This window comes from Streptomyces sp. MCA2 (genome assembly GCF_023544705.1).
Classification (GTDB): domain Bacteria; phylum Actinomycetota; class Actinomycetes; order Streptomycetales; family Streptomycetaceae; genus Streptomyces; species Streptomyces decoyicus.
Genome location: NZ_JAMJFM010000047.1, coordinates 1 through 57,193, shown reverse-complemented (window position 1 = coordinate 57,193; position 57,193 = coordinate 1). Strand labels below are relative to the sequence as shown.

Sequence of the window (57,193 nt, the reverse complement as noted above, 5' to 3'; positions counted from 1 at the left end):
ACGGGCTCGGGGAAGTCGAACCGCGCGTCGAAGGACCGCTGCGCGGCATCCGTGAAGCGGACCCGCAGCCCGAAGCGGTCCAGACCCACCGGCACGGCCCGGTCGCGCAGTCCGCAGAGCTCCTGGCGGTCGCCCAGCAGGGCGCACAGCCCGCGCACCTGCTCGTTGTGTGCCGCGTGCAGATGCTGGAGCAGCTCCGCCTCATGGGCGGCCAGCGGATCGGGGGCCGCGGTGGCGAACTCGTCGGGCTCGACGGGTTCGGCGCCCCACAGGTCGTCCACCGCGCCCTCGCCGACCTCCAGGCGCAGCATCATCCAGGAGGTCCGCCCGTAGAGGCCCGGTGCCGGGTCCGGCTGGAGCGCCTCACCGATACCGAGCAGCTCGCCCACCGGGTGCCGCTCCGCGAGCAGCATCGCCGCCTCGGCGCGCTGCTCATTGCGTACGGGGGTCAGCCAGCCGGCCACCCAGGCCCGTCCGCGGATGCGATGAGGCACCGAAACCGGTGCGACGTCCGTGATCTCCATCACTGCTGTCAGGTCGTCGTCCTGGGCGTGTGCGGCCGCCCGAGCCGCCGCAGAATCGCCTGGAACCAGCAACAGCACGTCTCCGTCGGGTGTCACCGTGCGGCAGACGGGAGCCGACAGACCCGTCTCGTCGGGGTCCTCGACACCAGGGATGCTCAAAGACGCCATACCATTGGACTCGACGAGGGTTCGTACGCGCTCTGCGGCTGTGGGCTGCTGGGCGTCTTCCACGGGACGCGGCTGACCCGCCTCGGTGCGGTGTGCACTGGGCAGGGGGATCCCAGGTCGAAACATACGTCCTCCTCGCGCTAAGGTAAGCCTCACCTAACTTACACGGAGGTCCGTTCCACGTGAACCAGTCGCGTCCCAAGGTCAAGAAGTCCCGCGCGCTCGGCATCGCGCTGACGCCGAAGGCCGTCAAGTACTTCGAGGCCCGTCCCTACCCGCCCGGCGAGCACGGCCGTGGCCGCAAGCAGAGCAGTGACTACAAGGTCCGTCTGCTCGAGAAGCAGCGCCTGCGTGCGCAGTACGACATCAGCGAGCGCCAGATGGCGCGTGCCTACGACCGCGCTCGGAAGGTCGAAGGCAAGACCGGCGAAGCGCTGATCATCGAGCTTGAGCGCCGTCTGGACGCGCTCGTCCTGCGGTCGGGCATCGCCCGCACCATCTACCAGGCTCGTCAGATGGTCGTCCACGGCCACATCTCGGTGAACGACCGCAAGGTCGACAAGCCGTCCTTCCGCGTCCGCCCCGGCGACGTCGTGATGGTCCGCGAGCGCAGCCGCGAGAAGCACCCCTTCCAGGTCGCCCGCGAGGGTGGCTACGACACCGACGGTGAGACCCCGCGCTACCTCGAGGTCAACCTGCCGGCTCTGGCGTTCCGTCTCGACCGGGACCCGAACCGCAAGGAGATCCCGGTGATCTGCGACGAGCAGCTCGTCGTCGAGTACTACGCCCGCTAAGCACCACCGCAGGCGCAGCACCACCTCAGCCCGCCGTCTCCCCGCCGCTCGCGGAGGGGGAGGCGGCGGGCTCGTGCGTGCCCGGCGCCGTGATCCGCACCGTACGGAGCTGCGCGGGCAGCAGGCCGGCGGGCCGCAGGACCCGGGCCACCGCCGTGTCCAGGTCGAGCCGCTCGCCCACCCGCCGGCAGTGCTCGTAGCGCTCGGCTCCCAGCCGCTCGCGGGCCTGTTCCTCGCAGAGCGCATGCGGCTGGTTGAAGTGCCGCGAGCCGAACAGCGGTAGCCCCACCGACGGCCAGATCCGTCCCGCGGCGCCCTGGAGCACCGCCGCCTCCTCCGCATCGCCCTCGTCGAGCGTCACCAGGGCCAGCAGCTCGATCGCCAGCACCGCGCCCAGCAGATCGTGGAAGGTGTGATCGATGGCCAGGCACTCCTCCAGCAGCGCACGGGCCCGCCCGCCGTCCCCACGGGACCAGGCCGCGAAGGCCAGCACGTACTGGGCGTACGCCAGCGTCCAGCGCTCGCCGTGCTCCTCGCACACCTCCAGCACGTCCTCGCACATCCGCACCGCGTCCGCCAGCTCGCCCTGGAAGGCCACCGCCATCGCCAGCTCGACCTGTCCCAGCAGCACATTGCTGTTGAGCTCGCCGATCTCCCGGTAGCGGTCCAGCGCCGCGCGCAGCAGCTTCTCGGCGCGCGGCATGTCGTCGCAGACCAGTGCCAGACAGCCGGTGCGGTGCAGCGCATACGCGGCCGCGGTGGCGTTGCCGGTCCGCTCGGCCTCGTCACGGCACTCCTGGAGGGCCCCCAGCGCGCCGACGGTGTCCCCCTGGAGCACCGCGACGTAGCCGGCCACCCACAGCGCCTTCATCCGCGCCTCGTCGTGGGTGCTCTCCAGCTCCAGCGCCCGGTCCAGCCAGTGCCGGCCCTCCGAGAGCCGGCCGCAGCCGACCCAGTAGAACCACAGCGTGCCCGCCAGGTACTGGCCCAGGTGGGTATCGGCGGGGGTCTCCAGGCTCTGTTCCAGCGCCACCCGCAGATTGGGCAGCTCGGCCTCGATCCGGGCGGCGATCTCGGCCTGGCGGGAGCTGAACCAGTCCAGTTCGCACCAGGTGGCCAGCCCCAGATACCAGTCGCGGTGCCGGCGCCGCAGCCGCTCGCCGTCCGGCGTCGCCGCCAGCCAGCCCGCCCCGTAGGCCCGTACGGTGTCCAGCATCCGGTAGCGGACCCCGGCCGCGGTCTCCTCGCGGACGAGCACCGACTGGGTGACCAACTCGGCCAGGACGTCGAGGAGTTCCTCGGCCGGCAGCTCCGGCCCCGAGCAGACGTATTCGGCCGCCTCCAGATCGAAGTGCCCGGCGAAGACCGTCAGCCGCGCCCACAGCAGCCGTTCCTCGGACGTGCACAGCTCGTGGCTCCAGCCGATCGCGGTACGCAGCGTCTGGTGGCGGGGCGGGGGCCCGCCCTGCCGGCGCGGGGCCGGGACCTTGGACGGGGGTCCCCCTTGATCGAGTGCGGTCGAGAGGTCGGGGGAGCGTCGTGGGCGGGTGCCGGTCAGCAGCCGGAAGCGGTCGTCGAGCCGGTGCAGCACCTGGTCCACGGACAGTGCCCGCAGCCGTCCGGCGGCCAGTTCCAGCGCGAGCGGAATGCCGTCGAGCCGGTCGCAGAGCTCGGTGACCGCCGTCTCGTTGGACGGCCCGACGGTGAACCCGGGGACGACGGCGGCGGCGCGGTCGGCGAACAGGGTGGTCGCATCGGCGGTGTTCATCGGCGCCAGCGGCACGGTCCGCTCGCCGTCGAGCCCGAGCGGCCGGCGGCCCGCGGCCAGCACCTGGAGCCCGGGGGCGCGGCGCAGCAGCTGCCCGGTCAGTTCGGTGCAGGCGTCGACCAGGTGCTCGTAGTCGTCCAGGACGAGCAGCAGGTCCCGGTCGGCGAGGAGGTCGCACAGTACGGAGCGCACCGGGCGGCCGCTGTGGCCGGTGGCTCCCAGCGCCTCGGCGACGGTGTGGTCCAGGAGGTGGGGTTCGTGCAGGGAGGCCAGTTCGACCAGCCACACCCCATCGCAGAAGCGATCCTGCAAGATCCCTGCCGCCTGGCGGGCAAGCCGCGACTTGCCGACGCCGCCGAGGCCGGTGAGCGTCACCAGCCGGGCGGATTCCAGCTGCCGTGCCAGCGCGGCCAGTTCGTCGTGGCGGCCGATGAAGCCGTTGAGCTCCGCGGGAAGATTCCCCGGCCGGTCCGGCTCCCGCAGAGGCGCGGGGGAGGGACGGGGAGCAGGGCCGGGGCGCGTGAGGCGTCGCATGGCACACGGAGCGTACTCGGCAGGATGCGGACCGTACAATCACGCCTCGGGAATCCGGGGCCGGCGCTCCGCGTTCCAGGGGGAACGGGGTACGGACGGACAGTCACGGCGCGATAAGGTCAAGGTTGCCGTTCGAGCGGGACAGCCGAGCGGGAACGAGCCCAGACCAAATCAGTCGGAGTGTGGTGCCAACGTGTCCGGTGGAGAGGTGGCCGGGATCCTCGTGGCCGTCTTCTGGGCGATCCTCGTGTCGTTCCTCGCCCTCGTGCTGGTGAGGCTCGCGCAGACGCTCAAGGCGACCACCAAGATGGTGGCCGAAGTGTCCGAGCAGGCCGTTCCGCTCCTGGCCGACGCCTCCGCGACCGTCCGCTCCGCGCACACCCAGCTGGCCCGCGTCGATGCCATCGCCTCCGACGTCCAAGAGGTCACCGCCAACGCTTCCGCGCTCTCCTCGACCGTCTCCTCCGCCTTCGGCGGCCCGCTGGTCAAGATGGCGGCGTTCGGCTACGGCGTGCGCCGCGCGATCGGCAAGAAGGGCGAGGAAGCCCCTGCCGCCCGGCGCGCGGAGCGCACCGTCGTCCTCGGCCGTACCCTGCCCGGCGCCCGCCGCGGCGGGCGCCGCAACCGTCGCTCCAAGGACTGATCACAGCGATGTTCCGCCGCGCATTCTGGTTCACCACCGGCGCCGCCGCCGGCGTCTGGGCCACCAACAAGGTCCACCGCAAGCTGCGCAAGTTGCAGCCCGACAGCCTCGCCGCACAGGCCGCGGACAAGGCCGTCGAGACCGGACACCGGCTGCGCCAATTTGCATTGGACGTACGGACCGGAATGGCGGACCGTGAAGAGCAGCTGCACGAGGCCCTGGGCCTCGGCGGGACGGGCGAGGTGCGTGAGCTGCCCGCGCCTCGCCGCGCGGTGCTCGAATCGCAGTACCGCACCACGAGAACAACCGGATCTACCGGTCTGACCGGACCGACTGGAAAAGAGGACCACTGATGGAGTCGGCTGAAATCCGCCGCCGCTGGCTGCGCTTCTTCGAGGAGCGCGGGCACACCGTCGTGCCGTCGGCGTCGCTCATCGCGGACGACCCGACGCTGCTGCTCGTCAACGCGGGCATGGTCCCCTTCAAGCCGTACTTCCTCGGCGAGGTCAAGCCGCCCGCCCCGCGCGCCACCAGCGTCCAGAAGTGCGTCCGTACGCCGGACATCGAAGAGGTCGGCAAGACCACCCGGCACGGCACGTTCTTCCAGATGTGCGGCAACTTCTCCTTCGGCGACTACTTCAAGGAAGGCGCCATCAAGTACGCCTGGGAGCTGCTGACCGGCTCACAGGCCGACGGTGGCTACGCCCTCGACCCGGAGAAGCTCTGGATCACCGTCTACCTCGAGGACGACGAGGCCGAGCGCATCTGGCACGAGGTCATCGGGGTGCCCAAGGAGCGCATCCAGCGCCTGGGCAAGAAGGAGAACTACTGGTCCATGGGCGTCCCGGGCCCCTGCGGCCCGTGCTCCGAGATCAACTACGACCGCGGCCCGGAATTCGGCGTCGAGGGCGGCCCGGCCGTCAACGACGAGCGGTACGTGGAGATCTGGAACCTGGTCTTCATGCAGTACGAGCGGGGCCAGGGCACCGGCAAGGAGGATTTCGAGATCCTCGGCGAGCTGCCCAGCAAGAACATCGACACCGGCCTCGGCCTCGAGCGCCTGGCGATGATCCTCCAGGACGTCCCGAACATGTACGAGACGGACACCCTGCGGGTCGTCATCGACAAGGCCACCGAGCTGACCGGGGTCCGCTACGGCACCGCGCACGACAGCGATGTCTCGCTGCGCGTGGTCGCCGACCACATCCGTACGTCCACGATGCTCATCGGCGACGGCGTCACCCCCGGCAACGAGGGCCGCGGCTACGTCCTGCGCCGCATCATGCGCCGTGCCATCCGCAACATGCGGCTGCTCGGTGCCTCCGGCCTGGTCGTCGGCGAGCTGCTGGACGTGGTCATCAAGACCATGGGCCAGCAGTACCCGGAGCTGCTCGAGGACCGCCGCCGCATCGAGACGGTCGCCCTCGCCGAGGAGGCCGCCTTCGTCAAGACGCTGAAGGCCGGCACGAACATCCTCGACACCGCCGTCACCGAGACCAAGGCCTCCGGCGGCAAGGTCCTGGCCGGCGACAAGGCCTTCCTGCTCCACGACACCTGGGGCTTCCCGATCGACCTCACCCTCGAAATGGCCGCCGAACAGGGCCTGTCGGTGGACGAGGACGGCTTCCGCCGCCTGATGAAGGAGCAGCGGGAGCGCGCCAAGGCCGACGCCCAGTCCAAGAAGAGCGGCCACGCCGACCTGTCCGCCTACCGTGAGGTCGCCGACAAGTCCGGCGCCACGGAGTTCACCGGCTACAGCGCCACCGAGGGCGAGTCCGCCATCGTCGGCCTGCTGGTCAACGGCGTCCCGGCCCCCGCCGCCCATGAGGGCGACGAGGTCGAGGTCGTCCTGGACCGCACCCCGTTCTATGCCGAGGGCGGCGGCCAGCTCGCCGACACCGGCCGGATCAAGCTGGACTCCGGTGCCGTCGTCGAGGTCCGCGACGTCCAGCAGCCGGTGCCCGGTGTCACGGTTCACAAGGGCGCCGTCCAGGTCGGCGAGGTGGTGCTCGGCTCCGCCGCGTACGCCACCATCGACATCACCCGCCGGCGTGCCATCGCCCGCGCCCACAGCGCCACCCACCTCACCCACCAGGCGCTGCGCGACGCCCTCGGCCCGACGGCCGCGCAGGCCGGCTCGGAGAACTCCCCGGGCCGCTTCCGCTTCGACTTCGGTTCGCCGGCCGCCGTGCCCGGCGGAGTCCTCACGGACGTCGAGCAGAAGATCAACGAGGTGCTCTCCCGCGAGCTCGACGTGCACGCCGAGGTCATGAGCATGGAGGACGCCAAGAAGCAGGGCGCCATCGCCGAATTCGGCGAGAAGTACGGCGACCGCGTCCGCGTGGTCACCATCGGTGACTTCTCCAAGGAGCTGTGCGGCGGCACGCACGTCCACAACACCGCTCAGCTGGGTCTGGTGAAGCTGCTCGGTGAGTCCTCCATCGGCTCCGGCGTACGCCGCGTCGAGGCGCTGGTCGGTGTGGACGCCTACAAGTTCCTGGCCCGTGAGCACACCGTCGTCTCCCAGCTCACCGAGCTGGTCAAGGGACGCCCGGAGGAGCTGCCCGAGAAGATCTCCGGCGTCCTGGCCAAGCTGAAGGACGCCGAGAAGGAGATCGAGAAGTTCCGCGCCGAGAAGGTGCTCCAGGCCGCCGCCGGGCTGGCCGCGGGCGCCAAGGACGTCCGCGGTGTGGCGCTCGCCGCCGGTCAGGTCCCGGACGGCACCTCCGCCGACGATCTGCGCAAGCTGGTGCTCGATGTGCGCGGCCGGATCCCCGGCGACCGGGCCGCCGTGGTGGCGCTCTTCACGGTGGCGGGCGGCCGCCCGGTGACGGTCATCGCCACCAACGAGGCCGCCCGCGAGCGCGGCATCAAGGCCGGTGACCTGGTCCGTACGGCCGCCAAGACGCTCGGCGGCGGTGGCGGCGGCAAGCCGGACGTCGCCCAGGGCGGCGGCCAGAACGCCGCCGCGGTGCCCGAGGCCATCGAGGCCGTCGAGCGCCTCGTCGCCGAGGCGGCCTGACGCGCGTGAGTGAGATGCGACGCGGCCGACGCCTCGCGGTGGATGTCGGGGACGCCCGTATCGGGGTCGCCTCGTGCGACCCCGACGGGGTCCTCGCCACTCCCGTCGAGACCGTGCCGGGACGGGACGTTCCGTCAGCACATCGTCGTCTCAAGGCGATCGTCGACGAGTACGAACCCCTCGAAGTCGTGGTCGGCCTGCCCCGCTCCCTCAATGGGGGAGAGGGGCCGGCCGCGGCCAAGGTCCGGGCCTTCGCCCAGGAGATGGCCCGGAACATCGCACCCGTAGGGGTCCGGCTGGTCGACGAGCGGATGTCGACGGTCACCGCGACCCAGGGCCTGCGGGCCTCGGGCGTGCGGAGCAAGAAGGGCCGCTCGGTCGTCGACCAGGCGGCGGCGGTGGTCATCCTCCAGAGCGCACTGGAGACCGAACGCGTCTCCGGGGAACCTCCAGGCGAGTGCGTCGAAGTGGTCATCTGATCGCGGTACGGTAACGTTCCGCGCGATGTGCGGCGTTCGAACAGCCGCGCGTGCAAGTAGAGGCGGGTCGGGTACAGCAAGCGCGCTGCCAGGCCGGAGCGCACCGCCTCTCGGCTCTAGGGGATCGATGACCGAGTATGGCCGGGGCTACGGCTCCGAACCGTGGCACCCCGAGGACCCGCTCTACGGAGACCAGGGTTCCTCCGGAGGCCAGGCGCAGCAGCCTCAGTGGGACGGACAGCCGGCCCCCCGGTATCCCCAGCAGCAGGCCGACCCGTATGCCCAGCAGCACTACGACGGCGGCTGGGACACGCAGGGCGGGCAGCTGCCGTACGAGCCGTACGACCCCTACGGGCAGCAGCAGCCGCCGGTCGACCCGTACAGCGGTACGAGCCCCGACTACTACGCCACCCCCGACGCCTATCCGCCGCCGCAGCCTCAGCACCTCCGGCAGCAGCAGCAACAGCAGCAGTACCAGCAGCAGCCGCCGCACCCGCAGCAGCAGAACCCGCAGTATCCGCAGCAGACGGAGCCGCACTACGGCGAGGGCGACGGCGCCGGCGACGACTGGCGGGCCGAACCGGAACCGCGCGAGCCGGAGCCGGAGCATGCGTTCTTCGCGGGCGGCGACGACGACCACGACGACAACGACCCGCGCGAACAGCGCCGGGCCGGCCGCGAGCGCCGTGGCAAGAAGAACAAAAAACGGCGCAGCGGCACCGCCTGCCTGGTCGTCGCGCTGGTCTTCGCCGGGGCCGTGGGCACCGTCGGCTATTTCGGCTACGACTTCTTCATGGCGCACTTCGGCTCGGCCCCCGACTACGAGGGCGAGGGGTCCGGCGATGTCCAGGTCGACATCCCGGACGGTTCGACGCTCTCGGACATGGGCCAGATCCTCCAGCGCGAGGGCGTCATCAAGAGCGTCGGCGCCTTCACCGAGGCGGCCGGCGACAAGAGCCTCCAGGCCGGTACGTACTCGCTGCGCAAGCAGATGTCGGCGGCCTCGGCCATCGAGTTGATGCTGGACCCCAAGAGCCGTAACGGGCTGACGATCCGTGAGGGTCTGCGCTCCGCCGACGTCTACAAGCTCATCGACACCAAGCTGCACCTCAAGAAGGGCGCGACCGAGGGTGTCGCCGAGCGCGAGGCCAAGAACCTCGGGCTGCCGTCGTGGGCGAACAACTCCTCGAAGCTGAAGGACCCGCTGGAGGGATTCCTCTACCCCTCCACGTACAGCGTGGGCGGCAAGACGAAGCCGGCCGCGGTCCTGAAGCAGATGGTGGCGCGGGCGAACCAGGTCTATACGAAATACGACCTGGAAGGGAATGCGCGCAAGCTCAAGCTCGATTCGCCGATGCAGCTGCTCACCGTCGCCAGCCTCACGCAGGCCGAAGGCAAGTACAAGCATGACTTCGTCAAGGTCGCGCGCGTCGTCTACAACCGCCTCAAGCCGGACAACACCGAGACGTACGGCCTGCTGGACTTCGACTCGACGGTGAACTACGCCAAGTCGCAGAGCACCCTGGACACCGGATCCGTCGACAATCTGCGGAATTTCAACGATCCGTACAACACCTACAAGTTCAAGGGACTGCCGCCGGGCCCGATCGGCAATCCGGGTGAGGTGGCGCTCAAATCGGCCATCGCCCCGGAAAAGGGCAACTGGTACTACTTCGTCTCGATCAACCCGGAAAAGACGCTGTTCGCCGTGACGAACGAAGAGCACGAGCGGAACCGGCGCATCTACGAAAAGGAACAAGAGAAAAACAAGCAATGAGCGCCACACGTCGAGCCGCGGTCCTCGGCTCCCCGATTGCCCATTCCCTCTCGCCGGTGCTGCACCGCGCCGCCTACCGGGAACTGGGGCTGAGCGAGTGGACGTACGACCGCCACGAGGTCGACGAAGCGGCACTGCCCGCCTTCATGGAGCGCCTCGACGCCACCTGGGCGGGCCTGTCGCTCACCATGCCGCTCAAGCGCGCGGTGATCCCGCTGCTCGACGAGATCAGCGCCACCGCGGCCTCGGTCGAGGCGGTGAACACCGTCGTCCTCACCGCCGACGGGCGCCGCCACGGCGACAACACCGATATCCCGGGCATGCTCGCCGCGCTGCGCGAACGCGGCGTGCGGCAGGTCGAGCGGGCGTCGGTCCTGGGCGCCGGCGCCACCGCCTCCTCGGCGCTCGCCGCGCTCTCCCGGATCTGCACCGGCGAGGTCACCGCGTACGTCCGCAGCCGGGCGCGGGCCGACGAGATGCGCGGCTGGGGCGAGCGGCTGGGCGTCACGGTCCGCACCGCCGCCTGGGAGGACGCCGCCGCGGCGTTCGAGGCGCCGCTGACCATCGCCACGACCCCGGCGGGCACCACCGACGCGCTCGCCGCGGCCGTCCCCGAGCGGCCCGGCACGCTCTTCGACGTCCTCTACGAGCCCTGGCCGACGACGCTGGCCACCGCCTGGGCCGCCCGTGGCGGCGCCGTGGTCGGCGGCCTGGACCTGCTGGTCCACCAGGCCGTACTCCAGGTGGAGCAGATGACGGGGCGGTCCCCGGCGCCGCTGGCCGCGATGCGCACGGCCGGCGAGGCGGCGCTCGCCGCCCGCTGACCCGTCCGGTCCGTCCCGCCCCGTCCCTTCCGTCCTCACGCGCCCGGTCCGCCCGCTGGACTGGGCGCCGCCCGTCGGGCGCGACGTGGGAGGATCGGGGGAAGACCGTATGCGGATGAGCAGTACATGAGGAGCACCGTTGAGCAGGTTGCGCTGGCTGACGGCGGGGGAGTCGCACGGCCCCGCACTCGTGGCGACGCTGGAGGGCCTTCCGGCCGGAGTCCCGATCACCACGGAGATGGTGGCGGACGCCCTGGCCCGGCGCCGGCTCGGCTACGGCCGCGGTGCCCGGATGAAGTTCGAGCAGGACCAGGTCACGTTCCTGGGCGGGGTGCGGCACGGCCTGTCGCTGGGCTCGCCGGTGGCCGTGATGGTCGGCAACACCGAGTGGCCCAAGTGGGAGCAGGTGATGGCGGCCGACCCGGTGGACGCGGAGGAGCTGGCCGCGCTGGCCCGTAACGCGCCGCTGACCCGTCCCCGCCCCGGCCACGCCGACCTCGCCGGGATGCAGAAGTACGGCTTCGACGAGGCCCGCCCGATCCTGGAGCGCGCCTCCGCCCGCGAGACCGCCGCCCGGGTCGCCCTGGGAGCCGTCGCCCGTTCCTTCCTCAAGGAGACGGCCGGCATCGAGATCGTCTCGCACGTCGTCGAGCTGGCCGCGGCCAAGGCCCCGTACGGGGTCTACCCGAAGCCCTCCGACGTGGAGAAGCTGGACGCCGACCCGGTGCGCTGCCTGGACGCGGACGCGAGCAAGGCGATGGTGGCCGAGATCGACCAGGCCCACAAGGACGGCGACACCCTCGGCGGCGTGGTCGAGGTGCTGGCGTACGGCGTGCCCGTGGGCCTCGGCTCGCACGTCCACTGGGACCGGCGTCTGGACGCCCGGCTGGCGTCCGCCCTCATGGGCATCCAGGCGATCAAGGGCGTCGAGGTCGGTGACGGCTTCGACCTGGCGCGGGTGCCGGGCTCGAAGGCCCATGACGAGATCCTCTCGACCGACGACGGGATCAAGCGCAGCTCGGGCCGCTCCGGCGGCACCGAGGGCGGGCTGACGACCGGCGAGCTGCTGCGGGTGCGCGCCGCGATGAAGCCGATCGCGACGGTGCCGAAGGCGCTGGCGACCATCGATGTGACCACCGGTGAGGCGGCCAAGGCGCACCACCAGCGCTCGGACGTCTGCGCGGTGCCCGCCGCGGGCATCGTCGCCGAGGCGATGGTGGCCCTCGTGCTGGCGGACGCGGTGCTGGAGAAGTTCGGCGGCGACAGCGTGCCCGAGACCCGCCGCAATGTGCGCAGCTTCCTCGACAACCTGGCGATCAAATGACGTCCCCGCTCGTCGTGCTGGTCGGCCCGCCCGGGGCCGGCAAGTCGACGGTGGGCGCGCTGCTGGCCGACCGGCTGGGCGTCGGCTACCGGGACACCGACGCCGACATCGTCGCCACGGCCGGCCGGCCGATCGCCGAGATCTTCATCGACGAGGGCGAGCCGCACTTCCGCGCACTGGAGCGGACCGCGGTGCGTGACGCGCTGGAGAGCCACCCGGGCGTGCTCTCGCTCGGCGGTGGCGCGATCCTGGACGACGGCACCCGCAAGCTGCTGGCCGGCCTGCCGGTGGTCTTCCTGGACGTCCAACTCGCCGATGCCGTCAAGCGGGTGGGCCTCGACGCGCCCCGCCCGCTGCTGGCCGTCAACCCGCGGAAGCAGTGGCGTGAGCTGATGGAACGCCGCCGCCCGCTGTACACCGAGGTGGCGCGCGCCGTGATCAGCACGGCGGAGCGCACCCCCGCGCAGGTCGCCGAGGCGATCCTGGACGCTTTGGAGCTACGGCAGGCCGCGGGGCAGACCCCGCCGGCCGCCCACAGGGAGGAACAGGCATGACGGAGCAGGCCACCCGTATCCAGGTCGGCGGCACGGCGGGCACCGACCCGTACGAGGTGCTCGTCGGGCGGCAGCTGCTCGGCGAACTCCCGGGTCTGATCGGCGACGGCGCGAAGCGGGTCGCGGTGCTGCACCCGGAGGCGCTGGCCGCCACCGGCGAGGCGCTGCGCGAGGACCTGGCCTCCCAGGGCTACGAGGCGATCGCCGTCCAGCTGCCGAACGCCGAGGAGTCCAAGACCGCCGAGGTCGCGGCGTACTGCTGGAAGGCGCTCGGCCAGTCCGGCTTCACCCGCAGCGATGTGCTCGTCGGTGTCGGCGGCGGCGCCACCACCGACCTGGCCGGCTTCGTCGCCGCGACCTGGCTGCGCGGAGTGCGCTGGATCGCGGTGCCGACGACGGTCCTGGGCATGGTGGACGCGGCGGTCGGCGGCAAGACCGGCATCAACACCGCCGAGGGCAAGAACCTCGTCGGCGCCTTCCACCCGCCGGCCGGAGTCCTCTGCGACCTGGCCGCGCTCGACTCGCTGCCGGTGCACGACTACGTCTCCGGTCTGGCCGAGGTCATCAAGGCCGGCTTCATCGCCGACCCGGCGATCCTCGAACTGATCGAGTCGGACCCGGAGGCCGCCAAGCGCCCGGACGGTGCGCACACCGCCGAGCTGATCGAGCGGGCGATCCGGGTCAAGGCCGAGGTGGTCTCCGCGGACCTCAAGGAGTCCGGTCTGCGCGAGATCCTCAACTACGGCCACACCCTGGCGCACGCCATCGAGAAGAACGAGCGCTACAACTGGCGGCACGGCGCGGCCGTCTCCGTCGGCATGGTCTTCGCCGCCGAACTCGGCCGGATCGCCGGCCGCCTGGACGACGCCACCGCCGACCGGCACCGCTCCGTCCTGGAGTCCGTCGGGCTGCCGCTGACCTACCGCGGTGACCAGTGGCCCAAGCTGCTGGAGACCATGAAGGTCGACAAGAAGTCCCGCGGTGACCGGCTGCGCTTCATCGTCCTGGACGGCCTCGCCAAGCCGACCGTCCTGGAGGGCCCGGACCCGGCCATGCTGCTCGCCGCGCACGCGGAGATCGCGGCGTGACCCGCCGGGTGCTGGTCCTCAACGGCCCCAACCTCGGCCGGCTGGGCTCCCGTGAACCCGATGTCTACGGCGCCACGTCCTACACCGGGCTGGTCGAGGAGTGCACCCGGCTGGGCAAGGAGCTGGGGTTCGAGGCCGAGGTCCGGGAGACCAACGACGAGGGGGAGATGATCCGCTGGCTGCACGAGGCCGCCGACGGACGCATTCCGGTCGTCATCAACCCCGGTGCCTTCACGCACTATTCGTACGGCATGCGGGACGCGGCCGCCCAGCGCACCGCCCCGCTGATCGAGGTGCACATCTCGAACCCGTACGCGCGCGAGGAGTTCCGCCACAATTCGGTCCTCGCGGCCGTCGCCAGCGGTACGATCGCCGGCTTCGGCATCGGCTCGTACCGTCTCGCGCTCCGTGCGCTGGCCGAGGAACTGGACGGCTGACCCTCCCCACGGAACGTCACTCCACCCCCGGCCGTTCCTGTGCCGAGCGCCGGGGGAGGAGGCCCTCCGGCCGCGGCCGGGAGGGTACCGTTCGCAGCAGCACCGCCCACGCCGACGGCCGTGGGGCACAACGGCCCCTCCGGGCCGGTGGGTTACCGCAGGACGCACCGGGCAGCCGAGCCCCGGCGTCCGGTCGGCAGCCCCGCCCGACGTCGGCCGACGGAGCACCGCACCACATCGACCGCACGAGACGGAGAGCCACCGGATGCAGTACGCAGTGGGGGCTCCGCTGCCACCGCCCCGCGGGCAGGCATCACCCGGTGCCGCCATGAACTGGACGCCCGACCCGGGACAGCACACCCCGCCCGCTTCGCCGCCGGCCCCGCCTCCGCCCGCGCCGCAGCCCGCCCCCGGTCAGGGCTGGCACGGGCCCGCGCCCCAGCAGGCCCCGCACAGCACGGACATCACCGGCCATGTGCAGCTTCCCCCGGCCGCCCCGGTGCCGCTGCCCAGCCCGCCCACCGACACCGCAGCGCCGGACGCCACGCTGGCGGCCGTCGCGGTGCTGCTCATCGGTCCGGCCGGGGCCGGCAAGACCAGCGTGGCGCGCCACTGGGCCGACAGCCGGCGGGTGCCGACCGCGCACATCAGCCTCGACGACGTCCGCGAATGGGTCCGGTCCGGGTTCGCGGATCCGCAGGCCGGCTGGAACGACCACTCCGAGGCCCAGTACCGCCTCGCCCGCCGCACCTGCGGCTTCGCGGCCCGCAACTTCCTCGCCAACGGCATCTCCTGCATCCTCGACGACGCCGTCTTCCCCGACCGCCCGGTCGTCGGCCTCGGCGGCTGGAAGCGCCATGTGGGCCCCGGCCTGCTGCCGATCGTGCTGCTGCCCGGCCTGGAGATCGTCCTGGAGCGCAATGCCCGGCGCAGCGGCAACCGCCGGCTGTCCGACGAAGAAGTGGCCAGGATCCACGGGCGGATGGCCGGCTGGTACGGCTCGGGCCTGCCGATCATCGACAACTCCCAGCACGACGTCGCCACGACCGTGCGGGTGCTGGACGACGTCGTCGCCCGCAGCATCGCCAGCCCGCCGAGCTGGTAGCGGGCGGCACCGGCCCGGTCCCCCGGGCGGCCCCGCTCGACCGGCCGCCTCGGGGGAGCGGCCGTACCCTCGTGATATGTCCGAGTTGTACGCGGCCCGACGCACGCGGCTGCGCGATCGCGTAGCCGGGGCCGGAAGTGCCGCCGCACTGATCTCGCGCCCCGCGAACGTCCGCTACCTCACGGGCTGCGCACCGCCCGGCGCCGCGCTGCTGCTCGGTCCGGCCGACGATGTGCTGCTGTGCGGCAGACCGCTGAGCGGTGATCCCGCCGAGGGCCGGCCGGCCGACGACGTGCGGGTGTCGGTGCTGCCCAGCCGCGGTGGCGACCCGGTCGTGGCCGGCGCCGACCTGGCCGCGACGGCCGGTGCGGACACCCTGGCCGTCGAGGAGCACCACCTCACCGTCACCCGGCACCGTGCGCTCTCCCAGGTCGCGCCCCGGCTGCGGCTGACCGACCTGGCCTGCGCGGTCGAGGGGCAGCGGCTGGTGAAGGACGACGAGGAGATCGCCTGTCTGCGGATCGCCGCCGAGATCGCCGACCAGGCCCTGGGGGAGCTCCTCGAATCGATCCTGGTCGGCCGCACCGAGCGGCATCTCGCGCTGGAACTGGAGCGCAGGCTGGTCGACCACGGCGCGGACGGCCCGGCCTTCCCCACGTCCGTCGGGACCGGCCCGAACGCCGGCCGCTCCGGACATCTGCCCACCGACCGGCGGGTCGAGGAGGGCGACTTCCTCAGTGTCTGCCTGGGCGCCAATTACCGTGGCTACCGTTGTGAGATCGGCCGGACCTTCGTCATCGGCACCACGCCCTCGGACTGGCAGATCGAGCTGTACGACCTTGTTTTCGCAGCCCAGCGGGCCGGTCGCGAGGCGCTGGCGCCGGGTGTGGAGTGCCGTGACGTGGACCGGGTGACCCGCCATGTGCTGGACGCGGCGGGGTACGGTGAGCGGCTCGGGGCGTGGACCGGGCACGGTGTGGGACTCGAAATCGACGAGGACCCTCAATTGTCGCCTGCGGCCATGGGTAAACTGGACGCTTGCGTGCCGGTCACCGTCGAGCCGGGGGTTCACATCCCGGGCCGTGGGGGTGTCCGGATCGACGACACCCTCGTCGTCCGCCCCGAGGCGGACGGCGGACCCGAGCTACTCACGATCACGACCAAGGAGCTGCTCGCGCTGTGAGCCCCACGGCTTGCGGCGTACGGCTTCGAGGTACCCACCACCTGCAGTCCAGGAGATTCCGCAACCGTGGCTTCCACGAACGACCTCAAGAACGGCCTGGTGCTCAAGCTCGAAGGGGGCCAGCTCTGGTCCGTCGTCGAGTTCCAGCACGTCAAGCCCGGTAAGGGCCCGGCCTTCGTCCGCACCAAGCTGAAGAATGTGCTCTCCGGCAAGGTGGTGGACAAGACCTTCAACGCCGGTGTGAAGGTCGAGACGGCCACTGTCGACAAGCGTGGGATGCAGTTCTCGTACATGGACGGCGAGTACTTCGTCTTCATGGACATGGACACCTACGACCAGCTGATGGTCGACCGCAAGGCCGTCGGTGACGCCGCGAACTTCCTCCTCGAGGGCTTCGAGGCCGTCGTGGCGCAGCACGAGGGCGAGGTGCTCTACGTCGAGCTGCCGGCCGCCGTCGAGCTCGTCATCCAGCACACCGAGCCCGGCGTCCAGGGCGACCGCTCCACCGGTGGCTCCAAGCCCGCCACCCTGGAGACCGGCTACGAGATCCAGGTGCCGCTCTTCATCACCGAGGGCGAGAAGATCAAGGTCGACACTCGCACGGGCGACTACCTCGGCCGGGTGAACAGCTAACCGTGGCTGCCCGTACCAAGGCCCGTAAGCGCGCCTTCCAGATTCTCTTCGAGGCCGACCAGCGCGGTGCCGATGTGCAGTCCGTGCTCGCGGACTGGATGCGGCACGCCCGGACCGACCCACGGCAGCCGCCGGTGAACGAATACACCCTCCAGTTGGTCGAGGGGTACGCGGATCATGTGGCCCGCATCGACGAGCTGATCTCCACCTACGCGGTCGACTGGGACCTCGACCGGATGCCGGCGGCCGACCGCAGCATTCTGCGGCTCGGCGCCTATGAGCTGCTCTGGGTGGACGACACGCCGGACGCCGTGGCGCTCGACGAAGCAGTGCAGCTCGCCAGGGAGTTCTCCACGGACGATTCCCCGGCCTTCGTCAACGGCCTCCTCGGCCGGTTCAAGGAGCTGAAGCCGAGCCTGCGGCGCGAGGCGCAGTAGGCGGTCGGCAGAGCGTGTGAACGGGCCCGGAGCGATGGGTGATGCTCCGGGCCCTTCGCATGCCCGCAGAACGGCGTACGGGGGCTCTCCTGGCACATTGCGCGCCGCCGGTGTGCGCCGTCAGTGCGCCGGTACGCAGAAACCGCCGCCCGGAAGGCCGGAGCGGCGGTACGTTTCTGCTGGTGGTGCGGGGGGCTCAGAGCTCGTCGTGCTGCACGGCGCGGCGTGCTTCGGCGTCGAGCACGCCCCAGCTGATCAGCTGCTCGGTCAGCACCGAGGGCGACTGGTCGTAGATGACCGCGAGGGTGCGCAGGTCGTCCTGGCGGATCGAGAGGACCTTGCCGTTGTAGTCACCGCGCTGGCTCTGGATGGTGGCGGCGTAGCGCTGGAGCGGGCCGGCCTTCTCCTGCGGGACATGGGCGAGGCGCTCCAGGTCGAGCACCAGCTTCGGCGGCGGCTCGGCCGCTCCGCCCGGTGTCGTGCCCGGCAGCAGTTCCTGCACCGGGACGCCGTAGAAGTCCGCCAGCTCGGCAAGGCGCTGTACGGTCACGGCACGGTCGCCGCGCTCGTACGAACCCACCACCACGGCCTTCCAGCGGCCCTGGGACTTCTCCTCGACGCCGTGGAGAGAAAGTCCCTGCTGGGTGCGGATGGCACGGAGCTTGGCCCCGAGCTGTTTGGCGTATTCGCTGGACATAAAACTCCCCAGACGGCTGTATCGACATGCGGCTCCGCCGCGGGCTGGTAACTCACTGTGAGGTTACGCAGCGTAATCTGACTTCGTCAAGCGGAACGGGGCAGACCCTCACCCGTCAGGGGTGCGGACGGCTCCTGAGGGCGCTCCTGGTAGCCTGGGCTGCGTAATTTCGACGTCCTTTAAGGTCCGTCCCGTGAGGCGGAGAAGGAGGTCCGTTTCATATGGACGCAAGCAGTTCCGACACGACAGCTCAGCTCCCCGCACGGCCGGTGCTCGAAGGCCCGGACATCGCGCGGATGCTCACCCGTATCGCCCATGAAATCGTCGAGCGCGCCAAGGGCGCGGACGATGTGGTGCTCCTGGGGATCCCCACCCGCGGCGTCTTCCTCGCCCGGCGGCTCGCTGCCAAGCTCGAAGAGATCACCGGCCGTACGGTCCCGGTCGGCTCGCTCGACATCACGATGTACCGCGACGACCTGCGCCTGGGCCCGGCCCGCACGCTCGCCCGCACGGACATCCCCGCCGACGGCGTCGAGGGCCGCGTGGTCCTGCTCGTCGACGACGTCCTCTTCTCCGGCCGCACCATCCGCGCCGCGCTGGACGCCCTGGGCGACATCGGACGGCCGCGCGCCGTGCAGCTGGCGGTCCTCGTCGACCGCGGCCACCGCGAACTGCCGATCCGCGCCGACTACGTAGGCAAGAACCTCCCCACGTCGCTGCGGGAGACGGTCAAGGTCCAGCTCACCGAGGAGGACGGCCGGGACGCCGTGCTGCTCGGCCTGAAGCACACCGCCCCGGCCGGCGAGCGTTAGCGCACCGCTGACGGACCCGGTGACCCCGGGCCCGCAGGCATGCCTGCTCGACGGACATTCCCGTACACCTCCTTCACTCACGGAGAAAACCGGATGAAGCGTCACCTCATCTCGGCCGCCGACCTCACGCGCGACGACGCCGTTCTGATCCTCGACACCGCCGAGGAGATGGCCCGGGTCGCCGACCGGCCGATCAAGAAGCTCCCCACCCTGCGCGGACGCACCGTCGTCAACCTCTTCTTCGAGGACTCGACCCGCACCCGTATCTCGTTCGAAGCCGCGGCGAAGCGCCTCTCCGCCGACGTCATCAACTTCTCCGCCAAGGGCTCGTCGGTCTCCAAGGGCGAGTCGCTCAAGGACACCGCCCTCACCCTGGAGGCGATGGGCGCGGACGCCGTCGTCATCCGGCACCACGACTCCGGCGCCCCGCACCGCCTGGCGACCTCCGGCTGGATCGGCGGCTCCGTGGTCAACGCCGGTGACGGCACCCACGAACACCCCACCCAGGCACTGCTCGACGCCTTCACGATGCGCCGCCGCCTGGTCGGCGCCGACGCGGGCGTGGGCCAGGACCTCTCCGGCCGCCGCATCACCATCGTCGGCGACATCCTGCACAGCCGGGTCGCCCGCTCCAACGTCCATCTGCTGACCACGCTCGGCGCCGAGGTCACCCTGGTCGCACCGCCGACACTGGTGCCGATCGGCGTGGAGCAGTGGCCCTGCGAGGTCTCGTACGACCTGGACGCCGTGGTCGCCAAGTCCGACGCGGTGATGATGCTGCGCGTCCAGCGCGAGCGGATGAACGCGGCGTTCTTCCCGACGGAGCGGGAGTACGCGCGGCGCTACGGTCTCGACGGCGACCGGATGGCCCGTATGCCCGAGCACGCGATCGTGATGCACCCCGGGCCGATGAACCGCGGCATGGAGATCACCGCCCAGGTCGCCGACTCGCCCCGTTGCACCGCCGTCGAACAGGTCACCAACGGCGTCAGCATCCGGATGGCCGTTCTCTATCTGCTTCTGGGCGGCAACGAGCCCGCCCTCACCGCCGGCAACGGCACCAGCATGCGCACCGAGGAGAGCAAGTAACCATGAGCAAGATCCTTATTCGCGGGGCGAAGATCCTCGGTGGCGAGCCGCAGGACGTGCTGATCGACGGTGAGACCGTCGCGGAGGTCGGCACCGGGCTGAGCGCCGAGGGCGCACAGGTCATCGAGGCGGACGGCAAGATCCTGCTGCCGGGCCTGGTCGATCTCCACACCCACCTGCGCGAGCCGGGCCGCGAGGACTCCGAGACCGTGCTGACCGGCACGAAGGCCGCTGCCGTCGGCGGCTTCACCGCCGTCCACGCCATGGCCAACACCTTCCCCGTCGCGGACACCGCGGGCGTCGTCGAGCAGGTCTGGCGGCTGGGCAAGGAGTCCGGCTACTGCGACGTCCAGCCCGTCGGTGCGGTCACCGTCGGCCTGGAGGGCAAGAAGCTCGCCGAGCTGGGCGCGATGCACGACTCCGCGGCCGGCGTCCGGGTCTTCTCCGACGACGGCAAGTGCGTGGACGACGCCGTGATCATGCGGCGCGCCCTGGAGTACGTGAAGGCCTTCGACGGGGTCGTGGCCCAGCACGCCCAGGAGCCCCGGCTCACCGAGGGCGCCCAGATGAACGAGGGCATCGTTTCGGCCGAGCTGGGCCTCGGTGGCTGGCCCGCGGTCGCCGAGGAGTCGATCATCGCCCGCGATGTGCTGCTGGCCGCGCACGTCGGCTCCCGCGTCCACATCTGCCACCTGTCGACGGCCGGCTCGGTCGAGATCGTCCGCTGGGCCAAGTCCAAGGGCTGGAACGTCACCGCCGAGGTCACCCCGCACCACCTGCTGCTCACCGACGAGCTCGTCCGCAGCTACAACCCCGTCTACAAGGTGAACCCGCCGCTGCGCACCGAGGCCGACGTCCTGGCGCTGCGCGAGGCGCTCGCCGACGGCACCATCGACTGCGTCGCCACCGACCACGCCCCGCACCCGCACGAGGACAAGGACTGCGAGTGGGGCGCGGCGGCCATGGGCATGGTCGGCCTGGAGACCGCGCTCTCCGTCGTCCAGCACACGATGGTCGACAGCGGACTGCTGGACTGGGCCGGCGTCGCCGACCGGATGTCCTTCCGCCCGGCGCACATCGGCCGCCTGGAGGGCCACGGCCGCCCCGTCTCGGCTGGTGAGCCCGCCAACCTCACACTGCTCGATTCCGCTTACCGTGGAGAGGTGGACCCCGCGGGCTTCGCCTCCCGCAGCCGCAACACCCCCTACGAGGGCCGTGAGCTGCCGGGGCGCGTCACCCACACCTTCCTGCGGGGCCGGGCAACGGTCGTCGACGGGAAGCTGGCGTGACTCCTCCACTGATCCACTTGGCCGAAGCGCAGAAGTCCGCGCCGGTCACCGACTGGGCCGCGCGGATCGGCTGGGTCGTCGGCCTGCTGGTCTTCATCGTCTTCGTCTACTGGCTGATGCGTCAGGGCTGGAAGTGGCGCGGCACGCTCCAGGGCGATCTGCCCGAGCTGCCCGCCACCCCGGAGAACCCCGGCTCCCCGCTGCTGACGCTGGCCGGCCGCTACCACGGGTCGACCACCGCCGGGCAGTGGCTCGACCGGATCGTGGCGCGCGGTCTGGGTACCCGCAGCCGCGCCGAGCTGACCCTCACCGGCCAGGGGCTGGACGTCGTACGGCCGGGCGCCGCGGACTTCTTCGTGCCGGCCGCCGCACTGCGCGGCGCCCGTCTGGACAAGGGCATCGCCGGCAAGGTCCTGACCGAGGGCGGCCTGCTGATCGTCACCTGGGAGCACGGCGGCCGGCAGATCGACTCCGGCTTCCGCTCCGACCGTGCGGACGAGCACCCGGCCTGGGTCGAGGCCCTCAACGAACTCAGCACCACCGAGCACCACACCAGCACCACCGAGCACACCGAAACGGAAGGCGCACGATGACGACCTCCACCAGGGGTACCGCCCACGGCACAAGGGGGCTCCCCGCCGTTCTCGTCCTGGAGGACGGCCGCAGCTTCCGCGGCCGCGCCTACGGGGCGGTGGGGGAGACCTTCGGCGAAGCGGTGTTCTCCACCGGCATGACCGGCTACCAGGAGACGCTGACCGACCCCTCGTACCACCGCCAGGTGGTCGTCATGACCGCCCCGCACATCGGCAACACCGGTGTGAACGACGAGGACCCCGAGTCGCAGCGGATCTGGGTCTCCGGTTATGTCGTCCGCGACCCCGCCCGTATCCCGTCCAACTGGCGCTCGGTGCGCTCGCTGGACGACGAGCTGGTCGCCCAGGGCGTCGTCGGCATCAGCGGGGTCGACACCCGGGCCCTGACCCGCCACCTGCGCGAGCGCGGTGCCATGCGGGTCGGCATCTTCTCCGGCGAGGCGCTGCCCGACGAGGGCACGATGCTGGCCAAGGTGCGCCAGGCCCCCGAGATGGAGGGCGCCGACCTCTCCACGCAGGTCGCCACCAAGGAGTCCTACGTCGTCCCGGCGATCGGCCCCGACGGCGCAGCCGTCCCGGTCGGTGCGGCGAAGTTCACCGTCGCCGCGATCGACCTGGGCATCAAGGGCATGACCCCGCACCGGATGGCCGAGCGCGGCATCGAGGTGCACGTCCTGCCCGCCACCGCCACCGTCGAGGACGTCTACGCGGTCAACCCGGACGGCGTGTTCTTCTCCAACGGCCCCGGCGACCCGGCCACCGCCGGCCACCCGGTCTCCGTCATGCAGGGCGTCCTGGAGCGCAGGACGCCGCTGTTCGGCATCTGCTTCGGCAACCAGATCCTGGGCCGCGCGCTGGGCTTCGGCACCTACAAGCTCAAGTACGGGCACCGCGGCATCAACCAGCCGGTGCAGGACCGTACGACCGGCAAGGTCGAGGTCACCGCGCACAACCACGGGTTCGCCGTCGACGCCCCGCTCGACAAGATCTCCGACACCCCCTTCGGCCGCGCCGAGGTCTCCCACGTCTGCCTGAACGACAACGTGGTGGAGGGTCTGCACCTCCTCGACCAGCCGGCCTTCAGCGTCCAGTACCACCCCGAAGCCGCCGCGGGTCCGCACGACGCCGCGTACCTCTTCGACCGCTTCGTTTCCCTGATGGAGGGCCAGCGTGCCTAAGCGCACCGATATCCAGTCCGTCCTGGTCATCGGCTCCGGCCCGATCGTCATCGGCCAGGCCGCCGAGTTCGACTACTCCGGCACCCAGGCCTGCCGGGTCCTCAAGTCCGAGGGCCTGCGCGTCATCCTGGTGAACTCCAACCCGGCGACGATCATGACCGACCCGGAGATCGCCGACGCCACCTACGTCGAGCCGATCACCCCGGACTTCGTCGAGAAGATCATCGCCAAGGAGCGCCCGGACGCGCTCCTGCCCACCCTGGGCGGCCAGACGGCCCTGAACACCGCGATCTCCCTGCACGAGTCCGGCACCCTCGACAAGTACGGCGTCGAGCTGATCGGCGCGAACGTCGAGGCGATCAACAAGGGCGAGGACCGCGACCTGTTCAAGGAGGTCGTGGAGGAAGTCCGCAAGAAGATCGGCCACGGCGAGTCCGCGCGCTCCTACATCTGCCACTCCATGGACGACGTCATGAAGGGCGTCGACGAGCTCGGCGGCTACCCCGTCGTCGTCCGTCCCTCCTTCACCATGGGCGGCGCCGGCTCCGGCTTCGCGCACAACGAGGAGGAGCTGCGCCGGATCGCCGGCCAGGGCCTGACGCTCTCGCCGACCACCGAGGTGCTCCTGGAGGAGTCCATCCTCGGCTGGAAGGAGTACGAGCTGGAGCTGATGCGCGACAAGAACGACAACGTCGTGGTCGTCTGCTCCATCGAGAACTTCGACCCGATGGGCGTGCACACCGGTGACTCGATCACCGTCGCCCCGGCGATGACGCTCACCGACCGTGAGTACCAGACCCTGCGGGACATCGGCATCGCGGTGATCCGCGAGGTCGGCGTCGACACCGGCGGCTGCAACATCCAGTTCGCGGTCAACCCCGAGGACGGCCGGGTCATCGTCATCGAGATGAACCCCCGCGTCTCGCGCTCGTCGGCGCTGGCGTCCAAGGCCACCGGCTTCCCGATCGCGAAGATCGCCGCCCGGCTCGCCGTCGGCTACACCCTCGACGAGATCCCCAACGACATCACCGAGAAGACCCCGGCCTCCTTCGAGCCGACCCTCGACTATGTCGTCGTCAAGGTGCCGCGCTTCGCCTTCGAGAAGTTCCCGGCCGCCGACGCCACCCTCACCACGACCATGAAGTCGGTCGGCGAGGCCATGGCCATCGGCCGCAACTTCCCCGAGGCGCTCAACAAGGCCCTGCGCTCCCTGGAGAAGAAGGGCAGCCAGTTCGACTTCGTCGGCGAGCCGGGCGAGAAGGCCGCGCTGCTGGAGAAGGCCCAGGTCCCCACCGACGGCCGGATCAACACCGTCATGGCGGCGATCCGGGCCGGTGCCACGCCCCAGGAGGTCTTCGACGCCACGAAGATCGACCCCTGGTTCGTCGACCAGCTCTTCCTCGTCAAGGAGATCGCGGACGAGATCGCGGCCGCCGAAAAGCTCCACCCGGAGATCCTTGCGGACGCAAAGCGCTACGGCTTCTCCGACGCCCAGATCGCCGCGATCCGGGGGCTGCGCGAGGACGTCGTCCGCGAGGTCCGGCACGCCCTCGGTGTCCGCCCGGTCTACAAGACGGTCGACACCTGCGCCGCCGAATTCGCCGCGAACACCCCGTACTTCTACTCCTCCTACGACGAGGAGAGCGAGGTCGCGCCCCGCGAGAAGCCGGCCGTGATCATCCTCGGCTCCGGGCCCAACCGCATCGGCCAGGGCATCGAGTTCGACTACTCCTGCGTCCACGCCTCGTTCGCGCTCAGCGACGCCGGCTACGAGACCGTGATGGTCAACTGCAACCCGGAGACCGTCTCCACGGACTACGACACCTCCGACCGGCTCTACTTCGAGCCGCTCACCCTGGAGGACGTCCTGGAGGTCGTGCACGCCGAGACCCAGGCGGGACCGGTCGCCGGCGTCATCGTCCAGCTCGGCGGGCAGACCCCGCTCGGCCTGGCGCAGGCGCTCAAGGACAACGGCGTGCCGATCGTCGGCACCTCGCCCGAGGCGATCGACCTCGCCGAGGAGCGCGGCGCCTTCGGCCGGGTGCTCACCGAGGCCGGGCTGCCCGCCCCCAAGTACGGCACCGCCTTCTCCTTCGACGAGGCCAAGCGGATCGCCACCGAGATCGGCTACCCGGTCATGGTCCGCCCGTCCTACGTGCTCGGCGGCCGCGGTATGGAGATCGTCTACGACGAGCCGTCGCTGGGCGAGTACCTCACCCGCCACGCCGGCCTGATCGACCGCCACCCGGTCCTCATCGACCGGTTCCTCGACGACGCCATCGAGATCGACGTCGACGCGCTCTACGACGGCACCGAGCTCTACCTCGGCGGCGTCATGGAGCACATCGAGGAGGCCGGCATCCACTCCGGCGACTCCGCCTGCGCGCTGCCCCCGATCACCCTCGGCGGCTTCGACATCAAGCGCCTGCGGGCCTCGACGGAGGCGATCGCCAAGGGCGTGGGCGTCCGCGGCCTGATCAACATCCAGTTCGCGATGGCCGGCGACATCCTCTACGTCCTGGAGGCCAACCCGCGCGCCTCCCGTACGGTGCCCTTCACCTCGAAGGCCACCGCGGTGCCGCTGGCCAAGGCCGCCGCCCGGATCTCGCTGGGCGCCACCATCGCCGAGCTGCGCGCCGAGGGCATGCTGCCCAGGACCGGCGACGGCGGCACCCTGCCGCTGGACGCCCCGATCTCCGTCAAGGAAGCCGTGATGCCCTGGTCGCGGTTCCGCGACATCCACGGCCGCGGTGTGGACACCATCCTCGGCCCGGAGATGCGCTCCACCGGCGAGGTCATGGGCATCGACTCGGTCTTCGGCACCGCCTACGCCAAGTCGCAGACCGGCGCCTACGGGGCACTGCCCACCAAGGGCCGCGCCTTCGTCTCCGTCGCCAACCGCGACAAGCGCTCGATGATCTTCCCGGCCCGTGAGCTGGTCGCGCACGGCTTCGAGCTGCTCGCCACCTCCGGCACCGCCGAGGTGCTGCGCCGCAACGGCATCAACGCCACCGTGGTGCGCAAGCAGTCCGAGGGCGAGGGCCCGGACGGTGAGAAGACCATCGTCCAGCTGATCCACGACGGCCAGGTCGACCTGATCGTCAACACCCCCTACGGCACCGGCGGCCGGCTGGACGGCTACGACATCCGCACCGCCGCGGTGGCCCGCGCCGTCCCCTGCCTGACCACGGTCCAGGCGCTGGCGGCCGCGGTCCAGGGCATCGAGGCCATGTCCCGCGGTGATGTGGGCGTGCGTTCCCTCCAGGAACACGCCGAACATCTCACCGCGGCCCGCGCGGAGTAGCGGCCAGGAGGGGGACACCGACGCGGTGTCCCCCTCTTCGTGCCCCCTCGCTCCTCACCCCGGAAGGCCCACCCGACGATGTACCGCCTCTTCTTCCACCTGATCTTCAAGCGCATGGACCCCGAGCAGGCCCACCACCTGGCCTTCCGCTGGATCCAGCTGGCCGTGCGCCTCCCCGTGCTGCGCACCTTCCTGGCGGCCGCCCTCGCGCCCCGCTACAAGGAGCTGCGCACCGAGGCCCTGGGCCGCCGGATGCACGGCCCCTTCGGCCTGGCCGCCGGCTTCGACAAGAACGCCGTCGCCATCGACGGGATGACCATGCTCGGCTTTGACCACGTCGAGATCGGCACGGTCACCGCCCAGCCGCAGCCCGGCAACCCCAAGAAGCGCCTGTTCCGGCTCGTACCGGACCGCGCGCTGATCAACCGGATGGGCTTCAACAACGACGGCTCCGCGTCCGTGGCGGCCCGTCTGGCCGCCCGCAACCCCGTCTTCCCGGCCACCGTCGGCGTCAACATCGGCAAGACCAAGGTCGTACCGGAGGCCGAGGCCACCGCCGACTACGTCACCTCCACCGAGCGCCTCGCCCGGCACGCCGACTACCTGGTGGTCAACGTCTCCTCCCCGAACACCCCGGGGCTGCGCAACCTCCAGGCCGTCGACCACCTCCGCCCGCTGCTGACGGCCGTACGCGAGGCCGCCGACCGCACGGTCACCGAGCGCCGGGTCCCGCTGCTGGTCAAGATCGCTCCCGACCTCGCCGACGCGGACGTGGACGCGGTCGCCGACCTGGCCGTCGAGCTGGGCCTGGACGGGATCATCGCCACCAACACCACCATCGCCCGCGAGGGCCTCGGCCTGACCTCCGACCCCCGGCTGGTCGCCGAGACCGGCGGACTCTCCGGCGCGCCCGTCAAGGAGCGCTCCCTGGAGGTCCTGCGCCGCCTCTACGCCCGGGTCGGCGACAAGATCACCCTCATCGGGGTGGGCGGCATCGAGAACGCCGAGGACGCCTGGCAGCGCATCCTCGCCGGCGCCACCCTCGTCCAGGGCTACACCGCCTTCATCTACCAGGGCCCGTTCTGGTGCCGCGCGATCCACAAGGGCCTCGCCGCCCGGCTGCGCAACAGCCCGTACGCCACCCTCGCCGACGCCGTCGGCGCCGAGCACAAGAAGGTGACCGCATGACCGAGCCCTTCGGCATCCGCCTGCGCCGCGCCATGGACGAGCGCGGGCCGCTCTGCGTCGGCATCGACCCGCACGCCTCGCTGCTGGCCGACTGGGGCCTGAACGACGATGTCGCGGGCCTGGCGCGGTTCACCCGGACCGTCGTGGAGTCCCTCGGCGAGACGGTGGCCGTCTTCAAGCCACAGTCCGCGTTCTTCGAGCGCTTCGGCTCACGCGGCCTCGCCGTACTGGAGACCGCCGTCGAGGAGGCGCGCGAGCGCGGCGCCCTGGTCCTGATGGACGCCAAGCGCGGCGACATCGGCTCGACCATGGCCGCCTACGCCGAGACCTACCTGCGCAAGGACTCGCCGCTGTTCTCCGACGCGCTCACCGTGTCTCCGTACCTCGGCTACGGCTCGCTGAAGCCGGCCGTCGACCTGGCACGCGAGAGCGGCGCCGGGCTCTTCGTCCTCGCCCTCACCTCCAACCCGGAGGGCGCCGAGGTCCAGCGGGCGGTGCGCGAGGACGGCCGCACGCTCGCCGCGACCATGCTCGGCCACCTCGCGGCCGAGAACGCCGGTGCCGAGCCGCTGGGCTCCTTCGGCGCGGTCGTCGGCGCCACGCTCGGCGATCTCTCCTCGTTCGACCTGGCGATCAACGGCCCGCTGCTCGCACCCGGCATCGGTGCCCAGGGCGCCACCCCCGCCGACCTCCCGAAGGTCTTCGGTGAAGCCGTGCGCAACGTCGTCCCGAGCGTCAGCCGGGGGGTGCTGCGGCACGGCCCGGACGCCGCAGCTCTGCGCGACGCGGCGGCCCGATTCGCCGAGGAAGTGCGCACCGCGCTCGATTGAGAGCCTTCCGACGGGGACTTTGGTCCCGAATTGTCCTGGTCAGCAGAGTCTGACCAGGACTTTTCGCTTGTTCTCGCTGACTCCGGCGCCCTCTGGCGCTAGTCTCCGACGAGAGCACTGCACGTAAGCGCGTTGCTCGTTGCTCCGCTGTTGCGGGGCGACTAGGTTCCACACCGGTCCGTATCCGACAGTTCGACATCCGAGGTGACGTAGGCGTGGCTCTTCCGCCCCTTACCCCTGAACAGCGCGCAGCCGCGCTCGAGAAGGCCGCCGCGGCTCGCCGGGAGCGCGCCGAGGTCAAGAATCGGCTCAAGCACTCCGGTGCTTCCCTCCATGAGGTCATCAAGCAGGGCCAGGAGAACGACGTCATCGGCAAGATGAAGGTCTCCGCGCTCCTTGAGTCCCTGCCGGGCGTCGGCAAGGTCCGCGCCAAGCAGATCATGGAGCGACTCGGGATCTCCGAGAGCCGCCGAGTCCGGGGTCTTGGCTCCAACCAGATCGCGTCGCTGGAGCGCGAGTTCGGCAGCACTGCTTCCTGAATTTTCCGGCATCACCGGGAAGCTGGAATAATCGCTGCATGAGTTCTGCAGTCTCCGGGGGGACGACCCCCGCGCCCCCGGCCAGACAACCGCGACTGACCGTGCTCTCCGGCCCCTCCGGGGTCGGCAAGAGCACGGTCGTCGCGCATATGCGCAAGGTCCACCCCGAGGTCTGGCTCTCGGTTTCGGCCACCACCCGCAAGCCGCGGCCCGGGGAGCGGTACGGCGTCCACTACTTCTTCGTCGACGACGGAGAATTCGACAAGCTCATCGCCAACGGCGAGCTGCTCGAGTGGGCGGAGTTCGCGGGCAACCGCTACGGCACCCCCCGCAAGGCGGTGCTGGACCGCCTGGAGGCCGGGGAGCCGGTCCTGCTGGAGATCGACCTCCAGGGCGCCCGCCAGGTCCGCGAGTCCATGCCGGAGGCGAATCTGGTCTTCCTGGCCCCGCCGAGCTGGGACGAGCTGGTCCGCCGGCTCACCGGCCGGGGCACGGAGGCGCCGGAGGTCATCGAGCGTCGGCTGGCCGCCGCCAGGGTCGAGCTGGCAGCGGAGAAAGAGTTCGATGTGACGCTTGTCAACACCTCCGTCGAGGACGTCAGCCGTGAGCTGCTAGCCTTGATGCTGAATCGATCCGGAGACCAGAACTCCAGCGGCTGACCGCGAAGCTCCCCGGATCGTCCGAGACTTTTCGCTACACCCCCGCTTCATCCCCCTTCGGAAGGTAGAGAGTGTCCTCTTCCATCACTGCACCCGAGGGCATCATCAACCCGCCCATTGATGAGCTTCTCGAGGCCACGGATTCGAAGTACAGCCTGGTGATCTACGCCGCCAAGCGCGCGCGTCAGATCAACGCGTACTACTCGCAGCTCGGCGAGGGCCTGCTCGAGTACGTCGGCCCGCTCGTGGACACCCACGTCCACGAGAAGCCCCTGTCGATCGCGCTCCGCGAGATCAACGCGGGTCTGCTGACCTCCGAGGCCATCGAGGGCCCGGCTCAGTAAGCAGCGGAACGCATTCACCAAGGGCCCGGCGGCGCGACCGCCGGGCCCTTGGTGTGTCATAGGGGCATACGGACGGACCTAGGTCAGGGGAGCGGCGAAGCGATGGACGAGCGTGAGCGGGAGCGGCCCAGGGTCGTCCTGGGGGTCAGCGGCGGAATCGCCGCGTACAAGGCGTGTGAGCTGCTGCGGCGGCTGACCGAGTCCGGGCACGACGTACGGGTCGTGCCGACCGCCTCGGCGCTGCACTTCGTCGGCGAGGCCACCTGGTCGGCGCTGTCCGGCAACCCGGCCACCACCGAGGTCTGGGAGTCCGTCCACGAGGTCCCGCACGTCCGTATCGGCCAGGCCGCCGATCTCGTCGTGGTCGCCCCCGCCACCGCCGACCTGCTCGCCAAGGCCGCCCACGGCCTCGCCGACGACCTGCTGACCAACACCCTGCTCACCGCGCGCTGCCCGGTGGTGTTCGCCCCGGCGATGCACACCGAGATGTGGGAGAACCCCGCCACCCAGGAGAACGTCGCCACGCTGCGCCGCCGTGGCGCGCTCGTCATCGACCCGGCCGTCGGCCGGCTGACCGGCGTCGACACCGGCAAGGGCCGCTTCCCCGACCCGGCCGCGATCTTCGAATTCTGCCGCCGGGTGCTGGCCCGCGGCCCACGGGCGGCGGAGCAGGATCTGGCCGGCCGCCATGTCGTGGTCAGCGCGGGCGGCACCCGCGAGCCGCTGGACCCCGTCCGCTACCTGGGCAACCGTTCCTCCGGCAAGCAGGGCTATGCGCTCGCCGGTACGGCGGCGGCCCGCGGTGCCCGGGTCACCCTCGTCGCCGGCAACACCGAGCTGCCGGATCCGGCCGGTGTGGACGTGATCCACATCGGCACGGCCCGTCAGCTCCACGAGGCCGTGCTGAAGGCCGCCGCGGACGCCGATGCCGTGGTCATGGCGGCCGCGGTCGCCGATTTCCGGCCCGCCGTCTACACCACCGGCAAGATCAAGAAGGTCGACGGCCAGGACCCGGAACCAGTCACTCTGGTGCGAAATCCGGACATCCTCGCTGAGATCTCCGCCGAGCGCGCCCGCCCCGGTCAGCTCGTGGTCGGCTTCGCCGCGGAGACCGACGACGTGCTCGCCAACGGCCGCGCCAAGCTCGCCCGCAAGGGCTGTGACCTGCTGGTCGTCAATGAGGTCGGGGAAACCAAGGCGTTCGGCTCGGACGGGAACGAAGCGGTGATCCTGGCGGCCGACGGAACCGAGACCCCGGTCCCGTACGGCCCCAAGGAAGCCCTGGCCGACACGGTCTGGGACCTGGTCGCCCCGCGCCTGGCCGAGACTCGCCCCTGACGTGCCCGTACAGGCCGCGGAATCACTCCACCGGCCCCCTAAAATCCGGCATGCCCCCTTGACCAGGCCCATGCTCAACGTGATCGTCCTACCGTGGGCCGCGGTGTCCCAGGTCACAGGGGGTCCATAAATCGAGACCGCGTGCCCGAACACCGCACACGACCGATAAACTGGCGAGTGGATCGGGCCGAGCGCAGCTCTCGGCCCTTCCGCCAATGATCAGCCAGCAGCCGCTGCAACCCCAGGGAGCGATGTGTCCCGCCGCCTGTTCACCTCGGAGTCCGTGACCGAGGGCCACCCTGACAAGATCGCTGACCAGATCAGCGACACCATTCTCGACGCGCTCCTCAAGGAAGACCCGACGTCCCGGGTCGCCGTGGAGACGTTGATCACCACCGGCCTGGTGCATGTGGCCGGCGAGGTGACGACGAAGGCGTACGCCGACATCCCCAATCTCGTCCGCAACAAGATCCTGGACATCGGCTACGACTCGTCCAAGAAGGGCTTCGACGGCGCTTCCTGTGGCGTCTCGGTGTCCATCGGCGCGCAGTCCCCGGACATCGCCCAGGGTGTCGACACCGCGTACGAGAACCGCGTCGAGGGCGATGACGACGAGCTGGACAAGCAGGGCGCCGGCGACCAGGGCCTGATGTTCGGCTACGCCTGCGACGAGACCCCGGAGCTGATGCCGCTCCCGATCAACCTCGCGCACCGGCTCTCCCGCCGTCTCTCCGAGGTCCGCAAGAACGGCACCATTCCTTACCTCCGTCCCGACGGCAAGACCCAGGTCACCATCGAGTACGACGGCCACAAGGCCGTCCGCCTCGACACCGTCGTGGTCTCCTCGCAGCACGCCAGCGACATCGACCTCGACTCGCTCCTGGCACCCGACATCCGCGAGTTCGTCGTCGAGCACGTCCTCAACCAGCTCGTCGAGGACGGCATCAAGCTGGACACCGACGGCTACCGCCTGCTGGTCAACCCGACCGGGCGCTTCGAGATCGGCGGCCCGATGGGTGACGCCGGCCTCACCGGCCGCAAGATCATCATCGACACCTACGGCGGCATGGCCCGCCACGGTGGCGGCGCCTTCTCCGGCAAGGACCCGTCCAAGGTCGACCGTTCGGCCGCCTACGCGATGCGCTGGGTCGCCAAGAACGTCGTCGCCGCCGGCCTCGCGGCCCGCTGCGAGGTCCAGGTCGCGTACGCGATCGGCAAGGCCGAGCCGGTCGGTCTCTTCGTCGAGACCTTCGGCACGGCCACCGTCGACACGGACAAGATCGAACAGGCCATCGCCGAGGTCTTCGACCTCCGCCCGGCCGCGATCATCCGCGACCTCAACCTGCTCCGCCCCATCTACGCGGAGACCGCCGCCTACGGCCACTTCGGCCGTGAGCTGGAGGACTTCACCTGGGAGCGCACGGACCGGGTGGAGGCGCTGAAGAAGGCTGCGGGGCTGTAAGTCCCCCCGCACGCCACTCGCTGTGAGCACGGCCCCGGACCGCTTGGCGGTCCGGGGCCGTCGGCTGTCCACAGGGCGCCGCGCGCTGTCGGTGCCGTCTGCTAAGACTTGATGCTGTGAGCAGGGAGAACGGGCGACCGGAGGCGGGGGCGGCGGGTGCGGGCGAGCAGTTGGCCCTCATCCGGGAGGCCGTGCGGGAGACCAAGGCGGAGCGGGCGAAGCCGCGGACGTGGCGGGGGGCCGAGCTGGCCGCCGGGCTGCCGGTGGCGCGGGTGCTGGTCGACAAGGGGCTGGTGCACCTCGACCGGTATTTCGACTACGCGGTGCCCGCGGCGATGGATGCCGAGGCGCAGCCCGGGGTGCGGGTGCGGGTGCGGTTCGGGGCGGGCGAGAAGGGCGGCCGCCGTGAGGGCGGCAAGCTGGTCAGCGGGTACATCGTCGAGCGGGCCGCGGAGAGCGACTACCGGGGGGTGCTCGCCCCGATCGCGCAGGTGCTGTCGTCCGAGCGGGTGCTGACGCCCGAGCTGCTGGGGCTGTGCCGGGCGGTGGCGGACCGCTATGCCGGGACGCTCGCCGATGTGGTGCAGCTGGCGGTGCCGCCGCGGCGGGCCCGGGCGGAGGCCAAGCCGTCGCCTGCGCCACTGCCGCCCAACGCGCCGCCGGAGCCCGGTAGTTGGGAGCGGTACGGAGCAGGACCCGGGTTCCTGGCGGCGCTGACGCGGGGGGACGCGCCGCGCGCGGTGTGGACGGCGCTGCCCGGGGCGACCTGGCCCGGGGAGCTGGCGCGGGCGGCGGCCGCGGCGCTGGCGGGCGGGCGTGGTGCGCTGGTGGTGGTGCCGGACGGGCGCGCCGCGGCGCGGGTGGACGCGGCGCTCGGCGAGCTGATCGGGGAGGGCCGGCATGTGCTGCTGGCCGCCGATGCCGGGCCCGAGGAGCGCTATCGCCGCTGGCTGGCGGTCAGCCGTGGTGCGGTGCGCGCCGTGGTCGGGACCCGGGCGGCGATGTTCGCGCCGGTTGCCGACCTGGGGCTGGTCGCCCTGTGGGACGACGGGGACGCCAGCCACAGTGATCCGCATGCCCCTCAGCCGCATGCCCGCGAGGTCCTCATCCAGCGGTCGGTCAACGAGCGCGCCGGGTTTCTGCTGGGCGGGCTGAGCTGCACGGTCGAGGCGGCCCAGCTGGTCGAGACGGGCTGGGCGCGCCCGCTGGCCGCCGAGCGCGAGCAGGTGCGGGCCGCGGCGCCCCTGGTGCGTACGGTCAGCGACGGTGACGAGGCGCGGGATGCCGCCGCGCGCGCCGCCCGGCTGCCGTCGATGGCCTGGCAGGTGGTGCGCGAGGGCCTCAAGCACGGACCGGTGCTCGTCCAGGTGCCGCGCCGCGGATATGCGCCCCGGCTGGCCTGCGAACGGTGCCGTACCCCCGCGCGCTGCCGGGCCTGCGCGGGTCCGCTGGAGTCACAGGAGGCGGGGGAGCTGGCTTGTGCCTGGTGCGGCCGTCCGGAGCCGGACTGGCACTGTGCCGAGTGCGGCGGCGCGCGGCTGCGGGCCCAGATCGTGGGGGCGCGGCGGACGGCGGAGGAGCTGGGCCGGGTGTTTCCCTCGGTCCCGGTGCGCACCTCGGGGCGTGATCATGTGCTGGTCACGGTTCCGGGTGCCCCCGCGCTCGTGGTGAGCACCCCGGGCGCCGAGCCGGTGGCCGAGGAGGGCGGATACGCGGCGGCGCTGCTGCTGGACGGCTGGGCGCTGCTGGGGCGGCCGGATCTGCGGGCGGGGGAGGAGGCGCTGCGCCGCTGGCTGGGCGCCGCCGCGCTGGTCCGTGGCCAGGCGGAGGGCGGCACCGTCGCGGTGATCGCGGAACCGACGCTGCGGCCGGTGCAGGCGCTGGTGCGCTGGGATCCGGTCGGCCATGCGGTCCGCGAGCTGGCCGAGCGGGCCGAGCTGGGTTTCCCTCCGGTGTCCCGGATGGCTTCCGTGGCCGGCCGCGCCGAGGATGTCGTCGAGCTGCTGCGGGACGCCGAACTCCCGGCGGACGCCGAGGTGTTGGGGCCCGTACCGCTGCCGGTGCCGGACCCCGGCCGCCCGCGCCGGCCGGGTGACCCTCCGCCCGGCGAGCAGTGGGAACGTGCACTGGTACGCGTCCGTCCCGGCCAGGGCGCGGCCCTCGCCGCGGCGCTCAAGGCCGCCCGCGCGGCCCGGCTGGTCAAGCGGGAGGGGGAGGCCGTACGGGTCCGGATCGATCCGCCCGATCTGGGGTGAGGGCCGATGAGCGGGGCGGCGGGTGAGGGCCGGGGTGGCGGGCGAAGCCGGGCGGTCGTGGAGCCGGCGGGGGCGTCGTCCGGCCCGGGGGAGTCCGCCGCACCGCGGTGAGAGAGGCGCGGGCGCTCCGGCCGTGGCACCGTCGCCGGGAGCCGGGAGCCGGGAGCCGGGAGCCGGGAGCCGGGAGCCGGGAGCCGGGAGCCGGGAGCCGGGAGCCGGGAGCCGGGAGCCGGGAGCCGGGAGCCGGGGGGAGCCCGGAGCGGGAGCCGGGATGTACGGAGCCGGGACGGGACGCCCGGGTGATGCACGGAGACGAAGCGGGACGCCCGGGTGATGACGTGACGGCATGTCGCCCTTCGGTCTCCGGACATGGCGCCGCCCCGGGACCGATGTCAGTGGGTGGTCCCAGGGCGTTGGCGAGCGACGGGGGAGCGGTGGGCGCTCGGTGCCGGGGTGGTTCAGCCGTTGCGGGGGCCGGGGAAGGCGCCCGGGCGGGCCGGCTCGTCGCGGGAGACCGCGGAGGGCTGGGCGGGCATGGAGCGGGCGGCCGGGACGGCCGCGGAACCGGGCAGGCCCGCGGCCATGGTCACCGCGCGGGTCGCGGCGGCGGCATCGGACGAACGCACCGTCGGCTCACCGCCGTTGGTCTCCGCGCTGGGCTGTGCGGCGGCTCTGCGGGCACCGTAACGGCGGTGCACCGCCTGTTTGGTGACGCCGAGTGCCGAGCCCACCGCGTCCCAGGAGAATCCCAGCGAACGGTCGAAATCGACCGCGGCCGTGACGAGTGTTTCGACGCTGTCCCGTAGTTCCTGGGCGAGGCGCACCGTCGGGGCGGGGGCGCGTCCGTAGACGACGAAGCCCGCGGAGGGCCCCGTGCGCCGCGGCCGGTAGACGTTGCCGAGCTGCGCGGTCAGCGTGCGCAGGGCGTCCACCTGCCGGCGCACCCGCTCGATGTCCCGCACCAGGAGATGCAGGCTGGCGCGCGCCTGGGCGTCGTGGGTTGCGTGGTCGGCCATGAGCAAGCCTCTCGAACCGGCGTGGAAAAGGAAGGGTGAAAGCGAGCGGGCCGCCAAAGCGGCCCGGTCGGGTCAATGCTGTTTGACCAACGCGACAGCAGCGGCTCTGGTCACGGTATGGGGGCGCACGAGCTTCCGTACGAGGCGCGGGAAATATTGCACGCCCCCCGGATCCACCACCCATGGCCTGGGACGGGACCCATAGACTGGTGTGTCGTTCCGTTGCGTGTGAGAGGTAGTTCGCCACCCATGAGGCTTGTCTTCGCCGGCACCCCCGAGGTTGCCGTACCCGCCCTCGATGCCCTGATCGCCTCGGACCGGCACGAGGTCGTGGCCGTCGTCACCCGGCCCGACGCGCCGGCCGGACGCGGCCGGAAGCTGGTCGCCAGCCCGGTGGCGGAGCGTGCGGAGGAGGCGGGCATCGAGGTGCTCAAGCCCGTCAAGCCGCGCGACGAGGACTTTCTGGCCCGGCTGCGGGAGATCGCGCCGGACTGCTGCCCGGTGGTCGCCTATGGTGCGCTGCTGCCGAAGTCCGCGCTCGACATTCCCGCCAAGGGGTGGGTCAATCTGCACTTCTCGCTGCTGCCCGCATGGCGGGGCGCGGCGCCCGTGCAGCATGCGGTGCTGGCGGGGGACGAGGTGACCGGCGCCTCGACGTTCCAGATCGAGACCGGACTGGACTCCGGCCCGGTATTCGGGGTGCTGACCGAGGAGGTCCGGCCGACGGACACCAGCGGCGATCTGCTCACCCGGCTGGCGTTCGCCGGTTCCGGGCTGCTCGTGGCGACGATGGACGGCATCGAGGACGGCACGCTGGAGGCGGTGCCGCAGCCGGCCGAGGGCGTCACGCTCGCGCCGAAGATCGAGGTCGAGGACGCCAAGGTGGACTGGACGGCGCCCGCGCTGCGGGTCGACCGGGTGATCCGCGGTTGTGCGCCCGCGCCCGGGGCCTGGACGGTGTTCCGCGGTGAGCGCCTCAAGCTGATGTCGGCCGCCTCCGCCGCGGGCCACACCGAGCCGTCGCCGGCGCCCGGCGAACTCGCCGTCACGAAGAAGGCGGTGTACGTCGGCACCGGCAGTCATCCTGTCGAACTCGTCTGGGTCCAGCCGCAGGGCAAGAAGCCCATGAAGGCGGCGGACTGGGCGCGCGGGGTGCGTATCGAGGGCGGGGAACGGCTGGGGGACTGAGCCCCGGCCGCCGGAATTCGCCCCCGGAGCCGCCCCTGTCCCGGGGCCTGTTGCCGCCGGGCGGCGGCCCGGTCCGCCGTCCGGCCTCCCGCGCGCTCCGGCCGCGCGCCCGCGTAGGCTGGGACGGACCCCTCATCTCGTACCCGGAGCACCTTTTCTGTGAGTCAGCAGCCGCGTCGCCGCCCCAGCAAGCCCTATCGCCGCCCGCAGAAGGACCCGGTCAGGATCCTCGCGTTCGAGGCGTTGCGGGCCGTCGACGAGCGGGACGCGTACGCGAATCTCGTGCTGCCGCCGTTGCTGCGCAAGGCGCGTGAGGGCGGCGACTTCGATGCCCGGGACGCGGCGCTGGCGACGGAGTTGGTCTACGGGTCGCTGCGGCGGCAGGGGACGTATGACGCGATCATCGCGCAGTGCGTGGACCGCCCGCTGCGGGAGGTGGACCCGCCGGTCCTGGACGTGCTGACCCTCGGGGCGCACCAGTTGCTCGGCACCAGGATTCCGACCCATGCCGCGGTGAGTGCCAGCGTCGAGCTGGCGCGGGTGGTGCTGGGCGACGGGCGGGCGAAGTTCGTCAACGCGGTGCTGCGCAAGATCGCGGCCCATGACCTGGACGGCTGGCTGGAGCGGGTCGCCCCGGAGTACGACGAGGACCCCGAGGACCACCTCGGCATCGTGCATGCGCACCCCCGCTGGATCGTCTCGGCGCTGTGGGACGCGCTCGGCGGCGGCCGGGCCGGCATCGAGGACCTGCTGGAGGCGGACAACGAACGCCCCGAGGTGACGTTGGTGGCCCGGCCCGGCCGGTCCACCGCCGAGGAACTGCTGGCGGTGGTGGGCGAGGACAGCGCGCTGCCCGGGCGCTGGTCCCCGTATGCGGTACGGCTCGCGGAAGGCGGCGAGCCGGGCGCCCTGGACCCGGTCCGCGAGGGGCGCGCCGGGGTGCAGGACGAGGGCAGCCAGCTCGTCGCCCTCGCGCTGGCGAACGCGCCCGTGGAGGGCCCCGACCGCGCCTGGCTCGACGGCTGTGCGGGCCCCGGCGGCAAGGCGGCGCTGCTGGCGGCGCTCGCGGCGCAGCGTGGTGCCGCCCTGCTGGCGTCGGAGAAGCAGCCGCACCGCGCACGTCTGGTGGCACGGGCGCTGGAGGGCAACCCCGGCCCGTACGCGGTCATCGCCGCCGACGGCACCCGCCCCGCCTGGCAGCCCGCCGCCTTCGACCGGGTCCTGGTGGACGTGCCGTGCACCGGCCTGGGCGCGCTGCGCCGGCGGCCGGAGGCGCGCTGGCGGCGTCGTCCCGAGGACCTGGACGGGTTCGCCCCGCTCCAGCGCGAGCTGCTGCGGCAGGCACTCGCAGCGGTGCGGGTCGGCGGTGTCGTCGGCTATGCGACCTGCTCGCCGCATCCCGCCGAGACCCGGGCCGTGGTGGACGACGTCCTCAAGGGGCGGGGCGGCGAGCCGGTGCAGGTGGAGTGGGTCGACGCCCGGCCCCTGATGCCCGGCGTACCGGCCCTGGGCGACGGCCCGGACGTCCAGCTGTGGCCGCATCTGCACGGCACGGACGCGATGTATCTGGCGCTGCTGCGACGGACGGGCTGAGCGCGGCGGGCCGCGGCCGCCGGCAGCGTCACGCGGCGGTCGACGGCTCCCGTCGCCGGCCGCCGCAACGCGCCGCCGGATCGCGCCTGAGCCCCCTCCGGCATCCGTCCCGGTCCCGTTCCGTCCCGCCTGCCTCCGCCCCCGGCCCGCACGCCATACTGGGGGCATGGCCTTGATCAACCCCAGCATCCTGTCCGCAGACTTCGCCCGCCTCGCCGAGGAGGCGCGGGCCGTCAAGGGCGCCGACTGGCTGCACGTCGACGTCATGGACAACCACTTCGTCCCGAATCTCACCCTGGGCGTGCCGGTGGTCGAGTCGCTGAGCAAGGCGACCGACACCCCCCTCGATCTGCATCTGATGATCGAGGACCCGGACCGCTGGGCGCCGCAGTACATCGAGGCCGGGGCCGGTTCGGTGACCTTCCATGTGGAGGCGGCGGCCGCGCCGGTGCGGCTGGCGCGGGAGATCCGGGCCAAGGGCGCACGGGCATCGATGGCGCTGAAGCCGGCCACGCCGATCGAGCCGTACGAGGATCTGCTCCCCGAGCTCGACATGCTGCTGATCATGACCGTGGAGCCCGGCTTCGGCGGTCAGGCGTTCCTGGACATCATGCTTCCGAAGATCCGCCGCACCCGTGAGCTGATCTCCCGGCACGGTCTGGAGCTGGCGCTCCAGGTGGACGGCGGGGTCTCGGCGGAGACCATCGAACGGTGCGCGGAGGCGGGCGCCGATGTGTTCGTGGCGGGCTCCGCGGTGTACGGCGCGGACGACCCGGCGAAGGCGGTCCGGGACCTGCGCGAGAAGGCCGAGACGGCGACCGCGGCAGCGGGCTGGGGCTGCCTGCACTGACGGCGGCCGGCGGGGACGGGCGGGCGGTCCGTCTGATTCACGCCACGGAAATCCGTCCGTGGCGGGGCCGTGCCGCCCGTTGTACGTGGCGCAACCCAGCGTTCACGAGGTCGGGGCGGTCGTGGTCCCCGTTGCCGCCGGGTTTCTGAAAGGATGAGCAAAGACTCGATCAGATGCGCAAAAGGGGAGAATTTCGTGGTAGCCAGCCGCCCACAGTCCGGAATGGGCCCTGCCGAGCTGGTGCAGGCCGCGGCCATGGCCCGCCGTTTCTATCTTGAGAACAAGTCGAAGATCCAGATCGCGGAGGAATTCGGCGTCAGCCGGTTCAAGGTCGCGCGGGTGCTGGAGACCGCCCTGGAGCGCGATCTCGTACGGATCGAGATCCGGGTGCCCTCCGAGCTGGACGCCGAACGCTCCGACGCCCTGCGGGCCCGCTACGGCCTGCGGCACGCGGTGGTCGTCGAGTCCCCCGCGGACGCTCCCCCCGCCTTCGGCGGCCAGACCCCGCCCGATGACGCCGCCGACCCCGAGAACCTCGGCGAGGTCGCGGCCGACCTCCTCGGCGAGCTGGTCACCGAGGGCGATGTGCTCGGGCTGGCCTGGGGCCGGTCGACCATTCACATGGCGGCCGCGCTGCACCACCTCCCGCCGTGCACCGTCGTGCAGTTGACCGGTGTCTACGACGCGGGCACCGCCGACCGCGGGTCGGTCGAGGCGGTGCGCCGTGCGGCCGATGTCGCCGGCGGCGAGGCGCACCCGATCTATGCGCCGATGCTGCTGCCCGACTCGGCGACCGCCGAGGCGCTGCGCCGCCAGACCGGTATCGCCCGCGCCTTCGACTACTTCGACAAGGTCACCGTGGCCTGTGTCTCCATCGGTTCCTGGGAGCCGGGCGTCTCCACCGTCTACGACATGCTCTCGGAGCAGGAGCGGGAGCACTACGCCTCGCTGGGTGCGGCCGCCGAGATGTCGGCGCACCTCTTCGACACCGAGGGACGGCGGATCGGCCGGGACCTCGGCGAGCGGTGCATCACCGTCGAGGCGGACCGGCTGCGCCGCATCCCGGAGGTCGTCGCCATCGCCGGTGGCCGGCGCAAGGCCGACGCGATCGGCGCGGTCCTGCGCTCCGGGCTGGTGACGAGCCTGGTCACGGACACCGCCGCCGCCGACCATCTGCTGCTGGAGACCGGCCCCGGCCCGCGCCCCGCACTGGACCGGGCGGACCCTGACGGGGCGTGACCTCCGCCGCAGCGTGACCCGGCGCGGGGGACAGCGGGCGTCCGCCCGCGGCCCCGCCCCCGGGCGCCCCGGACGCCGTCATCGACGAGCAGCCCGCGCAGCCCTGTGACAGCATCGGCGCATGGTGATCCGCTCCGTCCCGCGCCGTGCCGCCGCTGTCCTCGGCACGCTGCTCGCCGGGCTGCTCCTCGTACTGGCCGGGTGTGCCACGGGCGGTGGCGACGCCGGGAGTTCACCCGGATCGGGGCGGTCCACCGCCACGGCCGTCGCCGAGGCGCCGAGCTCCACCCGCGTACCGGACTGGGCGCAGGGCATGCCGGTCGTCCCGGTCGGCGCGCTGCCCTCCCAGGCGCGGGACACCCTCCGGCTCATCGACGCCGGCGGGCCCTTTCCGTACGCGCAGGACGGGACCGTCTTCGGCAACCGCGAGCGGCTGCTGCCCCGTCAGCCGCACGGCCACTACCACGAGTACACGGTCCGCACGCCCGGCTCGCCGGACCGCGGCGCCCGCCGGCTCGTCACCGGCCGGAGCCATGAGACCTACTACACCGACGACCACTACCGGACCTTCAAGGCGGTGCTCCGATGACGGGTTCTGTGCCCCGGCCGCTCGCGGCGGTGCTCGACGGCAGTACGCCCCCGGGAGTGCTGCCGTGGCCCGCGGAGCGCTCGGTGGCGGAGGCGCTCGCCGCCGCGCGGGACGCCGGCTGGACGGCCGGGGCCCTGGACCTGGAGGGGGTCGTGGACAAGGCCGCCTTCATGGAGGGGTGCGTGCGCGCGCTGCGGCTGCCGGACTGGTTCGGCCGCAACTGGGACGCGCTCGCCGACTGCCTCACCGATCTGTCCTGGTGCCCCGCCGACCGAGGCCGGCTGCTCGTCCTGACGGGCTGGCAGGGCTATGCGGCCGCGGCGCCGGACGAGTGGAGCATCGTCGAGGGCGTCCTGGCCGATGCGGTGGGTTACTGGCGCGACACGGACACCGGCCTGGCCGTGATCATGGCCAGGGGGCGGGACCGGCAGGGCGTGTAGCGCCGCCGTACCCGGCCTGACCGGCGGCGATGCCGGACGGTCCGCCGTCCGCGCGGAGCGCCCCGTCCCGGCGTGGCCACGTCAGCTGCCACGGTGCCGTTTGGCGGATCGCACACATGGCCGGGGCATGGCTCGGATTATCACATGACCCCTGGTCAGGGCCCGTATCCTGGCCATATGCGATTCCTGAATCCGAAGAACGGCGCGCTCGAAGAGAGTTCTTCGGTGCCCTACGACCTGACCTACGACGATGTGTTCATGGTGCCCGGCCGCTCCGCCGTGGGCTCCCGCCAGGGAGTGGACCTCTCCTCGCACGACGGGACCGGTACCACCATCCCGCTCGTGGTCGCCAACATGACGGCGATCGCCGGCCGCCGGATGGCCGAGACCGTTGCCCGCCGTGGTGGCCTGGTCGTCATTCCGCAGGACATTCCGCTCGACGTCGTCACCGAGGTCGTGACCTGGGTCAAGCGCCGTCATCTGGTTCTGGACACGCCGATCGTGCTGTCCCCGGTCGCGACCGTGGCCGACGCCCTGGCGCTGCTGCCCAAGCGGGCGCACGGCGCGGGCATCGTCGTCGACGGCGGCCGTCCGGTCGGCGTCGTCACCGAGCACGACCTGGCCGGTGTGGACCGCTTCACCCAGGTGGCCGAGGTCATGTCCAGGGACCTGCTCGTCCTGGACGCGGACATCGATCCGCGGGAGGCCTTCAACCGCCTCGACGCCGCCAACCGCAAGCTCGCGCCCGCCGTCGACGCGGACGGCATGCTGGTCGGCATCCTCACCCGCAAGGGCGCGCTCCGCGCCACCCTGTACACCCCCGCCACGGACGCCGACGGCAAGCTGCGGATCGCGGCCGCCGTCGGCATCAACGGCGATGTGGCGGGCCGGGCCAAGGCGCTGCTGGAGGCCGGCGTGGACACCCTCGTGGTGGACACCGCGCACGGCCACCAGGAGTCGATGATCACCGCGGTCAGGGCCGTCCGCGGGCTGGACCCGCAGGTGCCGATCGTGGCGGGCAACATCGTCTCCGCCGAGGGCGTCCGCGATCTGATCGAGGCCGGCGCGGACATCATCAAGGTCGGCGTGGGACCGGGCGCGATGTGCACCACCCGGATGATGACCGGCGTCGGCCGGCCACAGTTCTCCGCGGTCCTGGAGTGCGCCGCCGAGGCCAGGAAGTTCGGCAAGCACGTCTGGGCCGACGGTGGCATCCGGCACCCCCGCGATGTCGCCATGGCACTGGCCGCGGGTGCGTCCAACGTCATGATCGGCTCCTGGTTCGCCGGCACCCTCGAATCGCCCGGCGACCTCCAGCACACCGCCGACGGCCGGCCGTACAAGGAGAGCTTCGGCATGGCCTCCGCGCGTGCGGTGCGCAACCGGACGAGCGACGAGTCGGCCTACGACCGTGCCCGCAAGGGACTCTTCGAGGAGGGCATCTCCACCTCGCGGATGTTCATCGACCCGGTGCGCCCCGGTGTCGAGGACCTGATCGACTCGGTCATCGCGGGTGTCCGCAGCTCCTGCACCTACGCGGGCGCCGCCTCCCTGGCGGAGTTCGCCGAGAAGGCCGTGGTCGGTGTGCAGAGCGCCGCCGGCTACGCCGAGGGCAAGCCGCTGCACGACAGCTGGAACTGACCCGCCACGGGGCCACGCGCAGGCCCCGGCACCGCCGCACACCGGCCCCGCACCGACTCGGTGCGGGGCCGGTCGCATATCCGGAACCCGGTCCCCCGGTCCGTCCCGCTCCGCCGGAACCCGTACGATCGGACCCCGGCGCGCAACGAACGGCCGCCCACCGCATCGGTGCGCAACGATCCTTCGTTGTTGCGCAAAGAACCTGCATTACGGCAGGTCAGCGGCGGGCCGTAAGGTCAAGCGCTGTACGTGGAGTGACGGAGTCCGTCTGCTCGGCGGTCTCCTGCTGCGGCATGCTCCGGCATGCCCTTGTACCGACCGCTGCCGGTCGCCGTCATCCGTACCCGTCATCTGATCGGCAGCGATAAAGGAGCCACCCCAGTGTTGGAGCACGGCGCAGCCCCGCCCGCAGGGCCCTCACCGCCCTCCCCCGGAGGCCTCGGCACCCGGCTGATGCGGCGCAAGCCCGTCGAGCGGCTGGTTGCGGAGGGCGGCAAGGGCGAGGGGGGATCACTCCGCCGCTCGATGGGCATGTGGCAGCTCACCATGATCAGCATCGGTGCCACGCTCGGCACCGGCATCTTCGTGGTCCTCGGCGAGGCCGTCCCGGACGCCGGGCCCGCGGTCATCATCTCCTTCGTCATCGCCGGTATCACCGCCCTGTTCTCCGCGCTGTCCTACGCGGAGCTGGCCGGCACCATCCCGGTCTCCGGATCGTCGTACTCCTACGCCTACGCCACCCTCGGCGAGCTGGTCGCCTGGGTCTGCGGCTGGTGCCTGATACTCGAGTACGGCGTCTCGGTCGCGGCCGTCGCCGTGGGCTGGGGCCAGTATCTGAACGAACTGCTCGACGGCACGCTCGGGTTCACCATCCCGGACGCGCTGTCCCAGCCGCCCGGTGACGGCGGCATCTTCAACCTGCCGGCGCTGCTGGTCGTGCTGCTCGCGATGGTGTTCCTGCTGGGCGGGGCCAAGGAGAGCGCCCGGGCCAACACGATCATGGTCGTCGTCAAGATCATCGCCCTGCTGCTGTTCTGCGGCGTCGCCGTGCAGGGCGTGAAGTCGGGCAACTACGCGAACTTCATGCCGATGGGCATGGCGGGTGTCAGCGCCGCCGGCGCCACCCTGTTCTTCTCGTACATCGGCTTCGACGCCGCCTCCACCGCGGGTGAGGAGGCCAAGAACCCGCAGCGCGACATGCCGCGCGCGATCATGCTCTCGCTGGTGATCGTCACCGCGCTGTACTGCCTGGTCGCGGCCATCGCCGTCGGCGCCATGCCCTGGCAGAAGTTCAAGGGCTCGGAGGCCGCGCTGGCCGGGATCATGAAGGACGTCACCGGCCAGAGCTTCTGGGCCGTGCTGCTCGCCTTCGGCGCGGTCATCGCCATCGCCAGCGTCGTGCTGACCGTGCTCTACGGCCAGACCCGCATCCTGTTCGCGATGTCCCGGGACGGGCTGGTGCCGAAGGTGTTCGCCAAGGTGCACCCCAAGAGCGGTGCGCCGCGCGCCAACACCGTGATCGTCTCGCTGTTCTGCGGGATCCTCGCCGCCGCGGTGCCGCTGGGCGAGCTGGCCGACGCCACCAGCATCGGCACGCTGTTCGCCTTCGCGCTGGTCAATATCGCGGTGATCGTGCTGCGCCGCACCCGGCCCGACATGCCGCGCAGCTTCCGCACCCCGCTCTCGCCGCTCTTCCCGGCGATCGGCTTTCTGCTGTGCCTCTACATGATGGGCAGCCTCGGCGCCGTGACCTGGGTGGTCTTCGGTGTCTGGATGGCCGTGGGCCTTGTGGTCTACTTCGGATACGGCTTGCGCCGCTCCCGATTGGCCACCGCAGAGAAGTGATCCACCCGCAGTGCGACTGAACGATCTCGACGAACGCATCGTCCACGCCCTCGCCGAGGACGCCCGCCGCAGCTATGCCGACATCGGCCAGGAGGTCGGACTGTCCGCGCCGGCCGTCAAACGCCGGGTGGACCGGTTGCGGGCCGACGGCGCGATCACCGGCTTCACGGTACGGGTCGATCCGGCCGCGCTCGGCTGGGAGACCGAGGGGTTCATCGAGCTCTACTGCCGCCGCAACACCTCGCCCGAGGCGATCCACCGCGGCCTGTCGCGCTACCCGGAAGTGGCGTCCGCCTCCACCGTCACCGGTGAGGCGGACGCCGTCGTCCAGGTCTTCGCCTCCGACATGCGGCACTTCGAGCGGGTGCTGGAGCGGATCGCGGGCGAGCCGTTCGTGGAGCGGACGAAGTCCGTCCTGGTGCTCTCGCCGCTGCTGCGGCGCTACAGCTCGGGGGCACCGGGGTAGGGGCTCTCCCGGGCCCTCTCAGGCGTCCGCCCCGAGGTCCGCCGGCACCCGCGGCGGAGTGCCCTGTGTCCAGGCGATACGCAGCGACGAGGCCGCGATCCGCCAGCCCTCCGGGGTCCTGACCAGCTCGCTGTCCGCATGACCTGCCGAGAGGAAGACCCCCTCGGAGCCGTCCGCGAGGACATGGGTGCTCAGCTGGGTGCCGCGGGCGGTGGCCCGGTCGCCGTCGATCTCCAGGACGGCGTTGGCGCCCAGATGCACGGTGCGGTCGAACAGGGCCATCGCGGCGCCGACCCGCGCCAGCAGGGCGCTGCGGCCGTGGACGGTGCCGACGGGCAGCTCGGCGGTGACGTCCTCGGTGTGGAAGGCGCGGGCCCAGGCCTCGTCGAACCTCCCCTCGTCCAGGGAGCGGAGGTAGCGGTCCAGCAGGTCGGTGATCTCCGCCCGGTCCGTCAGGTACTGGAGTTGGCGTTGCATCGCTTCGGTGTCCATGGCGACGATGCTGCTACCTCAAGCGCGCTTCAGGTCAAGGCCGGATCCCGCTCGGCCCGCGAGCCGGTGCGCAGACCGCGCACCACGACGAGGCCCACCACCAGCACCACACCCGCCGCGATCCGGTAGCCCAGTGCCGTGGCATCCGTGAACGCGGCGGCCACCGCGGCACCGCGTCCGGTACCCGAGGCGAAGCGCACGGACAGGACCGTGCCCACCACGGCGACGCCCAGCGCCGCGCCCAACTCCCGTGCCGCGCCCTGGAGTCCGGACCCCATCCCGGAGCGTCCGGCGGGTACGGACGCCACGATCGCATGCGAGAGCGTCGGCATCGCCAGCCCCGCACCGGCCGACATCACCAGGAGAAACACCAGGTAGCGGAGGTAGGGGGTGTGGGCGTCCGTGGTGGAGAGCAGCAGCAGACCGGCCGCGATCAGCGCCAGCCCCGCGCCGGCCGTCCTGGCCTCGCCGGCCCGTTGCGCCCCGCGCATCCCGTACTTCGTCACCGCCATCATCCCGAAGGCCAGCGGCACGAGCGCGCAGCCCGTCTGTAGCGGTGAGTACCCCTTCACGTATTGCAGGAACTGCGCGTTGACGTAGAAGAGCGCGAACATCCCGAAGAAGGTGACGGCGATGCCGATGCTGCCGGCCCGCAGCCGCCGCAGCCGGAACAGCCGGGGGTCCAGCACCGGGTGCGCGGCCCGCAGCCCGTGCCGTACGAACAGCGCGAACACCACCAGCGCCAGGGCGAAGGCGCCGGCCACCGGGACCGAGAGCCAGCCCAGCCCCGGGCCTTCGATGATGCCGAAGAGCAGCGCGGCCGCCCCGAGGACCAGCAGCGCCGAGCCCGGCAGATCGAGCGTCGCGGTCTGCCGGGGAACCCGGGGCGCCGCCTTCGCGACCCAGGCCAGCAGGGCCAGGCCGAGGGGCACATACGCCCAGAACAGCCCCTGCCAGGGCAGGTATTGGAGGATCAGCGCGCCGCCCGCGTTGCCCGCCATCCCGCCGAGGCCGACCGCCGTGCTCCATGCGGCGACGGCCCCGGCCTTGCGGTCGGGCGGGGAGGCGTGCAGCAGGACGGACATGGTCGCCGGGACCAGGAGCGCGGCCCCCGCGCCCGAGAGCGCCCGGCCCGCCAGCAGCACCGGCAGCGTGGTCGCGGGCGCACTCAGCAGCGCGCCCGCGGCGAACACGCCGAGCCCGGTGAGCAGTACGCCCTTGCGGCCCACCCGGTCGCCGAGCGCACCGGCCGGGATCAGCAGCCCCGCGAAGACCAGCACATAGGTGTCGACGATCCACAGCAGCTGGGCGGGGGAGGGGTGCAGTCCGCTCGCGGCGATCTTGGGTATCGCGAGATTCATCGCGGCCACCAACGACTGCGCCACCAGCACACAGGCGCACATCGCGGCCGTCACCGAGCGCCGCCGGGTGAGGGTGCCGAGGAGTGGGGGAGGGGAGTGGGGAGGTGAAGCGGTCGAGGTCATGGCAGGAAGCTAGAGTCCGGGTGAGTTGACCTCAAATGCAAGGGGTGCACTTCATGGTTGCGCGAAACGCAAACATCGACCTCAACCTGCTGACGGCGCTGGATGCCCTGCTCGAAGAAGAGAGCGTGACCGCGGCCGCCGACCGGCTCGGGCTCTCCGGACCGGCCATGAGCCGGGCGCTCGGCCGTATCCGCCGCACCGTCGGCGATCCCGTCCTGGTGCGGGCCGGTCGTCATATGGTGCCGACCCCGCGCGCGTTGGAGATCAGGGCCGAGGTGCGCCGGCTGGTGGAGGCGGCCCATGGAGTGCTGGCCCCGTCCGCGCCGGCCGACCCGGCCGAACTGGCCCGGGTGTTCACCCTCTACGCCAATGACCTCTTCGTCACCGCCCTCGGCCCGCGGCTGGTCGCCCGCGTCGCCGAGGAGGCGCCGCGGGTCGTGCTGCGCTTCCTCGGGGAGAGCCATGTCGATGTGCCGTTGCTGCGGGACGGCGCGGCGGGCCTGGAGCTGGGCGTCATCGACAGCCTGGAGCCGGAGATCCGCAGGGAGGAGCTGTTCGTCGATCACAGTGTCGCGGTGGTGCGCGAGGGGCATCCGCTGACCACCGGAAAACTCACCGCGCGCCGCTTCGCCGCCGCCGCGCACCTGAACTTCTCCCGCCGCGGCCGGCTGACCGGCCCGCTCGACGCGGCGCTCGCCGAACGCGGGCTGCGGCGCACGGTGATCGCCACCGTCCCGACTTTCGCCGCCTCGCTGATGATGGTCCGGGACAGCGACGCGGTCGGCCTGGCCAACGCACGCGCCGCGGCCTCGACGGTCCGCGGGCTGGGGCTGCGCACGCTGCCGATCCCGCTCGAACTGCCCCCGATGACCATGGAGATGGCCTGGCACCCACGCCAGGAGGCCGACGCGGGGCACCGCTGGCTGCGCGGGATGGTGCGGGAGACGGTGCGGGAGGTCCTGCGGGAGCTGCCGCCCGAGGAGGACTGAGCGCGGTCGCCCGGCCGGGGCGGTCGGCTCCCGTATCCGGTCGGCTCCCGTATCCGGTCGGTCCGTTCCGGGCGGGCTCCTGGCCTGGTCGGTCCGTCCCGGTCGGTCCGCTTGTCCGGTCAGTCCGTCCCCGGCGCTCCGCTCGCCGCGCCGAAATCGTCCATGAAGCGGGTGAACAGCCGGGCGAACGCGGCACGGTCGGCGGCCGGCCAGTCCCGGGTCACCCGCGCCACCATGGCCCGCCGGAAGGTGTGCACGGTCTCCAGCAGCTCCCGTCCGTCCGGGGTGACGGCCAGCAGAGTGCGCCGGCCGTCCGTCTGGTCGGCCTCCCGGCGGAGGTGACCGGCTTGCACGGCCGCCGCCACCAGCTTGCTCGCCCGCGGCTGGTCGACCCGGAGCGCATCCGCCACCTCGCGCACCCCGGCCGGTTCCCCGCGCTCCTCGGCGGCCTCGACGACATCCAGCACATCGAACGCGGCGCCCCCCGGCACGGGCGCCCCGGCCTGCCGCTCCGCCCGGCGCGCCAGCGTCCGGCGGGCGGCGCTGCGGCGCAGGGCCACCATGGCGCGCTCGATCGCCGCGACTTCCGCATCGACCTCCCCATCGGTCTTCGCATCGATCGCCGCGTCGACCTCCGCATCGATCGCCGCGACCTCCACATCCGGGTCGCCGGCCGCCCCGTCCCGCTCCGCGTCGTGCATCCGCACTCTCCTCGCGCTCTGCTCGCGCTCGTCCCGCCGCCATAACCCGTTGCCCCGTCGCTCCGGGAGAAGCATACTCAGAAACAGGTACTTGTCATTGTGCATGCATATCTCCTTCCGGAAGGCGCCGCCATGACCACCACCCCGTACAAGCCCATCGGCTACTACCTCAAGGCGCTGGACGCCCTGATCGATGAGGACTTCGCCCGGTCCCTGTCCGCACACGAGCTGACCCGGCGCGACTGGCAGGTGCTCAACAGCCTCGCCCTCCAGGGCCCGCTCACCCGGCAGACGCTGGGCCGCCTCCTCAGGCCCTTCTGGGAGCCGGGCGCGCGCACCCTCTACGAGATCGTCCACGCCCTGGCCGATCGGGGCCGAATCACCGCCGACGGTGACACCCTCGCGCTCACCACGGCCGGCCGGCGGGCCCACGCCGAGGCCGCCTCCCTGGTCGACGTCAGCCGCGCCCGTCTGCTGCGAGGGCTCACCGAGGACGACTACGTCCGTACCGTCGCCGTCCTCGACCGGATGACGGCCAACATGGCGTCCGGACGCTGACGAACGGCCCGACGTGCACCGGAGCCGGGTGTGCACCGGAGCCCACGCCTGTACCGGACCCGCACGTGCGTCGGCCCCGGACGTGCATCCGTAGCCCGGCGTGCACGGTCCCGGGGCAGCTCCGGCAGCGGGGCGCAACGAATCACCGCACAGTCCCTTGAACGCGCAACGAATCGTCCGTCGGCGCGCAACGGTGGCGCCTTGTCCGGAATCGTCGGCGGCCCGTACCGTCAATGCGTCCACCCGCACCGTCCCGCCGAGGGGTCCCATGACGTCGCTGCACACCGCCCTGCTCCAGAGTTCGGGCCGGCCCGGCGATGTCGCGCACAACCTGCGGATCCTCGACGACGCGGCGCGCGAGGCGGCGGCGACCGGCGCCGGGCTGCTCGCCTGCCCCGAGCTGTTCCTGACCGGCTACGCGATCGGCGGCGACGTCCACCGCCTCGCCGAGACCGCCGACGGCGACAGCGCACAGGCCATCGGGAAGATCGCCGCCGAGCACGGCATCGCGGTGCTCTACGGCTACCCCGAGCGCGCCGCGCAGGACGAGCCCGACAGCGCCGCGGTCTACAACGCGGCGCAGCTCATCGGCCCGGAGGGCGAGCGTCTCGCGAACTACCGCAAGACCCACCTCTTCGGCTGCTTCGAGCACGAATGGTTCACCCCAGGGGAGCAGGCCGTCGTCCAGGCCGAGCTGGCCGGCCTCCGGATCGGCCTGCTGATCTGCTACGACGTGGAGTTCCCGGAGAACGTCCGGGCCCATGCGCTGGCCGGCACCGATCTCCTGCTGGTCCCCACCGCGCAGATGCACCCCTTCCAGTTCGTCGCCGAGTCCGTCATCCCGGTCCGCGCCTTCGAGAACCAGATGTACGTCGCGTACGTCAACCGGGTCGGCGCCGAGGGCGAGTTCGAGTTCGTGGGCCTCAGCTGCCTGGCCGGTCCGGACGGTGTCGTCCGTACCCGTGCCGGCCGTACCGAGCAGCTGGTGCGGGCCGATGTCGACGCCGCCTTCCTGAAGGAATCCCGGGCGGACAACCCCTATCTGCACGACCGCCGGCCGGAGCTGTACGGCCCGCTGACATGAACTGACCCCCCGACCCCCCCTCTGATCCGCCGCAGGCCGCCCGCCCGGTCCGCGCTGCCCTGCCTGCTGTGCCCTGTCTGCAAGGAGTCCGTCCCCGATGACGTCCACGGTGCCCACCGCCGCCCACCACGCGGATGTCCAGCCGCCGATCACCATGTTCGGCCCGGACTTCCCGTACGCCTATGACGACTTCCTCGCCCACCCGGCGGGCCTCGGCCAGATCCCCGCGATCGAGCACGGCAAGGAGGTCGCGGTCATCGGCGGCGGCCTCTCCGGCATCGTCACCGCCTACGAGCTGATGAAGATGGGCCTCAAGCCCGTCGTCTACGAGGCCGACCAGATAGGCGGCCGGCTGCGCACGGTCGGCTTCGAGGGCACCTCGTCCGACGCCGCGGGTCTGACCGCCGAGATGGGCGCGATGCGCTTCCCGCCGTCCTCGACGGCGCTCCAGCACTACATCGACCTGGTGGGCCTCACGACCACGCCGTTCCCCAACCCGCTGGCGGCGGACACCCCGTCGACCGTGGTCGACCTCAAGGGCGAATCGCACTACGCCCGGACGGTCGATGACCTCCCCGAGGTCTACCACCAGGTCATGGACGCGTGGAACGCCTGCCTGGAGGAGGGCGCGGACTTCTCCGACATGAACCGGGCGATCCGCGAGCGCGATGTCCCGCGCATCCGCGAGATCTGGTCCCGGCTCGTCGAGAAGCTCGACAACCAGACCTTCTACGGCTACCTCTGCGACTCGACGGCCTTCAAGTCCTTCCGGCACCGCGAGATCTTCGGCCAGGTCGGCTTCGGCACCGGCGGCTGGGACACCGACTTCCCCAACTCCATCCTGGAGATCCTGCGGGTCGTCTACACCGAGGCCGACGACCACCACCGCGGCATCGTCGGCGGCAGCCAGCAGCTGCCGCTGCGCCTGTGGGAGCGGGAACCGGCGAAGATCGTGCACTGGGCGCCGGGCACCTCGCTCTCGTCGCTGCACGACGGTGCGCCCCGTCCCGCGGTGACCCGTCTGCACCGCACCGCCGGCAACCGCATCACGGTGACCGACGCCGACGGCGACATCCGCACCTACGAGGCCGCCGTCTTCACCGCGCAGTCCTGGATGCTGCTGAGCAAGATCGCGTGTGACGACTCGCTGTTCCCCATCGACCACTGGACGGCGATGGAGCGCACCCACTACATGGAGTCCAGCAAGCTCTTCGTGCCCGTCGACCGGCCGTTCTGGCTCGACAAGGACGAGGACACCGGCCGGGACGTCATGTCGATGACGCTGACCGACCGGATGACCCGCGGTACCTATCTGCTCGACAACGGACCGGACGAGCCCGCCGTCATCTGCCTCTCCTACACCTGGTGCGACGACAGCCTGAAGTGGCTGCCGCTGAACGCCAACGAGCGGATGGAGGTCATGCTGAAGTCGCTGTCGGAGATCTATCCGAAGGTCGACATCCGCAAGCACATCATCGGCAACCCGGTCACCGTGTCCTGGGAGAACGAGCCCTACTTCATGGGCGCCTTCAAGGCGAACCTGCCCGGCCACTACCGCTACCAGCGGCGCCTGTTCACGCACTTCATGCAGGACCGGCTCCCCGAGGACAAGCGGGGCCTGTTCCTCGCGGGCGACGACATCTCCTGGACCGCGGGCTGGGCCGAGGGCGCCGTGCAGACCGCACTGAACGCGGTGTGGGGCGTGATGCACCACTTCGGCGGTGCGACGGACGCCACCAACCCGGGCCCGGGCGACGTCTACGACGAGATCGCCCCGGTCGAACTGCCCGAGGACTAGGGAGAGGCACCTCGTAGGGGCCCGCTCGGGGCGGCGCGCCCCGGGGAGGACGGGGCCCGGCATCGCATCGCCGGGCCCCTCCGCCACGGCCTGGCCGCCCCCCCCAGGACCGCCGGCCTCCCCGTCCTGCCGCCTTCCCCGGCCCGCCGGCCTCTAGATCCCGGCCGCCCGCGCCGCCGTATACACCTCCGCGGCAACGTCCTTCAGCTCCTCGGCATCCCGGGTCCCGCCCTGTAGATCGATGAGGATCTCCTGCGGACCCACCGCGGCATGGGCGGCCAGATCCGCCACGATCTGCTCGACGCCGCCCTGGAAGGGCTTGCGGTCCCGGCCCTCGTACGGCTTCGCCGTGTGCTGGGCGTTCACCCGCAGCACACCGGCCACCGGCTCCTTGCGCCCCCGCTCGGCGGCCAGGTCCTGAAGCCGCTGCCACTGGGTGGCGAGGGCCTCGGCGCCCATGCCGATCGGCATCCAGCCGTCCGCCCGGTCGACCAGACGGCGCAGTGCGCGCGGACTGTTGGCGGGCAGCAGGATCGGGATCGGCCGCTTCGGCTTGGGGCCGACCACGGACGGGGCGATGGTCGTCCACTCGCCTTCGTACGCCACCGGGTCCGGGCCCCACACCGCGTGGCAGACGTCGATCAGTTCGTCCAGGACCTTGCCGCGCTGCTCGAACGGGGCGACGGAAGCGGCCGCGTACTCGTCCAGCGACCAGCCCGTGCCGAATCCCGCGACCACCCGGCCGCCGCTCGCCGCGTCCAGCGAGGCGAGGGTGCGGGCCAGCTGGAAGGGGATGTGCAGCGGGGCGATCAGCACACTCGTGCCGAGCCGCGCCCGCCGCGTGGCGGCCGCGGCCAGGGCCAGGGTGACCAGCGGGTCGGCCACCGAGCGGTAGGCGTCGGGCCAGGGGAGGCCCGGGATGCCGTACAGCCCCTGGGAGGCGGGCTCGGGGAACAGGATCCGCTCGAAGACCCAGAGGCTCTCGTAACCGGTCTCCTCCGCGGCCCGCGCCACGTCGGGGACGTCGCGTCCGATGTCGTACTGCCGCATCTGCGGAAGGCCCAGACCGAGCCGAATGGCCATAGCTGCACTCCTCACTGTCGGCCCCCTCGGTCAACGTACCGCCGGAACAAGGGAGTTCCGGGGGACCGCCGCGGCCCGGCGGCCGGGCCGGCCGCCAGGATCAGCCGGGCAGCGGAGTCAGCAGCATCCGCCCGACCAGGCCCACCCCGGCGTCCAGTCGCTCGGTGAGTTCCTCGGTGACATCCGGCAGCCGGCGTACGCTCCACAGCGCCCTGGCCGCCGCCCAGGCGCCGTCCCTGGCCTTGTCCAGACTCCACGACCCGATCAGATGCGTCAGCGGATCGGCGACATCCAGGACATCGGGGCCGGGCATCAGCCGCTCGCGGATCCCCTCCTCCAGGCTCGTCAGCACCCCGCCGACCCGGTCGAAATCGGTCTCCAGCGCGGCCGGTTCGCACTCCAGCGCCCGGCAGGTGTCCAGCACCGCCAGCGCCAGATCGTGGCCGATGTGTGCGTTGATCCCGGCCAGCGCGAACTGAAGCGGATGCACCCCGGGGTGGCGGCGGAGCTGGAAGAGCGGACGCCAGCAGGCCGGTGGCCGCAGCCCGGCGGCCGTGGCATCCACCGCGTCGAAGTACCGCCGTGCGAAACGGAGGTCCAGCTCGCCCGCGGCCGCCGGGTCCTGGAAGGCGCCGTCCCCGATGCGCCGCGCCACGGCTTCGGTGACGGCCAGATAGACCCCGTTGAAGACGGCCACCCCGTCCTCGGCCGGCAGCGCCGCGGTCAGCGCCCGCATCCGGGCCAGCACCTCCACCACCCCCGCGGCGCCTGCCGATCCCGTGCTGTCGGGGGGCCGGGCGGTGCATCCTCCGGCCAGTTGGCCCGGCCACACCCGGCCGTCATTACGCTGAGTCGTTGTCATCCACTCAGCGTGACAGTGCGATGCCGGAAAATGCGGTGTGCCGGTGGCCGTTGACCGGAACGGGGTAATGAGCGGCGCGCCCCGTTGTGGTCCGCGCCGCTCCGCCTCCGGGCCCCACTCGGCCTTCGGGCCCCGCTCCGCCTCCGGGCCCCGCCGGCCGCCGCGCGGTCAGTCCTCGTCGTACGACGAGGTGCCCTCGTCCAGCAGCGGCGGCTGCGGCTTGAGGTGCGCGGGGGCCAGCGCGCGCAGCGCGTGATAGCCGGTGAGCACCACGATCGTGCCCAGGGCGATACCGCTCAGTTCGAAGTTGTCGCTGATCCGCAGGCTCACCCCGCCGACGCCGATGATGACGCCCGCGGCGACCGGTACGAGATGGAGCGGATTGCGCAGGTCCACCTTGTTGTTCACCCAGATCTGGGCGCCGAGCAGACCGATCATGCCGTACAGGATGACGGTGATGCCGCCCAGCACCCCGCCGGGAATCGCGGCGACGATGGCACCGAACTTCGGGCACAGGCCGAAGAGCAGGGCGAAACCGGCGGCCGCCCAGTAGGCGGCGGTCGAGTAGACGCGGGTCGCCGCCATCACACCGATGTTCTCGGAGTACGTGGTGTTGGGCGGGCCGCCGAGGGCGGTGGAGAGCACCGAGGCCGCGCCGTCGGCGGAGATCGCGGTGCCGAGCTCGTCGTCCAGCGGGTCGCCGGTCATCTCGCCGACCGCCTTGACGTGTCCGGCGTTCTCCGCGACCAGGGCGATCACGACGGGCAGCGCGACCAGGATCGCCGACCACTGGAAGCTGGGTCCGTGGAAGTGCGGCAGACCGATCCAGTCGGCCTTGCCGACGGCGGAGAAGTCCAGCCGCCAGTGGTCGGTGACCTTCCCCGCGCCGTTCAGCGAGTGGATCATCCCGAAGGCCCGGTCGAAGATCCAGGAGACGGCATAGCCGAAGACCAGCCCGAGGAAGATCGCGATACGCGACCAGAAGCCGCGCAGACAGACCACGGCGAACCCGGTGAACAGCATGGTCAGCAGCGCTACCCACTGGTCCTGGGGCCAGTACGTACTCGCCGTCACCGGCGCCAGGTTGAAGCCGATCAGCATCACCACGGCGCCGGTGACCACCGGCGGCATCGCGGCATGGATGATCCGGGCGCCGAACCGCTGGACGGCGACGCCCACGAGGAAGAGCGCGACCCCGACGACCAGAACCGCTCCGGTGACGGTCGCGCTGGTGCCGCCCTGCGCCCGGATCACGGCGGCCACTCCGACGAACGAGAGCGAACAGCCCAGATACGAGGGGATCCGGCCGCGGGTGGCCAGCAGGAAGATGACCGTCGCCACGCCGGACATCATGATCGCGAGGTTCGGGTCCAGTCCCATCAGCACCGGAGCGACAAAACTCGCGCCGAACATCGCGACGACATGCTGCGCGCCCAGGCCCACGGTGCGCGGCCACGACAGCCGCTCATCCGGTCTGACCACTGCCCCAGGGGCCGGGTTGCGCCCGTCGCCATGCACGGTCCAGCGCACGCCGAGGCCCATGACTGCTCCACTTCTTCACACGGTGATGACCGGGCAATGTTAGTGCGGGGTAAATCCGCTTCATCCCGGTGTGTTCCGGTTCGTGGTCGCTATGTCCTCGGTCACTGAGCCCGGCCGCTGCTCCCTGGCCGACGGCTCATGGCCCTCACGCCCCGCATCCCGGCGGCCAAAGCATTCTAAGCATCCGCTTACGATGGCTCCGGATCGTCACACAAGAACCACCAACTCCACCAGCACCACCCACGTCACCAGCACTACCCACGTCACCAGCGCCATCCGCATCAACAGCGCCGGCCGGCGCACCCCGACCCCAGGAGCACCACCCGTGAGCGTCGAAACCCTCCAGACCGCCACCGTCCCGTACGGCGAACTGGTCCCCGTCACCGTCCACTTCGACGACCTCGACGCGCTCGGCATGCTCCACAACTCCCGCTACCCGCTGCTGGTCGAACGCGCCTGGGCGGAGTACTGGCACGGACAGGGCTTCGACTTCGACGGCGACTGGGCCGCCGCGGGTGATATGTGCAACGTCATCAAGGAGATGCACGTCTCCTACGAGCGTTCGGTCACCCGCCCCGGCCGCTACGCGGCGCACCTGTGGGTCGCACGCCTCGGCCGCACCGGCCTCACCTACGGCTTCCGGCTCTGCTCGGCCGACGGCACCGAGACCTACGCCCACGGCCACCGGGTGCTGGTCCGCGTCGACGCGCAGACGCTGCGCCCCACACCGTGGTCCGACCGCGCCCGGAGCGTCGCCGCCCAGCTCCTGCGCCCGGAGGAGACGGACGCGGGCACGGAGGCGGACGCGGCCTGAACGGCGGCGGACGCCGCGGCCTGAGCCGTCGGCGGGGGAGCGGCCGGG

53 protein-coding genes (1 of these 53 cut by a window edge) are annotated in these 57,193 nt (G+C 71.7%); 43 read left to right on the top strand and 10 right to left on the bottom strand.

Annotated features, from left to right (window positions below; genetic code table 11):
* Positions 1–692, bottom strand: partial view of a DUF2470 domain-containing protein gene (locus M8I34_RS31010; RefSeq protein WP_250055035.1) — the 5' portion only. Its footprint begins 61 nt before the window's first position; the window shows 692 of its 753 coding nt (coding positions 1–692); it begins with the start codon at positions 690–692; its stop codon lies beyond the left edge, outside the window.
* A gap of 182 nt (positions 693–874) precedes the next feature.
* Between M8I34_RS31010 and rpsD the strand changes: the two genes are divergently transcribed.
* Positions 875–1,486, top strand: a complete 612-nt coding sequence (rpsD, locus tag M8I34_RS31005; RefSeq protein WP_030987289.1) for a 30S ribosomal protein S4 — start codon at positions 875–877, stop codon at positions 1,484–1,486.
* A gap of 25 nt (positions 1,487–1,511) precedes the next feature.
* Here rpsD and M8I34_RS31000 read toward each other — a convergent pair whose 3' ends face one another.
* Positions 1,512–3,788 carry an AAA family ATPase gene (locus M8I34_RS31000; RefSeq protein WP_250055033.1) on the bottom strand — a complete coding sequence of 759 codons (2,277 nt, stop codon included), beginning with the start codon at positions 3,786–3,788 and terminating at the stop codon, positions 1,512–1,514.
* A gap of 193 nt (positions 3,789–3,981) precedes the next feature.
* Here M8I34_RS31000 and M8I34_RS30995 point away from each other — a divergent pair, with 193 nt between their 5' ends.
* The 14 genes from M8I34_RS30995 (at position 3,982) to nusB (ending at position 17,294) form a co-directional block, all read left to right on the top strand.
* On the top strand, positions 3,982–4,431 hold the full coding sequence (locus tag M8I34_RS30995) for a DUF948 domain-containing protein (protein WP_244415970.1): 450 nt from the start codon (positions 3,982–3,984) through the stop codon (positions 4,429–4,431).
* Positions 4,432–4,439: 8 nt separating this feature from the next.
* Positions 4,440–4,784 carry a DUF6167 family protein gene (locus tag M8I34_RS30990; protein WP_030076408.1) on the top strand — a complete coding sequence of 115 codons (345 nt, stop codon included), beginning with the start codon at positions 4,440–4,442 and terminating at the stop codon, positions 4,782–4,784.
* Positions 4,784–7,453, top strand: a complete 2,670-nt coding sequence (gene alaS, locus M8I34_RS30985) for an alanine--tRNA ligase (RefSeq protein WP_250055031.1) — start codon at positions 4,784–4,786, stop codon at positions 7,451–7,453. Before M8I34_RS30990 ends, alaS begins: the two co-directional genes overlap by 1 nt.
* 14 nt (positions 7,454–7,467) lie before the next feature.
* A complete protein-coding gene (ruvX, locus tag M8I34_RS30980; protein ID WP_030076412.1) occupies positions 7,468–7,932 on the top strand; it encodes a Holliday junction resolvase RuvX in 465 nt (154 codons plus the stop codon).
* Positions 7,933–8,059: 127 nt separating this feature from the next.
* On the top strand, positions 8,060–9,709 hold the full coding sequence (gene mltG, locus M8I34_RS30975; protein WP_250055029.1) for an endolytic transglycosylase MltG: 1,650 nt from the start codon (positions 8,060–8,062) through the stop codon (positions 9,707–9,709).
* Entirely contained in the window at positions 9,706–10,533 is an 828-nt protein-coding gene (locus tag M8I34_RS30970) for a shikimate dehydrogenase (protein ID WP_244415973.1), read from the top strand. Before mltG ends, M8I34_RS30970 begins: the two co-directional genes overlap by 4 nt.
* 139 nt (positions 10,534–10,672) lie before the next feature.
* Positions 10,673–11,857 (top strand): chorismate synthase, encoded by a 1,185-nt coding sequence (gene aroC, locus M8I34_RS30965; RefSeq protein WP_244415974.1) that lies wholly within the window; start codon positions 10,673–10,675, stop codon positions 11,855–11,857.
* Positions 11,854–12,411: a shikimate kinase gene (locus M8I34_RS30960; RefSeq protein ID WP_244415975.1), complete on the top strand. Its 558-nt coding sequence runs from the start codon at positions 11,854–11,856 to the stop codon at positions 12,409–12,411. The genes aroC and M8I34_RS30960 overlap by 4 nt, the downstream gene beginning before the upstream one ends.
* Positions 12,408–13,499 carry a 3-dehydroquinate synthase gene (gene aroB / locus M8I34_RS30955; protein WP_250055027.1) on the top strand — a complete coding sequence of 364 codons (1,092 nt, stop codon included), beginning with the start codon at positions 12,408–12,410 and terminating at the stop codon, positions 13,497–13,499. Before M8I34_RS30960 ends, aroB begins: the two co-directional genes overlap by 4 nt.
* Positions 13,496–13,936 (top strand): type II 3-dehydroquinate dehydratase, encoded by a 441-nt coding sequence (aroQ, locus tag M8I34_RS30950; protein ID WP_250055024.1) that lies wholly within the window; start codon positions 13,496–13,498, stop codon positions 13,934–13,936. Before aroB ends, aroQ begins: the two co-directional genes overlap by 4 nt.
* A 265-nt stretch (positions 13,937–14,201) precedes the next feature.
* Positions 14,202–15,041: a Pro-rich N-terminal domain-containing protein gene (locus M8I34_RS30945; RefSeq protein WP_250055022.1), complete on the top strand. Its 840-nt coding sequence runs from the start codon at positions 14,202–14,204 to the stop codon at positions 15,039–15,041.
* A 76-nt stretch (positions 15,042–15,117) separates the two neighbouring features.
* Positions 15,118–16,224: an aminopeptidase P family protein gene (locus M8I34_RS30940; protein WP_250055020.1), complete on the top strand. Its 1,107-nt coding sequence runs from the start codon at positions 15,118–15,120 to the stop codon at positions 16,222–16,224.
* Positions 16,225–16,290: 66 nt separating this feature from the next.
* Positions 16,291–16,857, top strand: a complete 567-nt coding sequence (gene efp, locus M8I34_RS30935) for an elongation factor P (RefSeq protein ID WP_030076436.1) — start codon at positions 16,291–16,293, stop codon at positions 16,855–16,857.
* A 2-nt stretch (positions 16,858–16,859) separates the two neighbouring features.
* On the top strand, positions 16,860–17,294 hold the full coding sequence (gene nusB, locus M8I34_RS30930) for a transcription antitermination factor NusB (RefSeq protein ID WP_244415980.1): 435 nt from the start codon (positions 16,860–16,862) through the stop codon (positions 17,292–17,294).
* 196 nt (positions 17,295–17,490) lie between these two features.
* Here nusB and bldD read toward each other — a convergent pair whose 3' ends face one another.
* A complete protein-coding gene (bldD, locus tag M8I34_RS30925) occupies positions 17,491–17,991 on the bottom strand; it encodes a transcriptional regulator BldD (RefSeq protein ID WP_030076442.1) in 501 nt (166 codons plus the stop codon).
* Between the two features lie 221 nt (positions 17,992–18,212).
* Here bldD and pyrR point away from each other — a divergent pair, with 221 nt between their 5' ends.
* The 14 genes from pyrR (at position 18,213) to M8I34_RS30855 (ending at position 34,871) form a co-directional block, all read left to right on the top strand.
* Complete coding sequence (pyrR, locus tag M8I34_RS30920) at positions 18,213–18,803, top strand: bifunctional pyr operon transcriptional regulator/uracil phosphoribosyltransferase PyrR (RefSeq protein ID WP_030987315.1); 591 nt, start codon at positions 18,213–18,215, stop codon at positions 18,801–18,803.
* Between the two features lie 93 nt (positions 18,804–18,896).
* Positions 18,897–19,892, top strand: a complete 996-nt coding sequence (locus tag M8I34_RS30915; protein ID WP_250055018.1) for an aspartate carbamoyltransferase catalytic subunit — start codon at positions 18,897–18,899, stop codon at positions 19,890–19,892.
* A gap of 2 nt (positions 19,893–19,894) precedes the next feature.
* Positions 19,895–21,181 (top strand): dihydroorotase, encoded by a 1,287-nt coding sequence (locus tag M8I34_RS30910; RefSeq protein ID WP_250055016.1) that lies wholly within the window; start codon positions 19,895–19,897, stop codon positions 21,179–21,181.
* Complete coding sequence (locus tag M8I34_RS30905) at positions 21,178–21,774, top strand: hypothetical protein (RefSeq protein ID WP_250055014.1); 597 nt, start codon at positions 21,178–21,180, stop codon at positions 21,772–21,774. The genes M8I34_RS30910 and M8I34_RS30905 overlap by 4 nt, the downstream gene beginning before the upstream one ends.
* Positions 21,771–22,952, top strand: a complete 1,182-nt coding sequence (gene carA, locus M8I34_RS30900; protein WP_244415983.1) for a glutamine-hydrolyzing carbamoyl-phosphate synthase small subunit — start codon at positions 21,771–21,773, stop codon at positions 22,950–22,952. Before M8I34_RS30905 ends, carA begins: the two co-directional genes overlap by 4 nt.
* Positions 22,945–26,256, top strand: a complete 3,312-nt coding sequence (carB, locus tag M8I34_RS30895) for a carbamoyl-phosphate synthase large subunit (protein ID WP_250055012.1) — start codon at positions 22,945–22,947, stop codon at positions 26,254–26,256. Before carA ends, carB begins: the two co-directional genes overlap by 8 nt.
* Before the next feature lie 78 nt (positions 26,257–26,334).
* Positions 26,335–27,444, top strand: a complete 1,110-nt coding sequence (locus M8I34_RS30890) for a quinone-dependent dihydroorotate dehydrogenase (RefSeq protein WP_250055002.1) — start codon at positions 26,335–26,337, stop codon at positions 27,442–27,444.
* Positions 27,441–28,274, top strand: a complete 834-nt coding sequence (gene pyrF / locus M8I34_RS30885) for an orotidine-5'-phosphate decarboxylase (protein WP_250055000.1) — start codon at positions 27,441–27,443, stop codon at positions 28,272–28,274. The genes M8I34_RS30890 and pyrF overlap by 4 nt, the downstream gene beginning before the upstream one ends.
* A 215-nt stretch (positions 28,275–28,489) precedes the next feature.
* Positions 28,490–28,813, top strand: a complete 324-nt coding sequence (locus tag M8I34_RS30880; RefSeq protein ID WP_006607450.1) for an integration host factor — start codon at positions 28,490–28,492, stop codon at positions 28,811–28,813.
* Between the two features lie 38 nt (positions 28,814–28,851).
* Complete coding sequence (gene gmk, locus M8I34_RS30875; RefSeq protein WP_250054998.1) at positions 28,852–29,472, top strand: guanylate kinase; 621 nt, start codon at positions 28,852–28,854, stop codon at positions 29,470–29,472.
* Between the two features lie 71 nt (positions 29,473–29,543).
* Positions 29,544–29,816: a DNA-directed RNA polymerase subunit omega gene (gene rpoZ, locus M8I34_RS30870; protein WP_005319902.1), complete on the top strand. Its 273-nt coding sequence runs from the start codon at positions 29,544–29,546 to the stop codon at positions 29,814–29,816.
* A gap of 102 nt (positions 29,817–29,918) precedes the next feature.
* The gene (gene coaBC / locus M8I34_RS30865; RefSeq protein WP_250054996.1) at positions 29,919–31,154 is read left to right on the top strand and encodes a bifunctional phosphopantothenoylcysteine decarboxylase/phosphopantothenate--cysteine ligase CoaBC; all 1,236 of its coding nucleotides are present in this window, start codon (positions 29,919–29,921) and stop codon (positions 31,152–31,154) included.
* 253 nt (positions 31,155–31,407) lie between these two features.
* Positions 31,408–32,616, top strand: coding sequence for a methionine adenosyltransferase (gene metK, locus M8I34_RS30860; RefSeq protein WP_030987337.1), 1,209 nt, complete (start codon positions 31,408–31,410; stop codon positions 32,614–32,616).
* A gap of 116 nt (positions 32,617–32,732) precedes the next feature.
* Positions 32,733–34,871 carry a primosomal protein N' gene (locus M8I34_RS30855; protein WP_250054994.1) on the top strand — a complete coding sequence of 713 codons (2,139 nt, stop codon included), beginning with the start codon at positions 32,733–32,735 and terminating at the stop codon, positions 34,869–34,871.
* A gap of 458 nt (positions 34,872–35,329) precedes the next feature.
* On the opposite strand, the gene M8I34_RS30850 is transcribed toward M8I34_RS30855, so the two are convergent.
* Entirely contained in the window at positions 35,330–35,887 is a 558-nt protein-coding gene (locus tag M8I34_RS30850) for a hypothetical protein (protein WP_244415990.1), read from the bottom strand.
* A gap of 249 nt (positions 35,888–36,136) precedes the next feature.
* Here M8I34_RS30850 and fmt point away from each other — a divergent pair, with 249 nt between their 5' ends.
* From fmt to M8I34_RS30805, 9 genes are all read left to right on the top strand, one after another.
* On the top strand, positions 36,137–37,075 hold the full coding sequence (fmt, locus tag M8I34_RS30845) for a methionyl-tRNA formyltransferase (protein WP_250054986.1): 939 nt from the start codon (positions 36,137–36,139) through the stop codon (positions 37,073–37,075).
* Positions 37,076–37,234: 159 nt separating this feature from the next.
* Positions 37,235–38,668, top strand: coding sequence for an RsmB/NOP family class I SAM-dependent RNA methyltransferase (locus tag M8I34_RS30840; protein WP_244415992.1), 1,434 nt, complete (start codon positions 37,235–37,237; stop codon positions 38,666–38,668).
* 166 nt (positions 38,669–38,834) lie between these two features.
* Positions 38,835–39,518 carry a ribulose-phosphate 3-epimerase gene (gene rpe / locus M8I34_RS30835; RefSeq protein WP_250054984.1) on the top strand — a complete coding sequence of 228 codons (684 nt, stop codon included), beginning with the start codon at positions 38,835–38,837 and terminating at the stop codon, positions 39,516–39,518.
* 222 nt (positions 39,519–39,740) lie between these two features.
* The gene (locus M8I34_RS30830) at positions 39,741–40,757 is read left to right on the top strand and encodes a sugar-binding transcriptional regulator (protein ID WP_250055105.1); all 1,017 of its coding nucleotides are present in this window, start codon (positions 39,741–39,743) and stop codon (positions 40,755–40,757) included.
* Positions 40,758–40,878: 121 nt separating this feature from the next.
* Positions 40,879–41,346 carry a ribonuclease domain-containing protein gene (locus M8I34_RS30825; RefSeq protein WP_250054982.1) on the top strand — a complete coding sequence of 156 codons (468 nt, stop codon included), beginning with the start codon at positions 40,879–40,881 and terminating at the stop codon, positions 41,344–41,346.
* A complete protein-coding gene (locus M8I34_RS30820) occupies positions 41,343–41,786 on the top strand; it encodes a barstar family protein (RefSeq protein ID WP_250054981.1) in 444 nt (147 codons plus the stop codon). Before M8I34_RS30825 ends, M8I34_RS30820 begins: the two co-directional genes overlap by 4 nt.
* Before the next feature lie 177 nt (positions 41,787–41,963).
* A complete protein-coding gene (locus tag M8I34_RS30815) occupies positions 41,964–43,427 on the top strand; it encodes a GuaB1 family IMP dehydrogenase-related protein (protein WP_250054979.1) in 1,464 nt (487 codons plus the stop codon).
* A gap of 381 nt (positions 43,428–43,808) precedes the next feature.
* Entirely contained in the window at positions 43,809–45,272 is a 1,464-nt protein-coding gene (locus tag M8I34_RS30810) for an amino acid permease (protein WP_250055096.1), read from the top strand.
* 10 nt (positions 45,273–45,282) lie between these two features.
* Complete coding sequence (locus M8I34_RS30805) at positions 45,283–45,738, top strand: Lrp/AsnC family transcriptional regulator (RefSeq protein WP_244416002.1); 456 nt, start codon at positions 45,283–45,285, stop codon at positions 45,736–45,738.
* Between the two features lie 18 nt (positions 45,739–45,756).
* On the opposite strand, the gene M8I34_RS30800 is transcribed toward M8I34_RS30805, so the two are convergent.
* Both M8I34_RS30800 and M8I34_RS30795 read right to left on the bottom strand, forming a co-directional pair.
* A complete protein-coding gene (locus M8I34_RS30800; RefSeq protein ID WP_250054977.1) occupies positions 45,757–46,230 on the bottom strand; it encodes a nuclear transport factor 2 family protein in 474 nt (157 codons plus the stop codon).
* 29 nt (positions 46,231–46,259) lie between these two features.
* Positions 46,260–47,714 carry an MFS transporter gene (locus M8I34_RS30795; protein ID WP_250054975.1) on the bottom strand — a complete coding sequence of 485 codons (1,455 nt, stop codon included), beginning with the start codon at positions 47,712–47,714 and terminating at the stop codon, positions 46,260–46,262.
* A gap of 53 nt (positions 47,715–47,767) precedes the next feature.
* Between M8I34_RS30795 and M8I34_RS30790 the strand changes: the two genes are divergently transcribed.
* A complete protein-coding gene (locus tag M8I34_RS30790) occupies positions 47,768–48,703 on the top strand; it encodes a LysR family transcriptional regulator (protein ID WP_250054973.1) in 936 nt (311 codons plus the stop codon).
* Between the two features lie 119 nt (positions 48,704–48,822).
* Here M8I34_RS30790 and M8I34_RS30785 read toward each other — a convergent pair whose 3' ends face one another.
* Complete coding sequence (locus M8I34_RS30785; RefSeq protein WP_250054971.1) at positions 48,823–49,404, bottom strand: MarR family winged helix-turn-helix transcriptional regulator; 582 nt, start codon at positions 49,402–49,404, stop codon at positions 48,823–48,825.
* 132 nt (positions 49,405–49,536) lie between these two features.
* Here M8I34_RS30785 and M8I34_RS30780 point away from each other — a divergent pair, with 132 nt between their 5' ends.
* The 3 genes from M8I34_RS30780 (at position 49,537) to M8I34_RS30770 (ending at position 52,844) form a co-directional block, all read left to right on the top strand.
* Complete coding sequence (locus M8I34_RS30780; protein ID WP_250054969.1) at positions 49,537–49,962, top strand: MarR family winged helix-turn-helix transcriptional regulator; 426 nt, start codon at positions 49,537–49,539, stop codon at positions 49,960–49,962.
* 268 nt (positions 49,963–50,230) lie between these two features.
* Positions 50,231–51,046 carry a carbon-nitrogen hydrolase family protein gene (locus tag M8I34_RS30775; protein WP_250054967.1) on the top strand — a complete coding sequence of 272 codons (816 nt, stop codon included), beginning with the start codon at positions 50,231–50,233 and terminating at the stop codon, positions 51,044–51,046.
* A gap of 97 nt (positions 51,047–51,143) precedes the next feature.
* On the top strand, positions 51,144–52,844 hold the full coding sequence (locus M8I34_RS30770) for an NAD(P)/FAD-dependent oxidoreductase (protein ID WP_244416009.1): 1,701 nt from the start codon (positions 51,144–51,146) through the stop codon (positions 52,842–52,844).
* Positions 52,845–52,997: 153 nt separating this feature from the next.
* On the opposite strand, the gene M8I34_RS30765 is transcribed toward M8I34_RS30770, so the two are convergent.
* The 3 genes from M8I34_RS30765 to M8I34_RS30755 all read right to left on the bottom strand — a co-directional run bounded on the left by M8I34_RS30765 (position 52,998) and on the right by M8I34_RS30755 (position 56,331).
* Positions 52,998–53,927 carry an LLM class F420-dependent oxidoreductase gene (locus M8I34_RS30765; protein WP_250054965.1) on the bottom strand — a complete coding sequence of 310 codons (930 nt, stop codon included), beginning with the start codon at positions 53,925–53,927 and terminating at the stop codon, positions 52,998–53,000.
* A gap of 100 nt (positions 53,928–54,027) precedes the next feature.
* Positions 54,028–54,663, bottom strand: a complete 636-nt coding sequence (locus M8I34_RS30760) for a DUF5995 family protein (RefSeq protein ID WP_250055094.1) — start codon at positions 54,661–54,663, stop codon at positions 54,028–54,030.
* Between the two features lie 294 nt (positions 54,664–54,957).
* Positions 54,958–56,331, bottom strand: a complete 1,374-nt coding sequence (locus M8I34_RS30755; RefSeq protein ID WP_250054963.1) for a uracil-xanthine permease family protein — start codon at positions 56,329–56,331, stop codon at positions 54,958–54,960.
* A 325-nt stretch (positions 56,332–56,656) separates the two neighbouring features.
* On the opposite strand from M8I34_RS30755, the gene M8I34_RS30750 reads away from it, so the two are divergent.
* The gene (locus tag M8I34_RS30750; protein WP_250054961.1) at positions 56,657–57,145 is read left to right on the top strand and encodes a thioesterase family protein; all 489 of its coding nucleotides are present in this window, start codon (positions 56,657–56,659) and stop codon (positions 57,143–57,145) included.
* Positions 57,146–57,193: the final 48 nt, after the last annotated feature.

Bases quoted from the DNA above. Each gene is read 5' to 3' on its own strand.
- M8I34_RS30795 (WP_250054975.1), bottom strand. From the start codon at position 47,714: ATGACCTCGACCGCTTCACCTCCCCACTCCCCTCCCCCACTCCTCGGC.
- M8I34_RS30945 (WP_250055022.1), top strand. From the start codon at position 14,202: ATGCAGTACGCAGTGGGGGCTCCGCTGCCACCGCCCCGCGGGCAGGCA.
- M8I34_RS31000 (WP_250055033.1), bottom strand. From the start codon at position 3,788: ATGCGACGCCTCACGCGCCCCGGCCCTGCTCCCCGTCCCTCCCCCGCG.
- M8I34_RS30780 (WP_250054969.1), top strand. From the start codon at position 49,537: ATGACCACCACCCCGTACAAGCCCATCGGCTACTACCTCAAGGCGCTG.
- pyrR (WP_030987315.1), top strand. From the start codon at position 18,213: ATGGACGCAAGCAGTTCCGACACGACAGCTCAGCTCCCCGCACGGCCG.
- M8I34_RS30755 (WP_250054963.1), bottom strand. From the start codon at position 56,331: ATGGGCCTCGGCGTGCGCTGGACCGTGCATGGCGACGGGCGCAACCCG.
- alaS (WP_250055031.1), top strand. From the start codon at position 4,784: ATGGAGTCGGCTGAAATCCGCCGCCGCTGGCTGCGCTTCTTCGAGGAG.
- M8I34_RS30820 (WP_250054981.1), top strand. From the start codon at position 41,343: ATGACGGGTTCTGTGCCCCGGCCGCTCGCGGCGGTGCTCGACGGCAGT.
- M8I34_RS30815 (WP_250054979.1), top strand. From the start codon at position 41,964: ATGCGATTCCTGAATCCGAAGAACGGCGCGCTCGAAGAGAGTTCTTCG.
- coaBC (WP_250054996.1), top strand. From the start codon at position 29,919: ATGGACGAGCGTGAGCGGGAGCGGCCCAGGGTCGTCCTGGGGGTCAGC.
- M8I34_RS30890 (WP_250055002.1), top strand. From the start codon at position 26,335: ATGTACCGCCTCTTCTTCCACCTGATCTTCAAGCGCATGGACCCCGAG.
- bldD (WP_030076442.1), bottom strand. From the start codon at position 17,991: ATGTCCAGCGAATACGCCAAACAGCTCGGGGCCAAGCTCCGTGCCATC.
- M8I34_RS30915 (WP_250055018.1), top strand. From the start codon at position 18,897: ATGAAGCGTCACCTCATCTCGGCCGCCGACCTCACGCGCGACGACGCC.
- M8I34_RS30790 (WP_250054973.1), top strand. From the start codon at position 47,768: ATGGTTGCGCGAAACGCAAACATCGACCTCAACCTGCTGACGGCGCTG.
- M8I34_RS30775 (WP_250054967.1), top strand. From the start codon at position 50,231: ATGACGTCGCTGCACACCGCCCTGCTCCAGAGTTCGGGCCGGCCCGGC.
- M8I34_RS30960 (WP_244415975.1), top strand. From the start codon at position 11,854: ATGACGTCCCCGCTCGTCGTGCTGGTCGGCCCGCCCGGGGCCGGCAAG.
- M8I34_RS30825 (WP_250054982.1), top strand. From the start codon at position 40,879: ATGGTGATCCGCTCCGTCCCGCGCCGTGCCGCCGCTGTCCTCGGCACG.
- M8I34_RS30910 (WP_250055016.1), top strand. From the start codon at position 19,895: ATGAGCAAGATCCTTATTCGCGGGGCGAAGATCCTCGGTGGCGAGCCG.
- pyrF (WP_250055000.1), top strand. From the start codon at position 27,441: ATGACCGAGCCCTTCGGCATCCGCCTGCGCCGCGCCATGGACGAGCGC.
- fmt (WP_250054986.1), top strand. From the start codon at position 36,137: ATGAGGCTTGTCTTCGCCGGCACCCCCGAGGTTGCCGTACCCGCCCTC.
- rpe (WP_250054984.1), top strand. From the start codon at position 38,835: ATGGCCTTGATCAACCCCAGCATCCTGTCCGCAGACTTCGCCCGCCTC.
- aroB (WP_250055027.1), top strand. From the start codon at position 12,408: ATGACGGAGCAGGCCACCCGTATCCAGGTCGGCGGCACGGCGGGCACC.
- gmk (WP_250054998.1), top strand. From the start codon at position 28,852: ATGAGTTCTGCAGTCTCCGGGGGGACGACCCCCGCGCCCCCGGCCAGA.
- mltG (WP_250055029.1), top strand. From the start codon at position 8,060: ATGACCGAGTATGGCCGGGGCTACGGCTCCGAACCGTGGCACCCCGAG.
- M8I34_RS30940 (WP_250055020.1), top strand. From the start codon at position 15,118: ATGTCCGAGTTGTACGCGGCCCGACGCACGCGGCTGCGCGATCGCGTA.
- M8I34_RS30850 (WP_244415990.1), bottom strand. From the start codon at position 35,887: ATGGCCGACCACGCAACCCACGACGCCCAGGCGCGCGCCAGCCTGCAT.
- M8I34_RS30760 (WP_250055094.1), bottom strand. From the start codon at position 54,663: ATGCGGGCGCTGACCGCGGCGCTGCCGGCCGAGGACGGGGTGGCCGTC.
- M8I34_RS30800 (WP_250054977.1), bottom strand. From the start codon at position 46,230: ATGGACACCGAAGCGATGCAACGCCAACTCCAGTACCTGACGGACCGG.
- M8I34_RS30765 (WP_250054965.1), bottom strand. From the start codon at position 53,927: ATGGCCATTCGGCTCGGTCTGGGCCTTCCGCAGATGCGGCAGTACGAC.
- ruvX (WP_030076412.1), top strand. From the start codon at position 7,468: ATGCGACGCGGCCGACGCCTCGCGGTGGATGTCGGGGACGCCCGTATC.
- M8I34_RS30770 (WP_244416009.1), top strand. From the start codon at position 51,144: ATGACGTCCACGGTGCCCACCGCCGCCCACCACGCGGATGTCCAGCCG.
- M8I34_RS30970 (WP_244415973.1), top strand. From the start codon at position 9,706: ATGAGCGCCACACGTCGAGCCGCGGTCCTCGGCTCCCCGATTGCCCAT.
- M8I34_RS30830 (WP_250055105.1), top strand. From the start codon at position 39,741: ATGGGCCCTGCCGAGCTGGTGCAGGCCGCGGCCATGGCCCGCCGTTTC.
- M8I34_RS30990 (WP_030076408.1), top strand. From the start codon at position 4,440: ATGTTCCGCCGCGCATTCTGGTTCACCACCGGCGCCGCCGCCGGCGTC.
- carA (WP_244415983.1), top strand. From the start codon at position 21,771: ATGACGACCTCCACCAGGGGTACCGCCCACGGCACAAGGGGGCTCCCC.
- M8I34_RS30785 (WP_250054971.1), bottom strand. From the start codon at position 49,404: ATGCACGACGCGGAGCGGGACGGGGCGGCCGGCGACCCGGATGTGGAG.